Genomic DNA, 57,671 nt, shown 5'->3' on the forward strand with positions numbered 1-57,671 from the left:
GAAAAGATCCTGCTAGGATTGCCGATTGCGCCTGTGCCCCCATAGTCACGGCATGAAGGCGGAGTATGTTGAACTGGTCTTGTTGGAGCAGTCACTCGCCAACACAGGCGGTATGAATCGGGCGTTTTCCGATCGAGTGGATGACATCGCGGAGAAAACTGGCGGATCTGTCTTGTTCGACGTTCGCGTGGACGGCGATTCTCGCATTCAGAGGATGGCGGCGATAGGGTACGGCGCGAACGAGACCGTGGTAGCAATCGTAATGGATAAAAACGGACAACTTAGATCCGCGCCGGTGGACGCAGACAACGACTTTTTGGTGGCCGAACTAACCGCGTGGAGTTCGCTGCCGATGGCAGAGCAAGCCTCTGCCAACTACCGCGGCGCGGCAGCGAGCTTGCTTGCGAAGCTTCGTAAATCGGGCCGTTTCGACCGGTCTACCTGATCTTTCTCAAAGTCGAATGGCGGTGGCGTGAGTAGCCCAGGTCTGCAACTTGGCCTAGTCGTTGACCCTGTGGCCTGCTGCCGGTTTTTCGGACACGAGGTCAAGCTAGCATAGCTTGTTCCTCGAACTCGACAGGGCTCAGATAGCCCAGCGTCGAGTGCCTTCGCCGAGGGTTATAGAAGCGCTCGATGTAATCGAACACATCCGCCCTCGCGTCATCTCTCGTCCTGTAGACCTTGCGGGCTGTGCGCTCGGTCTTGAGCGACGAGAAGAAGCTCTCCATCGCAGCGTTGTCCCAGACGTTGCCCGACCGGCTCATTGAACAGGTGATGCCGTGTCGGCCATCAGTCGCTGGAACTGCTCGCTCGTGTATTGCGATCCCTGGTCGGAGTGGTGCAACAGGCTGTCGGGCTTGCCTCTCCTCCAGATCGCCATGATGAGAGCGTCGGTGACGAGCTGCGCGGTCATCTCGGCCTTCATCGCCCAGCCGACGACACGGCGGGAGAACAGATCGACGACGGCGGCAACGTAGATCCATCCTTCCGCAGTCCAGACGTAGGTGAAGTCGGCGACCCACTTCTGGTTCGGGGCCGATGCCTCGAAGGCGCGATCGAGGAGGTTGTCCGACACGGCGGCTCGCTCGCCGGTATCTTTCGGCAGTCCGCGCCGGCGTGGACGTGCCCGGAGGCCGTTCTCCCGCATGAGGCGTTCGATGCGATGCAGTCCGCAGGAAAGCCCCTCTGCCAGAACGTCGTGCCAGACCCGACGCGCGCCGTAGGTGCGGTCGCTGCTTTTGAAGCTTCGGTCGATCCTGGAAACGAGGATCTCGTCATGCCGGGAGCGAACGCTACGGCTGCGGTTGAGCCAGGCATGGAAGCCCGAGCGGGACACATCCAGCGCACTGCACAGCCATGCCACCGGCCAGATGCCCCGGTGCCTCGCGATGAAAGCGAACCTCATGTCACTTCCCTCGCCAAGTAGGCTGCGGCCTTTTTTAGGATGTCGCGCTCCGCCTTCACTTTGGCGACTTCCTTGCGCAGCCGGTCGATCTCGAGCTGCTCCGGCTTCATCTGCCCATGACCGGGAAAGGCATGCTGCGGATCAACGCTCGTCTCGCGGATCCATTTGCGCAGCACATTCTCATGGAGATCAAGATCACGGGCTGGTGGGTAACCGCGACGCCCCGATCCTTCACCAACCTCATTGCCTCAAGCTTGTGACCTTGCCCCTCTGATCTAATCCGGTTTGAATTTCGTTCTGGCCCATCGAGAGGACCAGGACATGAAACGTAGCCGCTTCTCTGAAGAGCAGATTATCGGAATTTTGAAGGAACATGAGGCCGGGGTATCGGTTGCCGATCTGTGCCGCAAGCACGGGGTCAGCGACGCCTCGATTTACAACTGGAAGGCCCGCTTCGGCGGGATGGATATCTCCGAGGCTCGGCGACTGAAGGCTCTGGAGGACGAGAACACGCGGCTGAAGCGGCTTCTGGCCGACGCCATGCTCGACAATGCCGCGTTGAAGGATCTTGTGGGAAAGAAATGGTGACGCCCGCGGCCAAGCGGAAAGCTGTCGCTCGCCTGAAGGAAGGCTTCGGGATGAGCGAACGGCGGGCGTGTAAAGCCATCGGCTGTTGCCGCATGACGGTTCGCTACGAGACCAGCAGGCCGGACGACCGCGAGCTTCGCGAGCGGATGAAGGCGATCGCGCAGGAGCGTCGCCGGTTCGGCTACCGTTCTGCCGGCCCTACCAGGTCTCGCAGAGCATCACCGGCGCCTATGCCAAGACGCGCTTCGAGAACGAGGGCAATCCGGCGACACAGGCGCTGGCCAAGCTGACGCCGTTGCCCAATGGGGCGGGCGAGGATTTTGTCCGCTCCTATTATGACGGGCTTGGCCGCGTCTATCGGGTGGAAACGCCTGGCGAGACGGCGGCCGGCGCCAAGCGCATTGCCGACACCGACTACGATCTGCGTAGCAATGTCCTGCGCACCGCCTTCCCAAGGTTCGTCGGCGACACGGCACAGTGGTCCACCAACAGCTACGAGTGGAACGACCGGCCGGTGAAGACCGTCTATGCCGACGCCAGCCAGACGATCTTTGCCCACAGCCTCGACAGCGGCAGCGGCACCAATCCGCGGCTTTATGCGGTCACCCAGACCGACCAGATCAATGCGACGACCACACGCCAGTCGAAGAGCGTGTCCTCGACGCGCGGCCATGTCGTGCAAATCGTGCGCGATCTCGGCGGGCTCAATCTGACGGAGGGCCGCAGCTACGATGTCCTTGGCCGGCTGGTCGGGGTCAGCGATCCCGGCGGCTCTGCCTGGACCTACAGCTACGACATGGTCGGCAACCGGCTGAGTGCCTCGGATCCGGATCTCGGCTCATGGTCGTACATCTATGATGGCGCCAATCGTCTGACCAGCCAGACGGATGCCCGTGGCACCGTCACCGCTCTCGCCTATGACCAGATGGACCGGCTGACCCTGAAGACGGCAACGGCGTCCGGTGGCAGTGCGGTGACGCTGACCCAAAACACCTACGACCAGGCAGCGGCCGGCTTCTACAACATCGGCCAGCTGACGACATCCACCAACCCTGCGGCCACTCAAGGCAACAAGTATGACGGCTTCGGCAAGCTCGCCCGCCAGGACGTCACCATCGGCACGCTGACGCACACCACGACCGGCGTGCGCGATGCCTCCGGCCAGACGCTGCGCACCCAGTACCTGCCGGTGCAGCTCGACTTCGGCACGGCGGCCGCACCGCTGCAATATACCGTGGGCAACAAGTTGCTCTCGGCTTCCGGCTTCATCACCTCGACCATCTACGGGGCCGACGGCCAGACGAAAGAGATCACCTATGCGAACGGCGTAAAAACCTCCTTCAGCTATTCACTGACCCGACGCTGGCTGACCCGCGTCACCACGGCCAGGGGCGCAACAGTCCTGCTCGACGATCTATATGCCCGCGATCTCATCGGCCGCATCACCGGCACGACCGGGCTCACCGCTTCCGACAGCTGGACCTATGGCTACGACAAGGCCGATCGGCTGACTTCGAGCGACAATCTTGGCAACAACACGCTGGACGAGACGTTCGTCTATGCCGCCAACGACAATCTGACCTCGCGCACCCGTGTTGCCGGAACCTATGTCTATCCCTCGGCCACATCGCCGCGTCCGCACGCCCCGACCGCGGACGGCGCCAAGACGCTCACCTATGACGCCAACGGCAACATGACCGCCGACGGCACCAGGACGCTCGCCTGGGACGAGGCCAACCGGCTGAAGACCGTCACCCAGGCCGCCAACACCGTTTCTCTCTCCTACGGGCCGGACGGCGCGCGCGCCAAAAAGACCTCGTCCTTTGCCACCACGCTCTATCCCGACGCTTCCGTCGAGATCGATCCGGCGACACCGGGAGCGGAGATCTACACCCGAGCGGGCGTGCTGGTCCTTCAGGGGATAATTCCCCGAGGGCCCCGGCGTAGCTGAATCTGGCGGGTACCGCAGCATTTCTTGAACTTCATACCTGAACCGCAAGGACATTGATCATTGCCGCCGCGTTGCAGCCGGCCGACCAGGGGCAGCAGCGCTGCTGAAGGCAGGAGCGCTGCCGCAAGGGCAGCCAACTTGCCCGAGATTCCCGGTACGACGAGGCGACGACCGGATTTGAACCCTCGCCACGCCCGTTCGGCCACATACTCCGGATCCACCTTGGGCAAGATGTTGAAGAGCGCCGTCTGATTGGCGCCTGATCTTGCGAGAAACTCCGTCGACACCGGGCCTGGTGCAACGCATGTGACCGTCACACCGGTTCGGCGCAATTCCTGGTGAAGCGCCTCTGAGAAGAAGCGCACGAAAGCTTTGCTGGCGAAGTACAGAGCCATATAAGGCCCGGGAACGAACCCGGCCACGGAACTGAGATTGAGCACCCCGCCCCGTCGGCGCGCCACCATTCCCGGCAGAAAATGGAGGGTCAGTTCTGTGAGGGAATGTATGTTGAGATCGATGATGCCCAGTTGATCATCAATAGGCAGCGCCGTCGTCGCGCCCCGCAGGCCATAGCCGGCGCTGTTGACCAGGACATCACAGACCAGGCCGTGTGTGGACAGAAAGCCCTCCATGCGCGTCGGCGCATCGCCTGCCACGAGATCCAACTCGAGCGTGAATGCCTCGCCGCCCGCCTCCCTAACCTCAGACGCCGCGGCGGCCAAACCCTCGGGCGAGCGGGCAACCAGCACAACCGCACCGCGCTCCCTTGCCGCGACGCTCGCAATCGCCCGGCCAATTCCACCCGAGCCGCCAATCACGACGATAGCTGGCCGGTATTCACAGTGCGAAATCACGTCGCGTTCCTCTGTCTTGCAGGAGCGGAAACTCCTTGACCGAGCAGCATCACTTCATTGGCGACAGTGCCGTTCAGGATCTTTTCGAATCTCTCCAGTGCTCGTGCGACGTTCGCTCCATCCATGACCCGGTGATCGTAGTGGATGCGGACATTCACCGATCCGTCTTTGCCGATCGGACCGTAGTTCAGAAGCGTGGTCAGTGGTGTCAGCGGGTTGAGTGATTCCGCACCGAGACCAGAATAGACCGACAGTTGGAAGGTACCGAAGTAATTTGCCCTTTGCCGGGCGATGTTCAACCCTAGCCACATAAGCAGCCACCTGACTGGCGCGGGCGCACCTGCCACCCGCAAGGCACGCCGAAACTCCGGGACCTCCAGGATCGGCCGTGATCGAGCCGCATGGATGGATCCCTCAAGTTCCGTGATGGAGTAGCGCTCCGGGCACTTGATGCAGCTCAGCAGAACGGCCGGCTCGCCATCATATTCGCGCTCGTGGGCAATCGAGGCTACGCTTGCCGGATACTCATAAAGCTGCGGCCAGGGCAACTTGACATAGGCGCGCCGCAGCTCCGGCATCTCTAGGGCAAGAAGCGCATATCCTTTCAGGAAGATCGCGGTCCAGGAGGGCCTGGTCTGCTGCGCCATTCTAGCCCTTACGAGTGGGCTGAGGTTCATCTGACGCTGCACCGCGACCCGTGGCACGCCGATCGAAAACCTCATCAGATCGCCAACAAGGCGCCGGGGCGCGGAAAGCTTGAGGGCTCGGCCTCGCATAAAACGTACCTCTAATAAAGATAAGGGACTATTCGCTTGGTCTTTTCCATATAGGCACGGTATTGCGGGCCGAAATTCTCCAGCATCATACGCTCTTCCTCGTCCACTCTCAGCAGGAAAAGGACTGCGAACCCAATCAAACCCGATATGCCCGCAATCCAGTTCGCCAGCAAAAAGACCTGGCCGAGGCCCATGAGCAGGAACGAGGTATACATCGGGTGGCGGACCAAAGCGTATGGTCCGGCGCAGATGAGTTCATGCCGTTCGCGAATCTCCAGCGTAATCGACCAGTTCCGGCCAAGTTCCTTATGGGATCTGCGAAAAACCCATAGCGCGGAGCAGAAGATGATTGTGCCGAGAGCCACGGCCCAAACGCTGGCCGGGTGGTCAGCCGCTGCGGGCATGCCGGTGACAACATAGAAGGCAGGCAGGATTGCGAGGCCAAACAGAGCAGATGCAAGCCCGACGATGTCGGAACGTGAGCGGTAGCCAGTTACAATTCGCACGCGCCTTGCCCGGCGCTCGAAGGGATACCGAATCACGTACCAAGCAACGATGCCGATCACCCAAATGACCTCGCCAAGTGAGGCTGCCGCAATGCTCACTTCAGGTCACCAGCGCCCTTTCTGCGATCGCGACTGTAGCAGCTGCCCCTGAGTATGGCCACTTCACCCATCGTCTCGATTTCGTCACCGGCCGACCTTCAGGCGCAGCGATCCTCTCCGAGTTAGTCCGCAGACGCGAAAGCCGGAGGGGCAGTACCGATCGCATTCGGTCCCATTCATCCCTCGAATCTTGGTTATGTATTCATCTCCCGAAGCTCGGTTATGAATTGTTGCGGCCGGAGCTGAATGGCGGGAGTCTTATATCCCATGGAATGAGCGATGTCCGCCACGAAGCCGTTGCAGTTCAAGACCGTCGCCTGCCAGACATGCGAGCTCGCCTGCAGCTTGCGGATGTAGGCAACGACTTTGTCGTATTCGGCCCGGGTCAATATGATTTGCCAGCTTGCGGATCTGTATGGTTCTTCCAGATCACCGTCGCTCCACCCGGTTTCGGCTGGCACCGGCACGATATGGCCCAGAACATAGGGAACCGCACTGTTCGAAGCCGGGTGAAGGCCCGCGACTTGGGGATCGATCATTCTCCCGGCCCGGTCCAGGCGCCCAAAAACTGCGTAGGTGTGGCCGTAGCTTAGGGCGTAGCGGGAGCGGAACTCGATGAAGTACCGCTCGTCGTTTTTTTGAGGCGCAGCTCCGCCATCGGCATAAGATACGAAATTCGGCTGGGGCGGCAGGTCTTTCGTCTGACATGCCGCTGCCGGGAGGGCCACCAACGCCACAAGCAAGAGACGGCTACTTAGAAGCGTCATCGCCGCGTCCATTCCCGAACTTCACAACGCACAGACCTAATAACGGCCTATGCTCGCCAACCGCTATGAAGCCGGCCAAAGCCCCGGCTGCGTATGTATGGGGAAGGGCTTGGCACCCCTTCCCCATACAAGCCGGTCCTTACTTAATCACTGGTTGCTCTACCGGAGCGGGTGCCGGAGCCTTACCCTTTCCTTTGCCGATCCAGTCGTTCGCGCAGCCGCTCAGGCTGGCAACGGCGAGCACAGCAACCATTGCAATCAATATCCTGTTCATCAAGCAATCCTTTCCCCGGGGGCGGAATAGCCTATGGAATCGCCACAACTAAAACGATATGCAGCCCCACGAAGTTAGCTGCGATCTACACCAACGCCTAGTGCAGAAATGACACAGTTGGCACGCGGTTGCCGGCGGCACCTTTGCGGTGACGTGCTGGCAGGGTTCACCATCCAACGAAGATCAGGCCTGCCCACCATCAAACAACCACCACCGTCGTGCCCAAAGGAGTACGGTCGTAGAGGTCAATGACGTCGTCATTTATCATACGGATGCACCCGTTCGATACCGCTGTGCCTATCGTCCATGGCTCGTTTGTACCATGTATCCGGAAGTGGGTGTCGCGCCCGTCTCGATAGAGATAAAGGGCACGCGCACCAAGCGGGTTGTTTGGTCCGCCAGGGACCCCCCCTGCATACTGCACCAGGCGCGGCTTGCGCTGCATCATGCTGGCGGTGGGTGTCCACGACGGCCAGTCCGCCTTGCGGCCGACGGTCGCTGTACCCTTGAAGGAAAGTCCCTGCTCGCCGACGCCAACGCCGTAGCGCGTCGCCCACCCGTCAGACTCGACGGCATAGAGAAAACGGTGCGAAGTATCGACGACGATCGTTCCGGCCGGCTCGTTTCCGTCGTACCGCACATGCTGCCGTCGGTAACGAGGATTCAGGCCACGCCTTGGTCCGAACGCGGATGAAATCGACGTGCATCCGGAGATCATCAGAGCCAGACTACCCAGCACGAGCCCCCGGCGCGCAATGTGGTGTTCTTCCATTTGTACCTGCTAGGAAACTGGTCATCTACCGCCGCCCTCGTCTCTACCATTCCGAGGCCTGCGGGCCAAGTCTCGCTGTGTGGTGGCAAAAATGAATTCACAGGATTAAACAAGCGAATTGGAGCGAAACTTCTTGCGATGACCGTCTGCCTCTGTTCGGTTATGTCAGAAATGGCATAGGACAGAGCCGATGAAGCCTGACTTCCATGGTAAAGTCGCGATTGTGACCGGCGCAGGCTCCGGAATAGGTGCGGCTGTTTCACGGCAACTCGCGCAAGAAGGAGCCGAGATTGTTGTCGCCGACCTTGATGCCGAGGCCGCGCGCTGCACAGCCGCCGAAATAAGCTCGCAAGGAGGCAGGGCCTACGACTTTGCGGTAGATGTCACGGATGCGGCAGCAGTGGAAAAGCTGATCGAGTTCACTGTCCAGAAATGCGGCGGACTGGATATGGCGGTAAACAATGCAGGTATCGACGGCATTCGAAAAGCAACGGCAGACTATCCGCTCGACAACTGGCACAAACTGATAAACGTTAATCTCAATGGCGTTTTCTACAGCATGAAGTACGAAATCGCCGCGATGCTGGATCGAGGCGGAGGTGCCATCGTGAACATGTCCTCTGTTCTCGGTTCCGTCGGCTTGCCAACTGCGTCCGCTTACACGGCAGCGAAACACGGGGTCGTTGGATTAACCAAGGTTGCGGCGATTGAATATGCTAGGATGGGCATCCGGATCAATGTCGTCGGCCCCGGCTGGATCGAAACGCCTCTTTTATCGGAGCAAATGGAGGCATTAGCCAGCCGGCGCATGGCGGGTCTTCAGCCGATGGGCAGGCGCGGGAAACCGGAAGAGGTAGCGGCTCTTGTGTGCTTCCTGTTGTCCGACCAGGCCAGCTTTATCACTGGGAGCTACCATCTGGTGGACGGAGCTTACACCGCCCATTAGTGCAGTGGAGACCGGTAACTTCTCTGGGGTGAGCGCGGCCACGATTTGTTAGGGTCGACTGGGCCATCACCATCTCTTTGGTTTCGGAGGTAGTGATGGGAATGGAGTGGACGATTTCGATCGAAGGGACGAACGAATTCGGCGACATCTGTCGCCGAGAGGTCCGGATCGAGAAAAGCGATGAGCGTCTGCGTGAAGGACACCTGGGCCTGTCGATCGACGACGGCAAGAAGATCATGGCCACCCTGCAAACAGCGGTTGTGACCCAGGAGGCGAAAGCCTACACCCTGTTTCGACGGGTCTGTCCGGATTGCCACAATCTTCGGCAACCGACAGCAAGTTCCACGTGCGGCTGTCGGCGGCGTGATGCGGCATCCGTCCGCGGCAGGGTATGAAATCGCGCAAAATCGTAAAGTGGCGCACAGCACGCGATTCGAACCGCCAACAGGCGCAGGGACTCAATTTAGCAAGTGAATTCAGTAACAGCACTGTATTGGCGGTATCCCTCTCCCGACTCGAACCCCCGAATAAGCGGTTCGATCCTGCTTGCATCACTGCATGTCCAGGGCCGCCAACTTCCTTCATGAGCGCGCGAAATTCAACTGAAGGCGCAAGGCAAAGTTCGAAAAGCTTCCAGGAACCCCAGCCAAACTGGACGCTGGGCAGGCAACTTCGCTCCACGAGCCTCTTTCGTTCTACAGTCGCGACTACTTCTGAAATAACATCAAAGGGTTGTCCGAAGACCGTACGAATTCTGCGTCGGCTCCACTGCAGTTCGATAGACCAGGCTTAGGAGGGCGGTTGCGTCGTTGATCATCAACCAATAGAGAGGGGATTAATCAGACAAAAGGACCACCAATGACCAACCAAACCGATACCCGCGCTGCCGAACTAGCTGAGTTAACCGCCGACATTGTCTCAGCATATGTCAGCAACAATCCATTGCCGGTGTCTGGCTTGCCGGACGTGATAGCATCGGTTCATGCTTCGCTGTCCGGACTTGGCACGCTGATCTCGCCTGTCGTTGAACCGCAAATTCCCGCGGTCAGCCCGAAGAGGTCGGTGACGCCGGACTTCATTATCTGCCTCGAAGACGGCAAGAAGTTCAAATCCCTGAAGCGGCATCTTAGCACGGACTTCGGCCTGACCCCCGACGCCTATCGCGCCAAATGGAACTTGCCGCACGACTACCCTATGACAGCTCCGAATTACGCCGCTCAGCGCTCGCAACTGGCGAAGTCTATCGGGCTTGGCCGCAAGGCCGAACCCGTCGCACAAGCCAAGAAGGCACCTGTGAAGCGGAAAGCCAAAGCGTAGTCCGCCACCACCTGACGCAATGGAAAGGCTCAGCTATGTCTGGAGAGCGGCGGATCTGAAAAGGACTATATTGAGGCGTTCTACAGCCGAACCCGCCGCCACAGTTTTTTGGGCGGCGTCAGTCCCGAGGCGTTCGAAAACGCCGCGGCGTGAGGCTGGGTGTTTCTGCCAATCCGGGAGCAGTCCAGGCGACCGAAATCTGCGCAAGAAAATTAGTGGGTCCTGAGCCCAGACTGAAACATCTGTACCCAACCCTTCTTTCGTTTTTTCTTGCGGCCCAACTCATTATATACGAGACTTCATATGAGTTCGTCCCCGGTACGTCGCTATCGCAAGTCACTTGGATAGATCACCTCGCTGCAAGTTTTCAGAGAAGCAATTTCCGATAGGATTTGGGTAGGAGAAAATATGAAAGCGGGAATAGTAATCTATAAACGTGTCGGCACATTACTTGTTGGAAAATGGGCACATGAGGATTCTCTTGGCCTTTTCTCCGAAGAGATTGTGCGCGATGTTCAGCTTGGCACTTGGGAGGGAGATTGGCCCGTTGAAATTTTCCAAGAACGTAAACTTATTTTTAGAGGTCGCTTGAATTCGGTTAAGCTGGGAGACTGTTTGAAACTGAAATGGCAGCAGGAACCGGATAGCGATGGTGGTGCCCGTATATTCCAGGGTATCGGATATGCGATTGATGCTGAAACAGTGGCAGCAAGTTTTGAGCTGATTGAGCCAAACTGATTTTGCCTTGCGATAATCAGGCCGGCGCCGGAGCCCATGTTAGATAACGGTCCTGGGCGCCGGCTGATCGCACCTCGAACTCAATTTGCTGGGCGTTTGCCAGCGATGGCCAGGCGAGCCAAAGCGCGGTACAGAGTGGAACAGCTGATTTCCAACTTTGTCGCTACGACATGCAAGGTGGCTGATCTATCAGAGTTCCGGCAAAGTTTCAGGATCACCTTCCGACGCACTGACGCACTCAAGGTAAAATCTAGTGGCTAGGCAGGCCGCATGGTGCCCAGCTTGACTTTGTCTGTGACTTCAGCCGAGAGACGTGACGACCACGGACACCAGACGCTCTTAGGCAGGAAGCTGCCACCGACTTCGTCGAGATGCTTCTCAACATATGTCACGTTTGCATCACAGACCTCGATCTGTTTTTCGAAGAAGGCGATGCTAGAGGGGTCTAGATGGAACGACCATTCTGGATTGTACCACGTTCTGCTCTGTATGATGTTGCCTTGCACACTATCGTTTGCGGATTTCTCAGCCAGAATTCGACGCGCTTGTTCGATTTTTGCAACATCGCTCAGCTCGAAAACAAAAAGCTTAACCTCGCCCTCAGGGGATTTCTGTTCAAATACGAAATAAGCGCTGGCTGTGTGCTTCGGATTCATGAGATTGCTCGGTATCCCTTCCATCCTACCCGTCGGATTAGGCGTCAATCGAACTTTATGCCGACCGTTTCCCAGGCTTTCTTGACTGCCAGGAACTCCTTGCTGTTGTCGCCGTGAGCTTCCTTGGCTGTTTGCAGGATGACCCGGGCCGCGATCGGAATTGTGACCTCGAAGGGAAAGTTCGGCAGGCTTGTGACCCAGATTTTGGCGGCCTCCGGCGTTCCCAGCGCCATTGCCGTCTCGTAAAACGCCTTGTTGGGTATTCCGGCGTTGGCGCGAGCAGCCCCATCGGCGAAGGGCGCAGCCGGATCGGTGGTCACCAGGTTGGCGTAACTGGCAACCTGCGGATCCTTGCCCAACACGTCGTCGTCATAGGCTGTTCCGGGCGCCTTCAATGACCGGAACGGACGGCGATCAGTCAAGATTTTCTTCGGCTCGCCCCGGAACCACGCCACCGCGCCCTCCCCGATCACCCAGTCGGCGGTCGCCGCGGTCTGACCAAGTTTGACTTGCTTGACGTAGGACGCCAGGATATCCGCATATGAATGGCCCAACGCCTCTCCCGTCCCTGAGAATATTTCGGCGCCAGTGTCCTTCAAATATGCGTTTGCTGTAACATCGTAGGTTATATCCGGTATATCGGCCATACCTGCTCCGGCCGAGATATAGGCGCCATCCCAATAGGCGTTCGGGCCATCTATAATCGAAATCCCAACCGTGTCCTTTTTCGTTTCAAACAGCTTGTCATATTCGGCTTGCGCAACTTTCACCGAAACAAGGATATGACGCTTGGCAAATTCCGAGGCTTTGAGGGCGGCAACATGCTTCGCCAGAGTTTCAGAAATCGTTTCGTCCGGCGCAGTATCCTTGGCTTCCTCGAGGAACTGGATCGCCTGCGTGTAGTCCCCGCCGCTTTCGGCAACCGATCCAGCGAAATAGCACAAATCATGCCACTCGGTGAATTTCTGAGCGAGGGATGCAATTGGCGCGAGCGCCGCTTTGTTCTCGTCGACCAGGGCCGAACCTGAGTTCAGAGCCCGCCGGTTGATTCTCGACACTGTGATGATCGAATCGACCAGGCTGCCGAATTCGCTTTCGTTCAGATACTGATAGAGAGCGCCCTGGGTGGACCAAGCGCGTTGAACGAGAGCCAGCGCGATCGATCGAGCGATTCGATCGTGGCTGGTTTGGTCCGTTTCAATCCAGACCGGATTTGGATTCCCATCGTTGAGGTTGCTCACGTCGCCGCTGATAACCGCCTTACTGGTAGTGAGAATCAGCACTGAAAAACGCAGGATGCGGTCCTGAACGAACCAGCGCTGGATACGCGGCAGTAGCGCGCCCACGTCGACGCCACTGATCTTTGCGTCGATGGCAGTCGGGCTGAAAAGTGTCGCGCTGAGGCGCGCCGCCTTTGGCACCGGAAAATCCCTGGCGCCGGGATCAGCGCTAAACACTACTATCTGACTGGTCAGTTTGGCCCTGCTGGGGGCCTGCGCCTCTTTCAGTTCCGCCAAGGATTGATCGAGCTCTGCCTGTATCGATGCGATCTGCGCGACGATCATGCGCGAGATATGGTCGTCGGTTACGGTCTTCCCGCCGGCGTCGTAGATCTGCACCGGTTCGATCGCGACATCACCTCCGACAAAGCCCTGATAGGTGAATTTGACGAACCATAGATTGATCCACACGAGCGCGAGCGCGCTGGCCGCATACACCGCTATTTTCGCAATAACGTCCACCGCAGCAACCCCTCCCTTGTTTGGACCGACTGTGGTTTGCAACGAGGCTACGGCGCGGTCTGGTTTGTTGCACAGTCGGCCAAGTTAGGTGCGCTTGTCGTCGCGTTATGAGTTCTAATTTAGAGCTACCGGACCACTCCCAGCGCCCGCAGGCTCAAGGTCGCATCCTCAATCCGCTCCGGCATCTCAAGACCGGACAGGGCTGCCCAGGTCATCAGTGGCTTCGACGGCTTCTGTATACTCCGATGAGGACAAGAACACCCGCGATCGGCATCGCCAAAAGAAGGAATTCAAGCGAGCCGGAGCCGCCATCAGGTGAAGTTCCAAAAATACGTTCTATGAAATCCATGATGACTCCGTTTCGGACATTGGGAAACTGAGGATTTTTCATAGTTGGAGGCTAATCGAAATAGGTTACTCCTGTTGTGTTTACACAGCAAGTCCTACCTGGCGCACATTAGTGTAATGTCGGCATAATAAAGCAACAAAGGCTGGAAACGATAGAATTTCTCTTCGCTTGGCCTCGCGCCACCTGGCATCAGTCTAGGTGGGATCGCCCCGCGGGTTGATTTGAGCCGAGAGGCAACCGTCTGGCGTGAGGGATCTGCCAATCGCCCGTTGCGGGACCGCCGCCGAATTTCTTCCATTCGCTGTTGTCTCGCGGACCGGCGAGACCTTTGCGAGGTCTGCCAAATCCCAAATTCCGAGACCTACTGCAACCCGAGCCATCTTGCATTGAACCGCCAGCATTTCCGAACCACGTTACGATTTTAGTTCCCGCCGGACCCCATCGCAGCCAGGAAAGTCGGGAACGCGGTCGTTTGAGTGAACAGTGCTCATGGGCATGAGGCCGACGCTGTGCCCTGCGCATTGATCGCAAAAGAAGTTGTCGAAATGAGTGTTCGATTAGTCACCCGCTTGTGGGGCAACTTTATGAACCCTGAATGATCGCTGATCAGGTGTTGGAACAGCATATCAAGCCAGGATCTGTCCATGACATCGAGCTGATCACTGGTAGGTTTGCGTACTAGACCATCTGTTCAACGTCCGCTTGCACAGTCCCCAAGACCTGCTAATCTTGGCGCGGGAAGTTAGAGTGACCGCCATGGATTGGATCGAGAGCTTTACCGGGTAGAATCCTGATGGAGGTGACGGATCGGCGGAGATCGCGATTGTTCTCATATTACTCGCAGGGGTGATTGTCTGGCGGATCCCATTGCTCTGCACGCAGTTGAAATCTCTTTTTATCGCATGGAAGCCGAAATAGCTGCTTTCGGGTAACGATTGCCGCCGCTGCGCGACCACGCGAACTTGCGTTCTTGTTTGACTCAGCAGGAGAGGGTGCATGGATCCGGTGACGAAGGAATCCGCGGCTTTCGCGTTTCGCGGGACGGTGAAGCAAAAAGGGGCCGCAAATCTGAAAGCCATCACCGACACTAGCCGGACTGCAGTGGTGACTGTCGATGAAATCGTGCGGTCCCCTTCGGCATTGGCGGGTTTTGTCGGCCATGACGTGACGGTCCAGCTTGCCGCCAACGAACAGGTCAGAAACGGAGAGAGGGGTGTCTTCTACGTCACCGGCTTTGTCTTCGGGGAGACCCTTGCCGTCCAATCGGTCGGCCATGACTCCGTTCCGGCTGCTCAGCTGATGGTTGCGGCCAGCGTAAGGGCTGCTGACGGAGATCCGACGCGCGCCTTTCGGCAGACGAAGGCGCGGGAGCGCGCCAAGCGGGCTCCGGTGGTCGTTACCGGCAAGGTCGTCGCCGTCGGGCTGGCCGATTCCGAACCGACTCCGGTTACCGCAGCCGCGGTCACGTCGCGGCGCGTGAGCGAGCACGAGCCGTTCTGGCGGGAGGCCATTGTCCAGGTCCAGACCGTCCACAAGGGAGCAGTACCCTCGCAACAGGTCGTGCTGCGTTTCCCCGGTAGCAGCGATGTCCGGTGGCACCTTTCGCCGAAATTTCAGGCCGGCCAGGAAGGCGTGTTCTCCCTCCATACCGATCAGGTCAGCAGCCGCCTCCAGTTCGGCCCGGCGGCGGCGAGCATGGCTGCAACTGCCACGGCCTTCACTGCACTGAACAGCGCCGACTTCCAGCCGGCCGACCACGAAGCGGAGGTTGCCGCAGTGCTTTCAGCGGCCGCTGCAACTGTCTGAGCACGGAGGATTTTCTGGGATAGGGGAGGCAGCGATGCGTAAACCGAAGCGCGCCAAGGCAAAGGCGACGACCGAGGTCAAGGCGGTCAAGAAAGCAGCCAAGAAGGCGTCCGCCCGCAAGCGGGCGGTGCGCGGCGCGGGGGCAGTGGCCGCCGGCGCCGCCGGCGTTCTCCTGGTCAATATCATTCCGAAATCGCTAAGTTCCGAGACGAATCAGGACAGCGAACCGATGATCGCGGTCAATCCTGCCAACACCAATCAGATCGTCGCCACAGCTTTCACGCCGGATCCCCTTGAGAGCGGATCGGCGCCGTATTTCTTCTCAAGCGATGGCGGCCACACGTGGACGCTGAATACGGTCGTGCCAGGCGGCGACATGACAGGCGATATCACAGTGGCTTTCAGCGGCACCGGCCCCGCTCTATACGCGGGTATCCTGCGACAGGACAGTCCCGACCAGTCGACGCGCATGGCGATCTTGCGCACCGCCGATTTCAGCGCACCGATACCGATGGACGTGCTCGACGATCGTCAGCAACCCGACCAGCCCTTTGCCCAGGCGGCAACGGTAGCCAACGGCTTGGCGGCCGGGAAACAACGCGTCTATGTCGGGAGCAATGACTTCGCCGGGGGCGAGAGGACGGCCACACTCGACTTCATGCTTGATGCGGCGGCCGCCAACCCGGGGTTCAAGAAAGTCCGGCTCGAACGCCGCTCCACGGGGACGGCGGGACAGGACGGCCCTCAGGTTCGCACCTCGATCCATGAGGACGGCACGGTGTATGCGACGTTCTACGGGTGGAGGTCGCAAACGGGTGACTTTGGCGCCAATACGCTCAAGGTGAACGCCGACGTGGTCGTGGTAAGGGACGACCAGTGGGGGGATAGTCCCGCTCCCTTTGAGGATCTCAGGGACGCCGACGATGGCGTCGTCGGGCAGCGCATCGTCAGGAATGTGACGATCTCGTTTAACCGAAACGGTCTGACCGCCAACGGTCAGCAGCGCATGGGCGGGACGCTGTCGATCGCGGTGGATCCGCGCAGTGACAAGAGCGGCACCGTCTACGTCGCCTGGGGCACGGATGAGGCCGATACCGGCTTCACAATTCACGTCAGGAAGTCCACCAACCGTGGTGTTGCCTGGTCGGCCAGCGACATCCTGAAGGTGCCGCGCGCGACCAATGCCGCGCTCGCGGTGAACTCCGATGGCGCCGTCGGTCTCCTGTATCAGCAGTTGGCCGGAACTGGTCCGACGCGGCGATGGGAAACGCATCTGCGTCGAAGCGCCAACGGCGGAAATACCTGGTCGGACCTCACGCTCGCCACCACTCCGGCGGCCACCCCGGTCAAGACCTTCGACCCGTATCTCGGCGACTACGACCATATGCTCGCCGTCGGCCGCGATTTCTATGGCATCTTCTCCGCGAGCAACGTGCCCGACATGGCGCATTTCCCCAACGGGGTGACTTTCCAGCGGAACGTGGATTTCGACACGCGCGTCCTGCTCGACGTCAACAGTCAGGATTCGGTCCCGCCTTCGATCGATCCATTCTTTTTCAAGGTGAGCGGGTGAGCGGGCACCGGTGGCGTCTGGAGCGAAGATTGCGGGACGCTTGCTTTGCGCGATCAGTCGGCGGTCGTGGACCGTTTCACGACCGCGCGCACACGCGCGGCGTCGCTTACCGGGAGCACGTCACCCTTCCGAGGCAGATTGAATGTCCTGGTCGCAGATCCGGCGGCCATGGGCTCGGCCTTCGGCGCGAACGCGTCCGGCTGCAGGATGAATACGCCGGACTTGCCGGCTTCGAGCTTGGGATAGCGAAACCACATCACATCGGTAGAGGTCGGGAAGCGGACAACGACCTGTTTTCCCGGCGGCTTGCCCTTGATCTCCTCGTCAACGTCTATGACAGCTTCGGCGATGGCGGGATCGTGCTCGGTTATCCGGATAGGGCCGGTTTTCTCTCCGGCGGTGGCTTTGCCCGGCGGACGGACTTCGCGCACGTGCCCGACCACCACGACCGACGCGGACTGGATACGTGCAAGCAGGTCAGAATCGGCATCGCCCGGCATGTTCGACAGCTTTCAGAAACGTCCGACGCTGCTTCTCCAAGAGTGACAAGAGGATAACACCTCGCGGACGGGGAGGGAATCAGCTTCTGTCGAAACAAAGGATATGTGACGGATTTTTCTTTCGCATCGGTTTGCTACTCACAAAATCTCCGGCACCACGATCATAAGCAAGCTTTCCAACCGACGACTTGCTTCCGGGTCACCTTGCGGGCTTGGGCAAAGGATGGTGCAGTCGCCCGCACCGGGTAGGCGCTCAAAATCCACCCACGCGCCTGCAGGTGGCGGGAATACGACGAACCCGCCCATTGGGTGGCACCGAACAAGATGAGCTTCGATCGACCACCCGATCGTTCTCCTGTACATCTCGACCGTGTGCGGCTTGACGTCGAGTTTGTTGTTCTTTCCGTGATGCTTAGGACTTGCCAGGCATGCGTCGCCAACCATCAGTGACTTTCCATTCGGCGTCGTGATCCTGATTAGATAATCAGGTGAGCAACGAAGCTCCAATCCAAGAAAGGGACGCTCAGCGTCGAGTTCCTGATTGCGCGCCGCCCACTCGAGTGCGGGGACATCGCGTTCGTGCGCCGGCGGAAGTTTCTCGTAGTCGACGAACACAGGTTCCGCCTCGTAATCCAGTTCAAGAACAACATCATCTCGTTTCAGGCGCCAAGAGCAGGACTTGGCCAGGTCAGTTGCATTCGTCGAATGGGAGCCAGTGAAGCCCAAACGCCGCAATTCTTTCACCAGCCAAACTGCTCCCCAGAGCTCCCACAAACTGTTGAGAAACACGGGTGGATAGTGCGACTTCGCAGATTCAACCTCGGAAAGCGTCTCGGAATAAGGTGGGGCAAAGGCACGAAGAAGTTGCCGAAGACGAAAGTCGCGCTGAAACAACGGACTAGGGTACACAAAAGTCGCCAGTTCCAAGTCGTTGCCGAGACGCGCCAGAACGCTCTTGAAATCCCCCAATCGTTGCTCAATTGAGGTGAGCTGCCTGATCTCTGCGTCGATCTTCTCCTGCCGTTTTTCAGGGTTCCTGCGGCCACCTCTCAACCGAAGCGACTTCAACTTGCTTGTAACAGCATCAGCCGAATCCCGCATCTGACTCCATCTGCGCATTGCCCAATGCGAGACGATTGCATTCTCCGCCAGCGGAACGCCACGTCTTGACTGGGGTCCCAGCTCGCTAAACGGATCACGGCGTATCGAGTGCGCAGCGCGCAACTCCTCGTCAACCAGACGAATGAGTTCGGAAGGCATCGTTATGCCACCGCTGTTGCTGCCGCGGCCCCATGATCGCTCGGGGCGATCGGCAATCATATCCCAGGCCGCCGCAAACCCAAGTTCGGCTTCGATGTCTTCGACCATCGCTAATACATCGCGGTAGTTTAGCAGCGCCGTTGGAATGACGTAGCAACGCAACGTGCAGCTTTTCGGAGTCCTGAGCGGAAGACTGATTTCGCCCAGACGACGCTGTCTTGCCAATTCACTTTCGAAGCTCCATCGCTGCCACTGGGTGCCGTCTTCGGCCGGCTCGGCAAGAGGGAGTAGCTTCGTGTGGACGTCCTTCGCTTGCGCGACAATGCCGCGGGTCAAGATGTCGATATAGGGGGAGTCGTCGCGGACGAGATACAAGGTGTTCGGGTCCCATCGATGCTGAACACCGACACCATCCGCTCCCATCACGCGGACACCTTCAATGGTGGACCTGTCTACTGCCAAGGCGAAATGAATCCGAGACGCGCTTGCTGACGCGCCAATTTCAGACGCCGACGTGTTCTGGGAAGTTCGTCGACGCCATCGACGACCTTCTCCAGCGCGTCCAACGCTGGTTGCAGTTGATCGAACGCTCCCGACAGCTTTACCAGGATACGGCTCGCGATTACACGGTCCACCAATTCATCCCGGTCCAACAATCCTTTGCCCTGAAGGTCCAGCCTGTGGTGCAGATTGAGCAGCGCTTTGATGTCCGAGAGCACCCGGCGAGAGGGAAGCAGGTCGTGTCGGAGTTCATGATCATGAACCGCCAAGTGCAGCGCTTGCAACACTGCATCGACGCGCGCGTCGGTGTTTGCGCCACCAACCGATATGGCCGGCAGGCCTGGAAGAGGAGGAATTGACGCCAGGTTCGAGAGCCCGGCTGGCCCTTCCATGTCCCACGAGACTTGCTTGAGCTCAAGAAGGAAGCACCGGTCCAGGACCTTTGGTGAGGGTGGACGCGACGAGTCATCGATGTTCAACGTGCCAAAAACGCGGCACGGAGCAATCGTTGTGTCTTGCGCGATCACGCCGTTTCCGCCGTCCAATGCATGAAAGAGCCGTGACAGATAGTACTCCGGCCGCGTGAGGTTGAACTCATCAAAGAGGATCAGATGCGACAGCGTTCTCTCTTTGAGGAGGTGGCTCAAGAGGCCCGTTTCACCAAAGAGAACGCCATCGTTTTCCCAATGCGCTTGCACGGCGACTTCGTGAAAAGTCTCGCCAATTTTCTTGCCAAGCATGCGCGCAATAAGCCGGACAAGTGTCGACTTTCCACACCCTGGAGGCCCCGCAAGGAGCACGAATGGCCGCACAGCGAGCGCGAGCAGAGCCACGACAACGTCGTCGAAGTGCAGATGGGGTTCTGCGGATTTGACAGTGTCCTTGAGTGATGCCAGGGCCTGCGAAAACTCGGAGTCTGCAACGCGTTCCCCCCAATCGAAGCGGTCTTCCTCATTGGGCGTAGCTTGTGTTGAGGGTGTCAAGCCAGGCGCTGCAGCCAGTTCAGTCGGCGCGAACGATCCGGATTTGTCTTTTTTCTCTTTGCTGTTTTTCCCGATATCGCCATTGTCAGGCACGAGGCTTCGCGTGAGGCTCTGCCCGTTCGCTACCTCGGCCGCCTTGGCCTCAGAAATCCGTTGCTGAGGGCTGCGATCAAGAACATCTGCGCGTACTGTCTCCCGATCGTCTTTCTTTTCCGCAGTCGTGCCAGGCGCGCGACCGTCAACGTTTACCCCCTCGCGCACAACACGCTCAAGTTCTTGGGCTGAGGTCCAGCCGCGGTTCGCAGTCACCGCAACGATTTTGGACATGCCCAAGTCCAGAATAATGTCATTCGCGCCGTCTACGGCCAATGCCTCCGAGTCCAACAGTTCATCAAACGGATCCAGAGCTGGTTCCTGACGCTTGCGGAGCATATAGGCATCGATCCAGAGATGACCCGTTTCGTCGACTTGGTTCGAACGGATTGTTGCGCGCTCGCGAACCGGATCCCATTCGAGCTCCATCTTGCCAGGCGACTCACGTACCTTCATGGCACGAAACTGACGTCCCTGCCGAGCGGACATACCCGCCGCGGGTCCTGGGACCAGCCGTGTTTTTGGCTGCGATCCTTTTGCAAGTGCGGGTAGATCTTCGATCTGACGCTTTCCGCCGTCGTCGACAAACGGATCGTTTGGATCAAGCACGATAATTTGTTGTTCGCGGTCTGCGGACTGCTTCATCCCCAGCAACAGCGGATAGGGAAGTGTCGATTCGAGCGGAGCGGTAAAAACGTCCCTGCCCTGCTCGTTCGGCTCTCGAAGGCGTGGCGGATCGTAGTTGTGCAGAATGTGGGCGAGCCCACCGACCGCTGCAGCAATTGCAAAAGAGCTCCCAACCCGAAGGACCTCAGGCTGATCGCCATCAGGAAAGAGCGTCTCCATCATCGCATCCTGGAAGCCAGGGAGCAGACTTGTTCCGCCAGCCAACAAAATTGTGTCGATCAAACGATGGGCATCACTTGGACCGGTCACGCGACGCTGTTCGAAAAGCTCCTTGCTCTTGCGCTTCGCGTCCGCCGAGGACGTCTGGTTGTCGTAAAGCCGCTCACAAAGTCGTTCGAAGAGAGGGCGCAGGCCGCTCCAAAGTTCGCCAGACACAGACACAAGCGTCTGTCGGTCGATCGTGAGCTGCTTTTCGGACAATGGCACTTTGAAGGTAATCGCCGTTCCACCCGAGCTTGATCGAACTTTCGCGTCTTCGATTGCTCGCAACGCCGCATCGGTGACGTCAACTCCAAGGAGCTCGCAAAGGCGCTGATCGACCCAACGGCCCGCGTGACCGACGCTGTCGCCTCGAAGGGCACGAAGCCGCAGGTCACGCTGTGCCCCTCTTGAATCGGGGCTGACAATACTTTGATCACGCCGGCTGACAACCAAAGTCATATTGGTGGTCGCAGCGCCCACATCGACCACCAGGAGGACGTTGTTTCGTCCAGCTTCGAGTTCCATGGTTCGCTTCAGGAGGCGAAAATACTCAGCGACCATCTCTGGTTCTGGTACAACAACTATCCCGGGAATGGCGGCCTCCACGGCACGCTTATAGCGAGTACGCGTTTTTTCGTCCGCAATGGACGGCATCAAGGCGTATTTTCGACGGGATTGATATTCCGGAGGTAGTTTTTCCAATATTTTTCTAAGGTATTCCCGAAACACCTCGTCCCGCTCCAAGTCTCGGTAAGGGGTGCGAGGATCCTTTCGATCGTATATGATCTGCCGCACCGCCTTGCTGCCGTGCAACATCCAATCCTTTATGTCATCCAGTTGGTAAACCCAGGGGGCGTCTTGGGGCGAATCCAGTTGGAGGGTCCACTGATTACGATCTTTGCTCTTCGGGTCAGCTATTATGAAGCATCGAGACGGGTAGAAGGGCTGACCCTCATATTGCAATAGGAACTGAAATGCAGTTTCGGACATATTCTTATTGCACTTTCGTGAGCATCAGATTCGACGCTGCAGGACTTAGCAGAAAACCTTACACCAAGCCAAACCCTGAGAAGTGCTATCACGTACGCAGCGGCCTGTGTCTGAATGGCCGCGAGAAATCCACTATCCAAGGTCATGGATCGTTACGCCCGGCACAACCGTCTTGGCGATCTCGCATAGGTGCTGGTGATGCGTGAGGTAGATTACCTGTCCGGCACCCGCCATTTCGCCAAACAAGCGGAAGACCTCCTCGGACCGGACATGGTCGAACGTTTCCATGATGTCGTCGGCGATGAACGGGACTGAGGGTCGAAACTGGGCAAACTCGTAATACCCAGCAAGCCGCAGGGCCAAATAGAGCTGGAAACGTGCACCCTTTGACAGCGCGTCGGCGACCTTGGATTGCCCGCGCGCTGCAATGCGATGAGCACTTCACCGCCTTTGACCGGTTGGGTTGTCAGGCCGGAGTATTGGCCACGCGTCATCAACGCGAAAGCATCGGATGCGCGCGCCATCATGCCGGAGCGATGGCGCTCTCGATAGACGCGCAGCGCATTGCCGGCGGCCATAACACCCAGCTTCAGCTCGATGTAGCGGACGGCCTTCTCCTCGATGTCCAACAGCACGGTGCGCCGTTCGGCATCAATGCGGGCAACAGCGCTGTCGCCACCAACGGCATCCAGCTTGTCGGCTGCGCGCGTTCGCCGGATGAGCTGTTGTTGGATCGCTTCGTCAAGATCCTGAAGCCGCTGACCGGCTTCGGCCTTCTCGATCGCGAGCGTGTCAAGGTCGAGTGCCTCCAGGATCGAACGCGCCTGCTCGAATCCTTCCACCGCGAGTTCGGCCGCTACCTGTTCCTCAAGTTCACCGATCGCGATCCGCAGGCGATCCCTATCGCGCAATAGCTCGTCGCGTTCCACCACTTCGGACAGGGTGGATACGCCAAAGACGCTCAGGACGTCGTTCTTGCCACGCTCATGTGCCAGGTCGGCGCCGCTGGCAAGCACCCTGTCAAGGAACAGTTCTAGCCCAGCTTCATCTTTGCCGGCGAAGTCTCGCCCGTCGGGCGGCAGGTCCACGATCATTTTTTGCACGAGCGCCCTCGCCTCAGCCCGGAACGCTTCCGAGCCGGCGTCAGCGCGCATGGATTGAGCGAGTTCGAAAATCGGATCCGCGATGCCCTCGGAGGTTTCCGCTGAGGGTCGCGAGACGTTAAGCTCGAGCTTCTCCACCCATGTGTCACCCGTCTGTTCCGCGACCTGCTCAGCTTCTGCGAGCAGCAGGTCGCGGTCGCGAATCAGCGCCCAGGACAGAGGCGATGTCCCGGTCAGGCCGAGACGGACCACAACATGACGGGACCTGACGGCAGCCCTGACGTCTTGGAGCGCGGAGCGGACGCGCCCGACGGCCTCGGACCACTCTACCGCCCCCGTCAGGTCACGCTCAGCCGCTCGAATTGCGCGATACCGGTCAGCCGTTCCTCAATTTCGATGGATCGGTCGTCGCGTATTGTCACCAGGGTGACGGACTTCTCCCCTGCCTCGTTGATGTCCCTACCCTGCGGTATCCCCGGCATGACGATCGTACTTGCTCCAGGATGGACCTGGCGAGCATGGATGTGGCCAAGCGCCCAGTAGTCAAAGCCATGGCCGTGCAGGTCGGTGACGCTGCAAGGGGCGTAGACGTCGTGGCCGGGTGATCCTGCCAGGCTGGTGTGCATGATGCCGACATTGACCGCCCCTTCCCGGGCAGCAGGATACTTTGGCAGCAGGCTGTCCGGCGCTTTGGGGTTCGCGAAGCTCAAGCCATAAAACGTGACGTCCAGACCGCCGGCCGTGTGCAGCACGGACTGGGGACGGCCACTGAAGATGGTGATCGTGTCGGGAAACGTCAGCTGCTTCGATATCCGCGACAGTGCGTCGTGGTTGCCGCGGATCTTGAAAACCCGGATACCTGCCTGGTCGAGGCGTGTCATCTGCCATGCTAGGAACCGCGCCGTTTTCATCGATGTCTGGTCGCCGTCGTAGAGATCGCCGGCGATGATCAGCGCATCGACGCTCCGCAAGGCAGATATCGACGATGGAGACAAATACCTGGCGGCTGGCGTCGCCGACCAAGTCGGCAAGCTCGCGGTTTCGCAGCGCCAGCGAGCGCAGCGGCGAGTCGAGATGAATGTCGGCCGTGTGTAAGAATCGAAATGCCATTCGGCAGTCTCCAGCCCTGAACATAAGGGCGTTCGATCGCAGTTCGATAGATGAATTTCACGACACGCTAAGTTGCCATCCTGAAGTCAGGCAGCCGTCATCGAGCGCGCCTGTGCCAAGTTTTCTGCTCGGCCTTTTATTAGACTGGAGGATGCAGCTGTCAAATTCAGGCGCGCCTTGCACATGTTCGCATTGCACCAGAACGGGCCGTAGCAGCGCGCATCATTGCACTACCGAAATGGGCCGAAAGCTGCCTGGCGGCTTTTGGCGCAAGATGTGGGCGGACGTTCAGCTCATGGCTGAAGCTAAATTAGCCCATACGCCTTCCGTGTGTGATAGATCAGGCGTGCCGAGACAGCGCTGCGCAAGCCAGGTTGATGGCAAAGCGCTCGTGTTCCGAGAGGCGCCCGAAGCAAGTTCATTCCTGCAGGTTAGGAACTTTCAGCGCTTCGCTGGAACGGAGTTCAGTGGCTGTCACCATCTCGGCGAGGTCAAGCAAAAGCGGCATCCTGGCCCGGAAGCATGGCAAACTGTACCGATACCGGAAGCCGGTCGGGCACCGCCAAGGGAATGGCCAATGCCGGCATGCCGAGCATATTTGCCCAGCGACGGAAACGGCCGCCAGCCATTCCCCACGGCACCATGTCTCAATTCACCTCGGTCAGTTCGTAGTGCGCGAGAAGGTAGCATACTTCTCCGGGCCGACGGCAGATGACCGGCAAGAGGACGCTCTCGGTCAAACCGCCTTGCGAAGGCGGATACCTTCCTGGAGTCGATAGGATCCAATCGATCGCTGCTGTTGAGTGCCACGATCTGGCTTCGGATATCGACGACTTCGATCAGATCAATGTCGCCTGGTCGGATTGGATAGACAAGGATGAACCGCCCGCGCGAGCGACGGTCTAAGCCACTATGGGACTGCCCGACATCCGTGTCGACATTCAGTTCACTGCCGCAATACCATCGTAGCCCTGCTCTGGGCCGGCAAACGGCGCTCGCCTTCAGGATTCTCGAAGCCTGATGGTGGCGGAGAGTGGCAGCCGAGCGCCGGAAGACGGCGCCTTCATGGACTGCCAGGGCGAGGAGAGCCGCACCAGCGAGCCCCTTCTGTGGTGCGAGTGATCGCATCGAACAGGCGCGGCCGGCTCTCAACGAAATGCATCAGGCTTTTGCGGAGCGCCCGATCTGGATGGCAAAGGGTTGGCACCCGCCGACGCCTTTCTACAGGAGGTAGAGATATATCTGGTTGAAGACATTGACTCGGCCTGAGATTAGCGATGTATTTCGGCAAGTTATTTTGCTTCGGAAGTGATATTGCGACCGACTGCGAACGCGCCGGCCGGCGATTTGTTTTGCTGAGCGGGGGTCGAGGTACTTGTGAAGCGTACTGGGGGTAGCAGTGGAAAACGATCCGAGTAATTTTAGTGATGTATCCGGGCAGCTTGCCGACAATAAGTTCGGTTGTCCTTGTTGCGGATCACGTCTGAAATGGAAACACAACGGTTCGATCGAGGTCGAATTCGATGCTGCCGCGAACGCCATTCCGCGAGCTGCCGGGACGATGTTCATTGACCCTCATGCGCATATGATATCGCGCAGCACGAATGATTACGAAGCAATGGCCCGCGCCGGCGTGGTCGCGGTCATCGAGCCATCGTTCTGGCTTGGCCAGCCGCGTACCAATCTCGGCAGCTACCTAGACTATCTCTCGACCATTTTGGGCTTTGAAAAGTTTCGTGCCGGGCAGTTCGGTATCCGCCATTACTGTTGCATCGGGCTCAACCCGAAGGAAGCCAACAATGAATCGCTCGCCGAGGCGGTTCTCGATGCCTTGCCCGCCTTCGCGGTCAAGGAAGGAGTGGTGGCGCTCGGCGAGCTCGGCTACGACGAACAGACTGCACAAGAAGACAAGTGCCTGCGAATCCAGATTGATCTGGCTATCGAACTCGATCTTCCGATTATGATCCACACACCGCATCGCGATAAACATCGCGGTACTTTGCGGACCATGGATGTGCTGGCCGAGCACGGCTTTAATCCGGGTCGTTGCGTGATCGACCACAACACCGAAGACACGGTGCGCGATGTGCTCGACCGAGGCTACTTCGCCGCTTTCTCGATCTATCCTCACACCAAGATGGGCAATGAGCGCCTCACCGAGATCGTCCGCGCCTACGGGCCCGAGTGCATCATTGTCGACTCTGCTTGCGACTGGGGCGTCTCAGATCCCTTGGCGGTGCCGAAGACCGCCGCTTTGATGGCACAACGCGGCATAGCCAGCGAGGCGATCCGTAAGGTGACCTACGACAACGCCCTCGCTGTTTACGGGCTGTCGGGGGCGATGCAGGAAACCGACTGGACTAACCCGGAGTTGGTCGACCAGCGCAACCTGTTCCAGGGCAACAGCGTGCTGCGTGGCGGCCAGGCGCCGCGCATCGAAACGCCGCAACGCGGGTCTAGCGAACTTAGAATTTCCTGACCACTTGATCAACAACCGACCATTCGCGCTCAATCCGAGGAAACCGCCATGGCAAGCTTTGTTCAAGTACAAGAAATCCTAGACAAGCTTGTAGACTACGAAAATATAGGAATGCACGGACCGTTCTGGCGAGGAAAGTCGCGCGACGAGTTCGTAAGCCTGAGCATTTTTGGCCTCCCGATCATTTCTATCGGAGACTCGGCCGAGTCAAACCTGATCAAGGCATTGCGCGGTTTGGCCCCGTTCGGACGCAATCTTGACCCACGTCCGCCCGGTGCCCGCTTCAACCGCATGCCATCGCGGCGACCTCCAGCCTCCGAGAAGGATATTGCAACGATCGAACGCTGGATCAATTTGGGATGCCCCGAGAGCCTGCCTGATCGTCGAGAAAATAGAGAAGCGCTCCTTGCAGCTTCAACGGTAGATATTCGGTTCTGGCGAGAATTCGATGATTTCTTCCTTTATAAATCCTCCGAGCAGACGAAAAAATACGTCTTTGGTTTCATCGGAAATAGCGTTCCGATTTGGCTCGATTTTGCATTGCGAGACGGCAGCAGCGACGGCTGGACTAAATACATTGCTCAAGGACCGATTAGGGAATCGATCGACTATATTTCCAAGCATCAGAGCCGCATCGTTAGATCTTTTTATGGGAGCCCAGCTCCGTCTGCAAGCGTCTTCGATAGTTTTTGGAAATTCGGTGGAAACTTGTTACCCGACGATCCTCAGTCGAGCGGACCTACTCGGCACACGATGAATTCGCCGGCCGATTGGTTTAACTGGTCGCCATTTCTTGATTCGGTCCTTTGCATCGATGGTGCGAATCCTGATTCTCTACTGTTCGCCAGATCTTGGCATGTTGGCCTGATTGCCGACGGGTTGCTGCGAACAGACAGCGACCGACCGCCCAGTGACCGAATCAAGATCACAGATTTCCGTGCGGACGACCCCAATCTCTTCAGCGCGGCAGTCGCCCGCTACGAAAACGCCGATTCGTCGCGTCTGATTACAGAATTTGCGCGACGAGTTCGCGAGTCAGATGTGTTCCCACCGGCGGCGGTATAACGGGATTTATCGCGGGCATTCAATTCTCTCGTCGGAAAGAGGTGGACCGTGTCGCTACAAGATCTTCTGACTTCTTCTCTAGACACCAACCATCCCGATGCTCTGGCGTTCATGCAGGGGGTCCAGGGCAATATCCTGAAAGGTCACGATCGGCTGCACACGGCGCAGATTTTCGTCACCTTCAATGCAAACGCCCAGGCCGCCCGAGCCTGGATTTCAGGCGACCTGTCCCGCCGCCTCACGTCGGCCAAAAAGCAAGATGAACAGATCAAGGAATACAGGGCGAAGCGCGACAAGGGCCACCCCTTCGTCGCCTTCTTTCTATCCTATCAAGGCTATGTCCGGCTCGGAATCGCCGACAGTGTCACGCCAGCCGACGTCTATTTTCGATCCGGTATGAAGTCGGTACCGGCTGGTGAACAAAACGTCGTCGCGGATCCGCCTCCAAGAAGATGGGAGCCAAATTTCCGAGGGCGGATCGACGCGATGGTGCTTGTAGGCGACGACGACCGTGATCGGCTCGATGTGACCGTCGATGTGCTGACAAAGGAATTGGCGTCGACCAGCGAACACACGTTTGTTGAGCGTGGCGACGTTCAACACTTTGATTTCGGCGATGGACGCGGAAACATCGAAATCGAGCACTTCGGCCATCAGGACGGCATTAGCCAGCCACGTATGATCAAGAAGGACATCGACGACGAGATCGCCGAGCGGGGGAGCGCCAATTGGAATCCCGGGGCTCCGCTTTCTCTTGGATTTGTCGGGGAGCCGAACCGGCCGGACGAGTTCGGCAGCTATGTGGTGTTCCGCAAGCTCGGGCAAAACGTCAAGGCGTTCCGCACTGCGCGGGACGCCCTCGCAGGCGCTCTTGGCGTTAGCGCCGATGATGCCGCGGCCCTGGCTGTTGGCCGTCATCGCAACGGCAAGCCGGTAATGCCAGCGACTGCGCCTCAGCCTGGGAAAGATGCGAACGATTTCAATTTCAAATCCGACTTGAGTGCGGCGCTGTGTCCCTATCAATCCCACGTTCGAAAGACCAACCCACGCGGGGATACAGTTGTCTTTCTGGATCAAACGGAAGAATCCGAGCGAAGCTTGCGGATCCTACGGCGCGGGATCCCGTTTGGCGAGCGGCCCGACCTAGCGCCGGATTCGATGCTACCGCCGCCCGAGTCAGGCGTCGGTCTTCTATTCATGTGCTATCAGTCTAAGCTGATCCAGTTCGTGATTCAGCAGGAAGGTGCTGACTCCAACGACTTCGTGAAGACCGGCGTCGGACCCGATGCGACGCTTGGTAACAACACAGCAGGCGCGGCGCAACAGTGGCCGATCAACGGCAATCCGGCAGCCAAATCGTTCCTGATGTCGAACTTCGTGACAATGCTCGGCGGCGAATACTTCTTCGCGCCAAGCGTTTCGTTTCTCGCATCTCTATGAATTCTAGTGGCCTCGCGCGCGGAAATCGTCGCGCGAGCGTCGCTACAAGTAGCCAGAAGCGGAGATCCTTGAATGAGCTATCTGCATGCCACCCGCCTGCATTTTGCCGGCCGCTTTCGCGCCGATGTCTCAACGGTGAACAATGTTCGACAACATTTCGACGATGACAACTTCAATCCAGACCTGCAAAAGCCCCTGAGTGGCGGCACTGACCGGAGCAACTGGCAACCAGACGGCACCGGCGCATGGCGGCTTCTCGATTGCCGGGTAACAAGCGGTTCCCGCACCGACGGCCCATTGGCATCGACGCCGGTCGACGATATGGCCATAGGCCTCTCGGTGCGCGAATCCGGCGACCGCTCTGCGGCAAAAATCGTCGACCTTGATCCAGATCAGCAAGGCGTCTCGATGTTGTTTGGTCTGACAATCTGTCTAATCGATTCGCACGGGCACGTGCTGATGCAGGGTGAATTCGAGCCTGCGGCCTTTTACGATTTGCGGGCGCAACGCTCCACGGGCGGGGGAGACGCAGGCCGGAGCGCCTATTTTCAATCGGTACTGACCAATGTGACGTGGGGCGATATTGCCAAGTCCCCGTGCCTCACGCAGCTGAAGCAGCTGAGTGCTGCCGAACAGCTCTCGATCCGGTTTATCACCGACGGCTATCGCACGGGCGGCCCCATGCGCGGCTACGGCCGCATCGTCGGCACCATCGGTCCCCACTTTGCGAATGAGCCGCATACCTTCATCGGCGGACGGCATCTTCAAGTGCAAACGGACGGCCCGCCGAATCCACCCGAATTTTCTCAGTCCGACTGCGTCGTGGACGCCGCGCGCCGCAAGATTCTCATCGACGTTGGGAACCTCCTGAAAGTCGACTCAAAGGGCGACTTCGCCGACATGGGAGATATCAGCCTGGAGGTCGGCACGGGAGCGGCAGCGGCGAGCCTTGGCACGTTGAGTTACAAGGCTCCTGGGACCTATTCGGCCACCGCCGGGATATTTGAGCTCCCCCAGGACCGTCCATTCACGGACGCTGAACTGGCAACGGTCTTGCAGAACCCTTTGCGTATGACGGTGCGTCCGTCTGGTGCCTTGACCGCGAGCGTATTCGGTGCCGAGCGCGATGACGGTATCTATCTCCGGGCAGAGCAATTTGTCTTTCGTGTCGCGCCGGGCGAAATCAAACACACCGATCTGATCGCGACGCGCTTCGGGGCGCCGTTCGCAAACGCAACACCGCGGGCCGCAGCATTCCCGTTTTCACCGGAAGACAATCTGCCGCTTCCTGACATTGCTGTGAATCCGAAGACCGATGCAGAGGGTCGTGCCCGACTGACAATCACGGGGGTCGACCCAGGCAACCCGCGCAAGTTTATCGATGGGTTGGTCTACGGCGTGGTTTGCTCGCTCGATGAATCGCAGACCGATCTTGACGTTGTCATCAACGCGGAGCGAAATTTCATCAGCATATTGAACTTCGATCCGTTTCCTGAAGTCGAGTCGCCGGGATGGGACGACGTTCGTAAGATCTTCAAGAAGTATGGCGATCTGTATCCTCGGCCACACGGGCCAAATCCCTATGCGCCGTTCGACGGACTTCCGCCATCACGCCCCGTGGTCAATCTCGCCGACCGCGACAGCGTGATAAAATTCGCGCCTCGCATCTTGTGGGCGCTCGAGTTGCCGATCGAGCATCCGAGCCACATGCCGGTGACGCGTGACCTCTCGTTGGGGAAGCGCAAGCGCATGATCGCCTGGCTGCGCAGCCTTGGCGTCAAGGGAACACCCATCCCGCCCATCGCCATCACGGCGGCAGCGACCAAGACCGGGAAACCGGTGACCCGATCGACCACCAAGTCGCCGGTCGTCGACATCCGTCTGCTGCGTCACCGGTCCTGACCGCCGCCCAGATCAGAGGAAGGATTTTCCATCATGCTCCGAATCATGGTCCAGCCACTGGCGACCACCGACGACGTCCGCAACGCGTTGCAGAATGCCATCCAACTCGAACACTCGACTATTCCACCCTATCTCACGGCGATGGCGACGCTGTCTGGCAGCTCTGAATCCGTGAAATATGCGCGCGAGGCGATTCGAGACGTGGTCATCGAAGAAATGCTTCACATGACGCTCGCTTGTAACATCCTGAACGCGATCGGGGGTCACCCGGTCATCGCAGATGCCCATTTTATACCGACCTATCCGCACGAATTGCCAATGGGCGTTGCTGGTGACCTCATTGTCCACCTCAAGCGCTACTCCAAGAGCCTGATCGAAGACACATTCATGAAGATCGAGGAGCCGGAAGTCCCGCTGGAGATTCCGACCAAGCCGGCAGTGGTCGCGATGGCTGCGGCTGCGCCCATAACGATCGGGCAATTCTATGCGGCAGTCCGCGCCAAGCTCGTCGCCCATCCCGAACTGTTCACCGGCGACCCAAGCCTTCAGGTCGGCGGCTTCTTCTTCGATCCCGGCGAAGACATCATCGTGACCGATGTCAACTCCGCCTTGCTCGCCATCGAAACGATCGTCGAGCAAGGCGAAGGAACCCCGAAATCACCCACCGACCTGCAGAATCAAATCGCGCACTACTATCGTTTCCAGCAGCTCTCGAAGGGCATGCGCATCGTTGACGATCCATCGTCGGCACTCAAGGTCAGCTTCGATCCGAACCAGCCGCTGGTTATCGATGACACCGTTGACGTCATCCAGATGGTCGACGATCCACCACTCGTGACCTACCACGCCGCCGACGTGCGCGCCGAGCAGCTGTCGGCTGAGGCCGATGCTTCCTATTCAAACCTTCTCCGGGCCCTGCACCAGGGGTTCAACGGAAAGCCGGACAAAGTGAACGATGCCGTTGGCACGATGTTCGAGTTCAAGACGATTCTTGGAGAATTGCTCCAGCAAAAGCTAACCGCTGGACCGAATGCGGGGCAATTTGCTGGGCCCAAGTTTAGGTACCTGCCATAACCGCGCAGACTAGCCAAGGTTAGGCCAGTCGATGTTCAGGGTGCCCAGCGTGTCTTGCATCTCGCGCATCTGGTCCCGGAACGGAAGACCTGCATCCGTTTCCGGTGCGGACTGCAATGCAAGCGCAATGGCAAAGCGATCATTTTCAACGCCGGCACCCCAAGCGTGGGTCATCGCACCGATCGATTCTGCGTTCAAATAAGGCGCAATACAGCGCCAGACTTCGGGGCTGATCGGCCGGCTGGCAGCGCGGCGCTCGTGCGCCAGCGCCACTAACATGCGCGCCAGGTTTGGATTGCAGCGCTGGTCGAGGCCTTGAATGCGCCACAGCGATGCGCCGATGAAGATCGCTTTCACCACCATCTGGTTCCAGTCGTCTTCCGCAAACACTTCGCAGGGATAGGGGTTGTGGTGCGCAACCGCTTCGAACACCGGCTGCATCCCGGAACGCACCGCCTCGCGGGCACGGGGTTCGATTAGTTTCGCCGCGGGGTAAACCGGAAGACCCCGATATACTGCGATCAGTTCGTTGATTTCGGCGGTAACACAGAAACGATTGAGGGTTTCAGCAAAACTGACGTCGTCGCGGTAGCTCGCAACCATCAGCGCAATGCGCGCCAGTTGATCCACGGTCCAGTTGCTGGGATCAAGGCCCTTGCGCAGCGCTGCTGCACGAGACAAATCCTCCCCCCCCAGCGCCAGGCTGGCCTTGCCGAGGCGCCTTGGCGCTAGCCCAATAGCAATGCCAAGCGCGCGATCGTTTCCAGGACGTCCTATCTCATCGAGGGCACCGCGAAACCAGGCAATCCCCCGGTCATCCGTCGCCCGCGAAATCCAGAGATCGGCGAGTTCGAGAAATCCTCGCTGCATCTGTCGACCTCATGTCCCCGGGATAATTTTCTGAGAAGCCCGCGTCAGCGGGTATCCGAGCGCGCAGAGCGCTACGATCAAAGCACTTCCGCCCGACCATGCGACGGCCACAGCGTCGACGAGGGAGATCGCTGCGATCAAACGGGATACGCCGAGCGGCACCGCCCTTGGGCCAGGTCTGCTGGCCAGAAGACGTATCGCCGAGGCGTCGACCGCGAGCAACAGCACGAGAGCAACAACCACTAGCCAACTGTTTGCGGCCGGCAAAGCCGCCAGCAATGGCGCGGCCAGCATCAGCAAAGGCCAGAGATGGCCTATCCGGTTGAGCTCTTCCTGCTTCGCGGCATAGGTGATGCCTGCCACATGCAATGCCAGAGCAAGTGCGCCAATCGACAAAGCTGTCGACAGGGTTCCGGCCATTGCAACGCCAATGCCGACATAGACCAGCGCACGACACAGACCCATGATGATCGGGCTCAGCGGGTTGCCCTTGTGCCAGACGTCGTAGAGAACGATGATTGTCGCCAGCACGACGCCACACGCTGCCGCGGCCGGCCCGAACGGGATCATCAGCGCCACGCCTGCCATCAGCAGGCCGAAGCCGACGATGCATACTGCGCCAGCCGTGATCTCGCCGGCATCGATTGGGCGCCCAGGCCGGTCGCGCGCGTCTATGGTGCGGTCGAAGAAATCGTTGAGATACATTCCGCCGACATAGAAGGTGGTCATCGCCGGCAGCAGCAGCACCAGCTGTTCCGGCCGCGTGCTGCCAGATATCGTCAATGCCGCGACGGCGTTGGTCCACACGGTCGGCAGGTTAGAGATACGGCCGAGCCGCACCAGAGTGGACAGAGCGGGTATCGGTCGGGCGATAGTGCTCATTCGACCAGACGCCTGGCGCAGAACGCAATCTCGCGCGCGATGTCGGCTGCCTTGGAGCCAGTGCGCCATTGCTGGGGCAGCACATCCCAAGTATAGGTTTCGACTTCCAGATGCGATGAGACATAGCCGCGACGCATCATCGCCAACACAGATTCAAGATCGGCACGCGTCGATCCGATCTCGCCGAGGTCGGCGAGGAATACCGGGACATGGCAATGGATGCGCCATTCGCCTTGGGCGCGACCGTCGCGGAACGCCGCGAGAGCATCCGGCAGATCAGTATAGCGGGTCAGACCCCCCGCCCCTCGGACAATGGTCTGGTGCAGATAGACACCATCGTTGTAGCGCATCACAGCATCGACCAATTCCGTCGTCATCGCTGGTAAGCGGATTGCCGCAGACAGCTGCACTTTGGGTACGGTGATCCCGGCCCGGCGCAGATTGCCGAGCTCCGCAACCAGATCTTCATATTCCACCGCGCCGTGACAAACGTCGTAGCAGATGCCCAGATGACGTCGCAGCAGCGCCTCCGCACCGGCTTGGTTCACATTCGCCTCGGCAGCGAGGCTGCCGAGTATTTCGGGCTTGAGCAGAACGTTTTCGAAGAACGCGATGCTCTCCTGCGTCGTCTCCAGGAAGCAGCACGGCTCGGGTTCGAGGGCGAGCGCGATGCGCTTGCCGGTCCGCAGCTCGATCATTGCGAGGTCCGCCACCGCCAGCATTAGATTAGATGCCATCAAATCCGCAGCACCGTCTATAAATCCGTTAGGCTTGAACGCACCTGGTACCGTGGAAATGCTGCCGTCGACGCCTTCAGGCAATACGGCAGCCAGGACCGCGGCGCTGTCGGCGGTGAACTTGACTCGCGCCGCATCGCGCCAGTCCGGAAGAAAGACGTCTTCCTTCACTCGCACGCCGTGAAACGGACCAAACGGAAATGCGTTGATGGTGAAGACATAGGCTCCAAGCCGGGTCAGCTGCTCGCGGAAAGCGGCGAGCGCATCGGGTTCTCGTGCTCGCGCCGCCGCTTCGCCGGACAACCTCAAGCCAATCCCAAGCGGGCAATCAGGCGCTACCGCGGCTTTGATCAATGGGACGTGCAGGTCAAGGCTGGCGACGATATCGTACCAGCTTTCCCCCGCATGAATGTTGGTGCAGTAGGTCAGGTGCACGTCGCCTGGGAGTCCGTCGAGCTTCATATGCCCCTCATGCCTGTTCCGCGAGCCATGCGATGCTATCGCCAATAAGTGCCGGGTTCATCGCGTGTACCTCGATGCCGCGGCCGATGCCCGCCAGCTGCGTGATGGTGAGTTCGCCGCCGAGATGTTCGCGAAAATCCGCAAGCCCCTGCAGCAAGGATAGCCGGCCTTGCGAATCCGTTTGTTTCAGCGCGTCGTGCCAGAGCACAAAGCCCAATTGCTTGAGCAGACGAAGTATGCGCTCATCTTCGCGCTTAGCGAGCAAACCAGAGATTACCGAGTAGCGCGCGTCCAGCGCAACGCCGATGCCGACGGCTTCGCCGTGGCTGATCGCGTTCTTGGTCAGTTGCTCCAGCTTGTGCGCCGACCAGTGGCCGAAATCCAGTGGACGCGCCGATCCCGATTCGAACGGATCACCGCCAGCACCGATCTGGCGCATATGCAATTCCGCAGAACTCTTGATCAGTCGATTCAGATGCGGCGGCGAAAATCGCGCCAGGGCAACGGCGTTGTCCTCAAGCCACAGGAAAAAATCGTGATCGCGGATCAGCGCCACTTTGACCGCTTCCGCCATGCCAGCTCGTTTTTCACGCGGCGGTAGTGTCTCGAGGAAATCGCTATCATTGATGATCGCCCATGGCGGAGAGAAAGTGCCGATCAGGTTCTTGAGCCCTCGCGAATTGACGGCGTTCTTGACGCCAACACCACTGTCACACTGCGCCAAAACCGTGGTTGGAAAGCGGACGTGACGGACTCCGCGGTGAAATATAGAAGCGGCATAGCCGACGGCATCGAGCACAGCGCCGCCACCGATCGCGATGGCATATGAATGCCGGTCGATCGCGAGCTCAGACAATTGCGAGAGCAAACGCGGAACAACTTCCGGATCGTTCTTGCTGGCCTCGCCACCCGCGACCGCGACTGGAACGCCGATCAACTCGGCATGGCCCGCGTGCGCCTTGGCATAGGCAGCAATTTGGCCGGTGAGATCCGGATTCGACGAAATCACCCTATCATCGACGAAGACGGCGAAGCGGTGCCGTTTGCCAGCTTCACGACGGGTAAGGACATCGGCCAGACAGCGATTGTCTTGACCAAACGCACCCTGGGTGAAGACCACAGGATAGTCATAGGCGACGCTAAACGACTGCAACCGAACATCATCTACTCGGCTGGACGATTGATCGAGCATGACATTCTTCCTCACGCGACATCCCTATTCCCGAACCGGCCACCGAATAGACACATACCGAAGGCGCTTGCCTAGCGTGAGGCGCCATGTTTCAACTGGAAGGTGCCATTTCGTCAGCCGGTTTGGCAAGTCCGAGCGCGGTCTTCGCGCCGCGGGAGAGACCGTGAATACTTCGGTCCTACTGCGAAGACGACAGCATATGGCTTGATCCAGGAGTCTGGCGATTGAAACCTCTGTTGGCGATGATCGTTGTCGGGCTTACGTCACGAAATCTGGGGGTTCATATGCCGCGGCTCTCGGCGCTTGCGCGCAGCGGCGCCACGACCTCGCTGCAAACAGTAATGCCGGCGGTGACCTGCAGCGTACAAGCCACTTTCATGACTGGGCTCACGCCTGCCCATCACGGTGTTGTCGGCAACGGTTGGTTGTTCCGCGACCAGATGGAAATCCAGTTCTGGCGGCAGTCCAACCGGCTGGTCGGCGGCGAAAAGGTCTGGGAAACCGGCAAGCGCCGCGACCCGGCCTTCACTTGCGCCAACATGTTCTGGTGGTACAACATGGCCTCCAGCCACGAGATTGGTGCTACTCCGCGGCCGATTTACAAGGCCGACGGGCGCAAATTGCCAGATTGCTACACTGTACCGGCAAGCTTGCGGGATCAACTTAAGGAACGGCTGGGTCCGTTTCCGTTGTTTCAGTTCTGGGGGCCGGCGACCTCCATAGCCTCGACGCGTTGGATCGCGGATGCTACGAAGCTGGTGATGACTGAAAGCGATCCAACGCTTACTCTCGTTTACCTTCCGCATCTCGATTACGATCTGCAGCGTTTCGGGCCGAACACGACACATCCAGCAGTTCAGAAGTCGTTGACCGAGATTGATGGCGTCGCTGGCGAGTTGATCGATGCAGCACAGGCCTCCGGGCGCTCGGTCGTGGTGCTGTCTGAATATGGCGTCACCAGCGTCGACCGCCCGATACACATTAACCGCGCGCTGCGCGAGGCTGGCTTGCTATCGGTGCGCGAGGAGGATGGCGGCGAATTGCTCGATCCGATGACGTCGAAAGCTTTTGCGGTGGCCGACCATCAGATTGCGCATGTGTATGTGGCCGACACGCTGCTTCTGCCGAAGGTTCGGGCATTGCTCACCGAATTGCCGGGCGTCGAGCAGGTCTATGGCGCGGACGACAAGTCAGTAATCGGCCTCGATCACGCACGTTCCGGCGAACTGGTGGCCATCGCAGATGCACGATCGTGGTTCAGCTACTATTACTGGACGGACGACTTCCGCGCGCCCGATTTCGCCCGCACGGTCGAGATTCATCGCAAGCCCGGCTATGATCCAGTCGAACTTTTTCTCGATCCCGCAATCGTCATGCCGAAACTGGCGATCGGCAAACGCCTGGCATTGCGCAAATTGGGCTTCCGGGCTCTGATGGACGTTATCCCGCTCAACGCGTCGCTGGTGCGGGGGTCGCATGGCCGCATCACAGACAATCGCGAGCATGGGCCGCTGATCATAAGCGACCGGCCGGATCTGCTGCGTGGCGGCACGTTCGTGGCGACCGACGTCAAGTCGCTAATACTCGATGCGATCTTCAATTAAGCCGACCGACCTCGTCCTGGTGCTTAATATCTCCCCAGGTAGGCACGCGAGGGGTTTTGGTCAGTTCGACCGCGTCGGCAGGCGGGTTGAACAGTTGGCAGGCCTGCAGCTTGTTAGGGTCCAGCTTGCTGACGAGATCCCAGGTTGCTTTCGGATCAGGCTTAACCATCGCCAAGTTGGTATAGTTCTGGCTCACGAACGGCGCGTTGGCCGGCGGCATTGGATAACCGGAGAAGTAGAATGACTGAGGATGCCTGAAGGGCTTTGCTGATCTATCGACGCGATCCGGCATTGCCTTGCTCATGAAGCCATAGCCGAACATGATCGCCTGATCCGCGGTGCGGTCAGGACTAACGCCGACCTGGATCGGCTTGCCTGTCGCCGCATCCACCCAAAACGAGTAGCCCTGAATAGCGTTTTTGAGCTGCTTGCTGTCGCTGGCGCTATAGGGCAGATGGCGGATGAAGTCCCTGCGCGGAGCATGGTTGACTGGCGAGAACAAGCAGACTGGCGGCATGCCTTTCGGCCGATCTGACTCGTAGGTGACGAAGAAGGCGACGTCGCCCAGAGAGATGAATGAACAGGTGAACTGATTGGAAATCGGAAAGATCGGCAAACACCGCTTCTCGTAGTGTTCCATCATCGCGCCCTGCCCCGTCGGGCCGCTCCAGGTGCTATCGTAGTAGCTCGCACCCTTGGAAATCTCATAGTCCTGTCCGGCTTTGAGCGCCGGCGGCGGCGCCCCGTCATAGGGCGGCGGATACTGAGAAGCATTGTTGAATACGCGGTACATGTTCCAGTCCGACGACCAATATTCCGGATAAAGTGGATCCGTCGGCTCGCCCGGTGCACGAGTATAGGCACAGTCTGCATTGGCGCATGGACTGTCCGATGGCGGATTGTGCACACCGTAAGTCTGATAGATGTTGTCGAGTTGATCAGCCGCAAAGGCGCATTGGGCCGATAAGCCCAGCACAATAGTGAGCACATTCCCGATAATATTATGAGCGATCAAGTATGATCTGGGCATTGATCACCTCTGATACAGGGCGCTATCATCAACCATCGCCCAGCACCCAGGCGCCTGGCAAGACTTCTCTTATTTTCTCCGCCGCAGTACAGGTTTTGCAGATCACGGTTCCGTCTTGGATTGTGCAAATATTGAGTTTAATATACGGTGATGGGCGCCATTGTTCGCGGGTGATGCGGTCGACCAAATGAGGGAGTTCTCCAGTGAGCTATCTCGACGTTCCGCGCATCGTTTTTACTAGTGGTTTGAAGCTGACGTAGCGACCATCGACAATCGCGTCTGCTCCTTCATCAGTACGGCGTTCCAGAATGAAGACCGCTCGACGGGAGGTGACGATGGCGGCTGGAATCCGAAAGGCAGTAGAATCTTCCGTTTTGTTGGATGTCGGATTACGGCAGCGCAGCTCGGCAAATATCAGATCGTGCATACGCGCGCCGGTAGCTTCAACACCATGCGCCTCGCACTCCAGCGGAGTACCCTGCAACTTGCGTTGATCTCCCTATCCGTCCGCGGCGGAAGACCGCTCGCCCTTGATCCATAGCAGCAAACCGCGTCGTATATCTCTCGGCAACAGCGCGACTTCGTACTTGGGAACGCGTCACCTTCGCCCGGAATTCAGGAAGCACCGATGTCCTATCTCAACCCGACCAGAGTGCATTTTGCAGGCCAGTTTCGCGCTGACGTGTCGACCGTCAACAACGACGACAGGCATTTCAATTCAGCGACGTTCAAGCCGAACGATCAGGACTACGGCCCAGGATCGAGTAACGGCTGGTGGCAGCCCTCGGGCACCGGTGCATGGCGGCTTTGTGGCTGTGCGATTACCGCAGCGGCCTGGGACGGTAAATTTGCGACGACCAACACTGCAGATCCCGTGGTCGGATTGCCGCTGAAGAACAGCAGCGACCGCGTCGACGCCAAGATCGTCGACCTCGATCCGGATCAACAGATGGTATCGATGATCTTCGGGCTGGTGGTTCGGATTGCCGATCCGGCCAGCGGCGCGGTCCTGATGTCAGGCCAATTCTCGCCCGCGCCATTCATGGACATTTGGGGCCGCGGGGGGCAAGGCGACACCGGGGCCAGCGTATTCTACCAATCGACACTGGTCGATGTCGTCTGGGGCGACTTGTCTGCATCTCCTGCGTTGCAGGCATTGCAGAGGGCGACCATCCAGGGGCAATTGTCGATGCGTTTTATGCTCGACAGCTACAACATGGGCGGCGAGAAACGTGGCTACGGTCGGATCGTCGGCACGATTGGCCCCGCGCTGGCCGGGGAGCCAGTACATTTCGTCGCCGGACGCCACTTGGCGTCGACCAGCCGAAGCCTGGGCAACGTCACCTGTTGCATGAATCCCGAGGGGACACAGATTCTGGCCGACTTCGGCAACGCGTTGACGAACGATGGCAACGGCAACGTGCCGGATTTGGGTAGCATCCACTTGGTGGCCGTCAAGAACGACGCCTCGCACCTGGCGGCGGCAGATATCGTCGATCTGGGATCGCTGCTTGGCTACACCGCACACTGCTATTATGAGCGGACAGCCGGAATCCAGGCCTTTCCTCCCAACGGCAACTTGACCGCTCTGCAACTGCAGGCGCTGAAGACGTTGCCACTTGCCGCCGTGCAATCGGATGGCTCCGGAGGCTGGAATGTCTGGACAGCGGAAGCGTCCGACGGCATCTACGCGCGCGCTGACATGTTCGTGTGCCGGATGAACCCCGGCGAAAGCCGCACTCTCCCCATTATGGTCACCAAATTCGGCCAGCCCTTGGCAGACCAGACGATCGTTCCAACCATTTCAAGCACCAATATCGGCGGCAGTTTCACCGTGTCCACCCCCAGCACGGCCCTGCAACTCGCCCTCAGCGGACCAACCGACGGCGCGGGCTGGACCAGCCTCACGATCGCAAGCAGCGATCCGGGCCGGCCGCGCCAGTTTCCTGACGGCACGTTTCTCGATGGCCAGGTATACGAAATCGATCTTGCAGTGGCAGGCGCGGTGAACGCGGGTACAGAATTCGATTCCGGCCTTTTCATCAGCGTCCTGTTATTCAGCGAGACCAAGGTCCCCAACATGGTCACATGGAATGGCGACGTGCTGCCGATCCTTCAACAATATGCCAACCTCTATCCGCGGCCGCATGGTCCGGTGGTCAATTACGATCCCGGATATCCTGGCGAGCCCAACCCAACGCCGCTGCTACACCCGGTGATAAGCCTGACAAACAAGGATTGGGTGGGATCGTTTGCCCCTCGAATCCTGACCGCGCTCGGTCTTCCGATCGAGCATCCCAACCATATGCCGGTGACCCGCGACCTATCGGCGGGGCGGCGTGGCATTCTTGAGAGATGGATGCAGCAGGTAATCGACGGATCAATACCGTTGGAGCCTGAACCCGTGCTTCCGCCCGATGCCGTGTCGATGGCCGAGCGCGCAGCTTCGCGGATCGCCGCCGCGCGCGACCGGCCGGACATCCCTGACAGCAAGACCGCAGCGATGCAGCGGATCAAATCGGGCGCCGCCCGCAGCACGAAATAGGGCAACGGTCATGCTGAAGATCAAGCCGACAAACATCACCGACCTTGCAAGCCTGCGGTGCGCGCTGCAAAACGCAATCGAGCTCGAGCATTCGACCATGCCGCCTTATCTGACCGCTTACTATACATTGCGCGGGACCAGCGCAGGCGGGGCCGAGGCACGGCGAATCCTGCACAGCATCATCATCGAGGAGATGCTGCACATGCAGCTTGCCTGCAACATTCTCAACGCGATCGGGGGCGCACCGGTCATCAACGCACCCAAGTTCATCCCGAACTACCCAGGCCCATTGCCGATGGGCATCGGCGGCGCGGACGGGCTAGTCGTCGGGATCAAGCGTTATTCCAAGGCCACGGTCCAGAATACATTCATGGAGATCGAGGAGCCCGAAAACCCGATCCACATTCCGGTCAAGACGCCAAAGCTGGAAGCCATTGCGCCGAGCTTCGAGACAATCGGCCAGTTCTACACCGCGATCGGCGACGAAATCACCAAACAGACCAACACCATCTTCACCGGCGACCCGGGCCGCCAGGTGCCGGGCGCCACGATCGTCAAGGACGTCGACAGCGCGCTGCAAGCGATCGCCACAATCGTTACCCAGGGCGAAGGCACACCAACTTCTCCCACCGACAGCTCGACCGAATATGCGCATTACTACCGGTTCGAGGAACTGTTCATGGGAATGCGGATCGTCGTCGATCCGTCGTCATCGACAGGCTATTCGTTCGACCCCAAGCAGAGCATCGTGGTCGACGACCTCGCCGACGTCACGCAGATGGCCGACAATCCGCGGACGATCGACATGAGTTCGAACTGGCGCGCCGGACAACTCGCCAATGAATGTGACGCGATCTACACCAAGCTGCTTAACGCGCTGCATATCGGGTTCAACGGCCAGCCCGACTGGATCGACCGCAACGCCGTGTCGGTGATGTTCGAGTTCAAGAATTGTATTGAGGAACTGCTGCAGCAACAGCTCGCAGACGGTTTCTATGCCGGGCCGCGGTTCCTCTATGCGGGGCCCTGATTCGCCCAGCATGGTAGTGGGTCAGTTTGAAATTTGGCTCAGCGATTTTCTCCGGCTCCCAAGTCCATCGGATTCGGAGCGGCTACCTCGCTTTTTTGCCTTCTCTGCGCGAACGTCACCGACTTGACGTTGAGGTTCAGGGTTTTGACCGAGCCGGAGAAGCCGTTCGTGGTGAGGAGATCGACGAAACGCAGGCATCGGCAATTGCCGTTGCAGCAGGTCGTGCGGCTGCTGCAACGGCAGCCGTCGATTGGCGTGCTTCCAATGGATCAGATCTCGCTTGGCGGAAACTTCGCTTCGGCGGCACAGCCGGAGCTACTGCCGCACCAAATGGCTGCGCACAGAAAATGGATATATTGCGTCAAGACGATTCTTTCTTCACCATGATGTCATCGGCTCCGCGGCCGATTACTCGCCGCATGTCGAGCTGGAGTTCAAGGGGGGTAGCATGGCAGGCGAGTTGGCGCAGCAATTCTTCACGATGGCCAGTTTGGCCACATTGGCTGGCGCGGCCGGCGCAACACTGGTCGTGACGAACGTTGCGAAGCAGGCCTTTGGCTTCTCGCGCTCGTGGTTCGGGCTAGTCGTAGCCGAAGTGATCTGTGTCGGGCTTGCAGCATACGCTCGACAAAATGGTTCAGATTTTGTGATCGCCGCACTGAACGGATGCTTGGTTTATCTTAGTGCGGCCGGCGCATCCGATGCCGTGGGTGGACGCCAGCCAGGCAATGGCAACAACAACGCGGTACAACGTGGCAACAACGAGTCTGCGATGCGTCGAGGCTGGCGCACCTTTTTTGGCTCATGGTTCTGAGGTATGCCGCTCGACTTCAAATCGAGCGACGCATCGGCATTTTCCAAGTCAATTCACGCCGTGGTCGTTGGGGTCGGCCAATACGCACGGCCCGTAAACGGTGGAAAGCTAAAGGACCTTCCCGAATGCGTCATCGGAGCGAAACGTCTAGCTGCCGTCCTAGTAGACAGCACCGCGTGCCGGATTCCTGACCATCAGGTAGAGCTGCTTACCCTACCAGCCGAGACGACGAAGAACGCCATCCTTGCTGCACTGAATTCTGCCGCTCGGCGGGCAAGCCCGGAAGCAGCACTTTTTGTATATTTCGCCGGGCACGGCCTTGAAACAGATAGCTCGTTTTATCTGGCAACCGTAGACGCGGAGCCCGTTCCGACACCGGACACATCTATCTCAGCGCAAGACTTGGCTGAGGCGCTGACAGGTACAGCGGCGAGAGGAATACTGATTGTCGTCGATTGCTGCGGCGGCGCCGCCCTAGCGGAACGGGCGCCCCTGGTCTTCAGTGCGCTAGGAGACCTGTTCGAATACCGCATCCTTCTCAGCGCGTCGAGACGCGGCCAATCTTCCTGGGAGTTGCCGGGAGAGGGTTCCCCTTTCACAAACCTCTTCATCGATGCCTTATCGGGTCATCTTCCCACCGTTGGAAAGCACGGCGAGATCTATTTTCGCGACTTGTCCGCGTTTCTCGTGAACGAGATGCGAAAACTCTTCAGGGGTAGGCTCTCTGGACTTAAGGAGCAGGAACCCAAGGCCGAAATCTCCGCAGGGGACGACCCCCTCGTCTTCGTCAACAGCGACATAAGCTTGGAGTCCGTGCGGTTAAACCTTGCACGCTTCTCCATCAAAGACTTTCGCCGCAGACTTCTCGTCACGCTTTCGACGGTGGTCGGCATCATCATTGCGGTGACGCTGGGCATCTGGACGTGGCTCGATCAACACAAGTTCGCGCGTGTGAGAGCCGATGGGGTGGAATTGCTAGCGGGTTACCCTGATTGGAATCTGTTACGTTTCCCAGATCCCATTTGGGAGTTCGATATACGGAACAGCGACATCAGGGCCCAATCTTTGCTTGGGCCAAATCAGCCTCTCGTGTTGTTGAAGCGAGACGACCCGGCCGATTCGATCGGAGATAACCTGACTGAGATTGGCCGTGCTCGCTTCGCGATGCAGCTTGGCCGGAATGAAGAAGCGACGACTCTTGCGAGGTCAATCCTTCAATCCTCAGGCGGTCTCTCCAAGAATACCGCCTACGATGCTAAGGACATCATCATCGCCGCGGCACCGGAGGGTGACGGCGCGAGCATCGCGGATCTCGTTAGCGACGAAAAACTGGTTGCGACGCGAGCACTTCAAAGAATCGCAACCATCGATGCGCCGATGTTCGAGAAGTTGCTGGCCTCCGGCGACATGATCGATCCAAGAAGATTCGACCAAGAACTGGTGTTCCCACGCATTCCGCCTGCGTGCACGAGTCCTATTTCAGCATATGTTGAGCGGCTCCTTGGAAAGGAGTGGGCGTTCAATCCTTATGCCGCAGATCTGGTCGCGCGAACAAGGTGTGTTCCGACTTTGCTGGGGACCCGTGTGGACTGGAAGCGTATCGTCGGCACGCAGGCCTATTTGAGGCGGCTCTTGTCGCCTTCTGAAGAAGACAAAGAGATCGTTGCAGGATTCGACCGGCTCGTCGAGGACCTGTTGGCCGAAGCGGCGGTTGCCGATGCGCCTGACCTTTCCGATCCTCGTTCGCTGCTCGGTAACAGCTTGGACGCCGCCGTGGCCTTTGATCGACCGGCGTTCAAGTGCAGCCAGAAACTCCTCGATCTAATACGGAAATTTTCCGAACAACCGGATGGTCTTGATTTTTCCGAACGAGCGAGCGTCACAGCCTATCTCGCCCAGTATTGTCTTGGAGAGGCATTGATAATCAAGGCGTCGGAGGCGGGCGAAGTCGAAATTGGCCAAGGAGCAGCGATGCTTGTCAGCGTACCGTTGCAGACGCTCGATGCAAAGACGATTCAAGCCCTCGCAGCTGTTTCCGCCGGGACGATGGTCCCTCTCCTAACGTACCAGGTCGCCGGGAATTTCAGAGCCGCAGACAAGCTCCAGTCAATCTTCGCGATGCCGGATCTCCCGGCGAGCGTCAACCTACTGGAGGGCGCCGCCGCTGCGCAAGAGGAGGACCTCCAGGCCGCTGCCCTTCTTTGGGTCTTCCACCATCGCCGAGCCGACTTAGTCCCGATGGTGAAGCGGCTTGGATCAACGCTCCTTGGTCCTGCGATTCTGCGAATATCGATCGCCGCACGTTCCGATCAACCTATATTCGCTGCCCTTGAACGTTTTGCGTTGGACTCACCTGGCGCCGAGTTGAGGACGTGCTGGACCACGATCTGGGGCCCGCTGGACGAGGCGATCAACAACGTCACGAAGCCGGCTCTGGAGGAGAGGAAAGTAGCGCTAAGCTGCCTTTCATTTCGCGGCGACTTGCCGTCGATCAGCAGTCGAATCGCACGATCGGGCAGTAGCTTTTACGCAGATGTTCTGGCTCGTGTTAGTCAGGCCGCTAGAGAGCACGACAGACTCGTTGCCGATATCAAAACCACCCCAGCGTCGCTGAAGAAGTGGAGAGCAGGGGTCGACTTCACGGAAACGCTTGGAGGTAGGCTGTTGTTGGTCGCTCTAGTTCCCGATCCAGATCTGATGCTGCGGTAGGCAGTAGTGCTGCACGATGGAGGCGGCGGAGCGTCGGCGGTTCGGCTATCGGAGGATACTCATCATGTTTGGCCAGGGCATGGCATATCCTTGGAGGATGGTCGATGAAGCGCTTCTCGGCTTGCTAGGGATGACGCTAGGTGAACACCGGCGAAAGTGGAACCGCCAACCGACTATCCGATGGTGGCAGCTAAGCTACGCTGCGCGACGGTCGAAACTAGCAACGGCCATTGGGCTTGGATGGAAGGCCGTTCCACAAGCCATGGAAGCGCCTGCCAAGCGAAAGGCGAAGGCGACCTAGCGTTGGTCGCACCTAGCGATGGCCGCTTTGTTTAGCTACCAGTCGCCAGAGCAGCCCAAACTACCCTCCTAAGAAGTCGCCGCTCGCCAACGCAGGCGAAGCTGGAGTTGCATGTGATCGGTCACCCGTTCCTAAGATCGGCAAAGCGATCCTCTACCTGAGAAGCGAGTTGGATCGCTGGGACAGATCGATCCTCATTTGGGGCAATTGTCTGGAGCAGAAGTAACAGCTATTTCCACCAGTGTACTATCGTCGATATTCGACTTATCGCCTTGACCGAATCTGCAAAGCCCCTTCGCGTCCGGCTTGCTGACGGATTTCCAGCTAACATGAGCCTTCCCCGAAGCATCGACGTCTACACTAGGAAATTTCGTCTCCTCTTTGGTGAACTGCTCTCCCTTGTAAATGTCCTGCTTGGAAATTTCGTCTACCATAGACACTGACTGGTCTTCGCCAACCGCCTTCACGTGAATCATTATATTTTTGCCCGCAATTGCGGGCGACACAAAGGCAGACAGCGTCAAAAGCGAGACAATAGCTAATTTCGAGTTCGGAACCATGGTCATGGCAAGTCAATCTCCTTGCGCGATTATTTAGATTATCAAACTGGCGTTGTTGCAGCAAGGACGTTTTAGAGGTCGACTCTTAACTCCAAACTCCGGATTGATCACGGGGCCTGCGGCTGTCCAAAGGCGCCAGCATGCCCAGCTTCCGTCACCGTTCGATAGGATCCGGGGGCGCAAGCGTGAGTGCGTGGCGGACTCCAATGTCACGCCCGAGTGGGCGGATCACCGCAAGGGCACTTGGCTGGATCACCGACAGTAATGGGTGGGCTGCCCGACGATCGTATCCACCGTCCATTCCACCTGGGCCCTGATGACCCTCTACGTCGACGAGCATTGGAACGTCTCCCAGTGACAGGCGCGGAAGATCGTTGTTTGAATAATAAGCATCTACTTCTGTAGCGACTTGAACGATTTGAGATTTTCAGAGAACGGTGCTCCGCATTCAATACTCCGGCTAAAGAACGTTGCTACACGGGCCCATACCAATAGCGTTTACTGCAAAAAAAATATGTGTTATCGAATGTCTAATTCACCTTTCCCGCTCAACGTCGAACGAATTCGACGCCGAGCCTGTTGGGCTGAGCCTTGGGGGGAACTACCTTGAAATATTATCTAGTTCCCACGATTCGTTCAATTTCGGCCCCGTTGACATTTGGAAATGTTCGAAAGTCCGAGGCTTAACCACATGTTTGGCACCTTCTTCCCGGGCGTGAACTGCTTCGCTTGCCATACAACTTCCGGCGAGAAGATGGGCAGCGTTAAACTTCCGGCGAAGAACATGAACCTCAGTCATATCATGACCAACGGCTATCTCCGCCAGGTGACAGCCGGCAAATAACTCGGAGCTCGGAAGATGACCAACGTGACAGACTGGTCCTGGGTTGTCGCCGGCGACGCCCCTGTTTCGGATTCCCGCACTGACGACATCTGGTTCTTTGACGAGATCAACGGCTGGCTGGTGAACAGCAATGGCCGGGTGCGTAACAATCGAATTAGGGAGGGTGACCATGGCCAAACCAACGCAGCGCAGAGCAAGTACCCAAGTCGACGGCACATCGGGCCTTGGCATGGTGATGCGATTTACACCTAAGGCAAGTCACTCTGGTGTTCAGCAACTCGAAAAAGGCGGATTCCGCGTTGCCTCGTCGAAAGACTTCCGAACCGCTGCTTCAGTTCAAAATGATTTTGACGGCGCTGACGTCCAGTACTTCGAGCGCTTCGGCATAGCGATCATACGACGGGACGGCGAGAGGCTGAAACCTATGTTGGAAAATGCCGTCCAACAAAAAATCGTAAGCGCCGTCCGACCGGAACGCTCTTACCATGCGCTCGGCGGACCAGCGGCGAAACGATATGACGTCACGCAGGTCACGCAAGGCGGCCTCGCAACGATGATGGACCGCGACTACCTTCTAGGCTATCGCGACGGCATCAATGATCTCGTTGATCGTGTCTTAGGCAAAAAAGGGGCGGAAGGCGCCAGGCCGACAGCAGCAGCTTTCGACGAGACAAGCAGCACTTGGGGTGTTCAGGCTGTCAGAGTTCTCGAAAGTGGAATGACGGGCGCCGGGATAAAGATCGCTGTACTAGACACCGGGTTTGACGACACACATCAGGATTTCGCCGGTCGCGCGGTCACCAAAAAGCTCTTTGCAAGTCGCAGTTCGGAAGATGATGTTCATGGTCACGGCACGCACTGTATCGGCACATCATGTGGTCCTTTGCGGCCAACAACCGGCCCACGATACGGCATCGCCTACGAGGCGGAGATATATGCGGGCAAGGTGCTCGGCGACGATGGATTCGGCACTGACCGGTCGATTATCGCGGGAATGGATTGGGCGCTGGACCAAGGCTGCCACATTATCTCGATGTCACTGGGGGCGCCAACGCAGATTGGCGATCCTGCGAGCGATGACTATGAGCAAATTGGGCATGTATGTCTCGACGCAGGGACATTGGTCGTTGCCGCCGCTGGCAATGAAAGTTCGCGTCCCCAGCTTATTTCACCTGTGGGTTCGCCCGCAAACGCATCGACAATCCTGGCGGTTGGTGCGGTGGACCGTTCCTTTTTACCGGCCTCGTTCTCATGCGGGGGCCTGAATCCAGGACAGGAAGTGGATCTCGCGGCGCCCGGAGTCGACATACTCTCATCGTTGCCCGGCAACAACTACGCCCGATGGGATGGCACAAGCATGGCGACACCTCATGTTGCCGGCGTTGCGGCCCTCATCGCTCAGTCCGATCCCAAGTTCCGCGGATGGGCGTTGTGGGCGCGCGTGATTCAGATTACAAAACCCTTACCCATATTGGCCCGAGATGTCGGCAAAGGGCTGCTCCAGGCCAAAGGAAGCGGTGAGGTATGATGGCAGAGATGGTCGATGTTACCATCCGGATCGACAAGGCTGAGTCCAGTCGGCTCGATGAGATTGTCGACGTTCTAAAATCGCGAGGTCTCCAACAGGTGGAAAGCCACGAGCGTTTCATGCTTGTCAACGGTAGCGTCAATTCCGGCGCACTCGAGGCGCTTCGCACTGTAAAAGGGGTCGCGTCGGTTCGAACGGACACTGTCTATAAGGCCCAGTCGAGCACATAAATTTGGAACTGTGCCGGCCAGAGACGCGGCCCGCTGGCGGTCGGGCACTGCTGTCGTGGCGGAGCATTGCAATGGCCGATCTCCAAGCCGAATTTACGTTAGCGATGTTCGACATCTATCGACGCGCCAAGTCCGAAGCGAAGTACAACGCGATTATCTTTCTGCAAATGGTCACGGACAATGGAGGCCATTCGACAGCCAAGACGCTGATTACGCCGCCAAACCGTCAGATGGGTACACAGCGTTATATCTTCGAAAGCGCCTCGATTTGACCGTGGAAGCCGTCGTCATCGAAAACAAGCGCTGGCACGAGCTGTTTACGCCGGAAGAATTGGCGAAAGCTCGGCATCGTCTCAAAGAATACGGCTACGAGCCACTTTCTGAACATTAGGACCTTTCCGATTCGACTGCAGCACGATGCAAACGAGATCCATCTTGGCGCGTGTCGTTGTCTGGATCTTCGCCCGAACGGCATGGCGCACGAACGCCAAAATTCGGAGCTGCTTACCGAATATTGAACGCCTCTCGCGGACGCTCGACTGAGGACGGGACCGGCGTATCAGACCCGTCATTGTCTCAAGCAACGTGTGGCGTTGAATCAGAGCTGTGCTAGTATTTCCCTCTGGCTTTTGTGCGTTTGCATGCCACACTACCTGTACTAGGTTAGGAGGAAGGCGATGGCGCTTTGTTTTTTCTCGTCGGGCAGGATCTGCGAGAAGGCGATGCGGGAGGCGTCGTCGATGCAGACATGGACGAACTCCCTGCCTCGCGAGCTGGCATTGCCGGTGCGCTTGCCGGTAATGCGATGACCGATGCGCTCGAAACGACCGAGCTTCTAGGAACGGTCGATCATACCGGCCCGCCCTTCGGACTTATAGCGCTCGACCCAGCGCGCCACGATCTTGGCCGACACGCCGTAGACACGCGCCGCATGGGCTTTGGAGAAGGCGCATTCTATCACCGACAGCGCCATCTCTTCTCGACGCAGCGGCGCGAGACGGGCATTCTTGTGGATGTTCATTCGGACCCTCCGGTGAGTGCTGAAGCCTGGTAACTCCAGTCTCCCCGGTCCGGTCCGAATGGACAACCTCCCGAAAGCTCACAGCTAGCTATCCTTATTCGCGTCGACGACTAGCAATTCCTCCCCTAGGACTGCGATCACGGCGGACACTCGGCCCCGCACCCGCGGATGCAGTTGCATCAGTCCCTCAATCAGACGCCGGCCTTCGGCGCTGGCAATGAAATCGATGTATTCATCGACTGGAAGAGGCGGAGCGTCAGGGCTGGTCTGATTGCCCGGGAGACCTTCGAAGAATCGGCTGACGGGAACTCCTAGCGACCTGGCAATCTCGTAGAGCATGGAAGCACTCACGCACGTTCTCGTATTTCTGGAGCTGTTGAAAGCTGATGCCTATCGATCGGGCAAGCTGTGCCTGCGATATCTGCGAAGCAGAACTTCGTGCGCGACTTTCGCACATGGCCTCAAGTAACTATCTGATATTACTTATCTATCTGCCCCATCCATCAATAAAGACGGCCAGAGCCCTGCATGCTCCGCAGCAGTCCAATGCGGTTGTTCTTAATCGCAGGTTCAGGCAAATATGAGTTCCGATGCGCGCGGCAATCGTTGGCGCACCTTGACGGGTTGACCAGCTGCATCATTGCGGCTCGCCAACCGTCGTGGCGCACATTGCGACCAGGTCATTGATCTACTCGTGATCGCCGTTTTTCGACCTCGCCTCGGTTCTGTCGAGGGTATCCGGCACGAGCCGTTCCGAGAAGCCGGCCAGGAATGACCAGACGAGAAGTTTCGCAAGATCGGCTGTTGGGTTCAGGATCGTCAATCCGCTTGGGTCCATTGTCCCGTCATGCGCGGCAGACACTCCAGTCGGATTCGCGTGCCACACAACATGCTCTCCAACCGAGATTTTTTCCAGATCTGGAAAGGCTGTACCGCCGATGATGCCACTTCGCAGGAGAAAATAGAGGACAAATGCCCCGACCATTCCATACAAAAGACGCACATAGAGCATCCTTGGCTGATATTCGGTCACGACGTCTTCAAAGCCAAATGTCTGGATATTCATCTGGAATCTCATAACCCGGCTGAAATAGGCGCCGAGGATTCCAAAAGCAGAAACCATACCGAGACCGAAAACCGGGCTGGAAGAGAACAAGGTGTGTCCTTTTGCGATGTCGTTCGGCGGGATGCTGCTGCCATAGAACGGCAACGAAAAAATGAGAAAATACACAACGAATGGCAATATCGATATGCCCATGACGCACAGTCCAAAAATGAAAAGACGTGATGCTGTCTCGCCACGAATCCTGCGAATGAACCGTTGATTGATAAACCACCTCTGGAGGTCATCTAGAAGCGCGACATACGCCGCACGCTTCCGCCCCATCGCCTTGTCGCTTTCGTCTGTTGCCTCGAATAACGTTGCGTTTGTCTCGTGCTGGGCCAGACTTGCCAGTTTTCGCGATCTGGCCAACTCCATCAGGATCATGAATTCTGTTGTGAGCTGCGGCTCAATAAGCACCAAACCGATCGTCTGCTCGGCGGCATTTAGCTTGTGCCATTCCTCCGGACCCGACTTCCAAGTCTCTTGAGGGAAAAGATCGTCTACCGCGGCCTGTACCGCGGGATCTGTAACGCTGGGTCGAGTGGCCTTCCAGAGAGTCCGAAGCGATAGCCATTCGTGGGCGAGAACTTCATTCTTCTCATCGGAAGCGCTCCAACAGAACTTACGTCTGAAGCCACTTACGGGCTGAGGACTCGTCGACATTCCAGGCCCCTCCCCTGAACAAAGGTCATCATCCCGTCGCATCGCATCTCGACGACCACGTCTGCTTGCTGTCTCTACTTGCTGTCTTCGTGTGCAATCAGCATAGCTCAGTTTGTGAACCCAAGCATCGTCAAAATTGAGGAAATGCTAATTTAGCGATTTGCGACTGACAACTTATGCCGATCGGCATAAACTACAAATCGAAGTAGAGGTTGGGGTGCGCGTGAAACTGGGGGCGTCGACTTTTTGTCGTGCGCACTAAAGGAGCTCCTACTAGGGCTTGAGGTGCCGCCGATGCAGATAGGAGCGGCAGCATAGCTCTAATTTTGAGCGATTGCGGTGAACTGACCGGTTTCCGGCTAGTGTAGCGGCGGGGGTCCGGCGTTGCCGTGTCTATCGCCGAGCGGAGAGCTTTGCCGGTGCCGGTTGCTTTGCCGAACTGTCTTGCCAGGTTAACCAGCAGCGAACCATCGACGATATCGCCTCCCCCAAGCCGAATTTCATCGATCAGCAGATCATGGCGTTGTACGCCATGTAGAACCCCCCACGATCATGCGCCACTAACAGATCGCTCAAGACGTCGATTTCTTGATCGGTCAACGCTGCTTCGCCGTTCGGCGTAACGCCACTGCCTGCCATGTCCGCCTCCGAATTGTTCAGCCGCCAGCTTCGCGCACGTCGTCAGCGCGCGAAGTATATTTCTTTAAAAAGCCCGTAACCGCGTTACATGCTTTCTGATAATCATTGAAGTACGACGACTAGGCATTAACCTGAACACCCCAGCCATCATAATGCATATACTAGACACCTTCGCTCGACACTCGCATCTTTGCTGCATACACGAGAAGGCAATTTATCATGGCCAAAGAATCCGTCTATTTCGTCATTGCGCACACAATGTTCCGTCTTTGACAGCCTTTTACCTACCGGCCCGTTCTCCAAATAAATAAAGTAGCCATTTGCAGAATTGTCTTTGGTGTTGGAAAATACAGAGGGCGAGAACTCTCCAGTGTTAGGATCGATCACCGCAGCTATATCAGCAGAATGAAACTGACTATCGTCGCCTCCACCAACACTGTTGTTGCCGCCAAGTTCATTCCAGACAAAAGCTCTTGGCAGCTTGACATGCCACTCCACCAACGAGGCGTTGCCACCTTCCGCTCCGGATACATCGAATTTGAAGGCCAATTCACAGGGCTCCATACTTCGGGATGCCGAGTTTGGCATCCCGGGAAAGATCGACCTGGACAATTGACTGAACCCTCCTGCCGCCCAGGAGCCGAGGCCAAGCAACAGGGCCAGGCCAATCGTAGACGCCAACAAAGTGGCCGATTTCTTCATGGACAGTTCGCCCCCGAGCCCGACAACGCGCGCAACGATTGCAGCACCAAACCGGAGAAGCTCCGAACTTGGTATCTACGTGCTATATTAAGTACCCCTCACAAATAGTTATCGCCATTAATTTAGCATTGCCTTCTTATTGCAAATGCAATAGCCATAGTTCGGGCGTTGGTAAAATATTTTGCCTGTCGGCTTTTACATTTTTAGATTTCTTTCGCACCTCGCATCCCCGCCAACCGTGGCGCAGTGTCGTCAACTGCTCGAAACATAGCCGAGGGCTCCGCAATCGAGGCGACGGAAGGCTTCGAGGTTGAGCTATTTTTTTCTTTTCGGCACTACATGAATTGGGCGAACCAATGATGACAAAGCCCTGCAGGATTTCAGGGTTCTGTCTGCTGGTTTCGTGCGGAAGCGCCGCCGTGGTACGGGGCTTAGCGGCCTGCAGCCGCGCTGGGCTGGACATCCCTGCGATTGTGGCCTGCCCGAAAAACCAACCAAGCGCTGGTACAAAAGATATCCTGGCGAGTAGTCGAGTTGGAGAGGCTAACACCTTCGGTAGAAGATCGCCCCAATAGGGCTATCGGCGGTTCCGTCGCAGGAACGAAAAAGGAATAGGAGCAGAACTTTCGTGTGCGATTTTTGCACACAGACTCCCACAACTATTTTGATATTACTGATTTATCCGTGCTGTCCATCATGAAACGCGGGCATAGGGATCACTGCGAGCCTGATAAAGTTCCCAGAATTTCTGAGCGGGCGGCGCCATCCACTGGGTCACACCTCCCGGCACGCGACGTCACCTCAGAGTGAATCTACTTGGCGAGTATCTGGCCGCAAAGTTGGCCGGCAAGAACGGCGTTTCGGTGAGAGCGGCATCCAATGAGTCAAACGGGCAGCTCTGAGCTATCAAATCATGCGGAAGGGAAGTCGTGGCGTGGACTAACCCATCTTATTCACGACGCGCTTGGCATGAAGGGTGGCCTGCTGCCGGTTCGTGGAAGCCGAGATAAGGTGTTTAACGGAACTGTGATCCTGCATGGCTCGCGTTAGCCTGTCTCGTTTCGGGACCAAGATGTTGGCACCGTTTTGCGTTGCAGAGATTGCCGGTGCTCCTCCCAATGCGCCGCCGCTTGGACATCCCTTTCCCCTCCCGCGACGCAGAATATAGTGCTTCCACCCTACATTCCCCAAGTAGCAAGCGCCCTTTCGGCAGCGCCCGGATCTTACTTGATGCGGAGGATCGTTTGACGAGTGGGGCCCGACACCTTGGCAATCGCCGACGCCCCCTGCCCTTGCGCCAGCATCTCGGCGACGGCTTATAGCGCGTCGCGGTCATAGCTGGGCTTGCGGCCCCTGTAGCGGTCCTCCTGCGCCCGGGCAGCGTCTATGCCGGCCCGCTGGGCCTCCCTTCGTGGACTCGGCCTGCGCCTGTGCCGTTGCCGCCATAAAGGCGATCAGCGCGTCCCTTCCGGCTTGCTGCATGGGGTCTTTCGTGGCCCCGTCGAAAGTCATGCTGTTGATGACGGTCCGGACCACCACACCCTTGCCCATCAACCCCCGAATGGTGTCGCAAACGTCCTGATAGTTGCGGCCCAGCCGGTCCACCCATCGCACGAGCGTACCCCCTCGGCGCAGCATGTCCCGAAGCGTGCGGCCCTCGGGGCGCTAGGCAAGCGGCTCGCTAAATACGTCACCTGTCCGATCGGACAGTTGACTCCGATCGATGCCACGCGAGAATTCCGGCAGTTCCCTTTGAATAGACTGCATTCCCGGGTGCCGCGGCGAGATCACTCGCATTTCGAGATCTCAATGCCTTCTTGAGAGCAGCATATCCGCTGATCGAGCGACCAGAACTCCGATCATAGTAAAGGAAGCAAAAGATGACGAAGAAGCCACGTGAGACTGCGAGCAAGTTGGGCAAGGGCGGTCCCAAATCAACGAAGAAGCCAAAGGCCAAAACGGCACTTTTGGCCGGTGCGGCGCAGACAAGCTTTGCCGATATTCAGAACCTACTCGACACTCTCGTGCCCCCCAGCGATTCAAACATCAGCGGCGCGCCGCATCAACGGTTTTGGCGGAAGCCTCCGACCGACACGCGCGACGGCTTCGTCAATTTTGACACGTCGCATTGGGGGCAGGATGGCCTCCTTCTCACTCCGGGGCATCCGGAAACCTCGAATTTGTATCTGGCTCTAGCTGGCCAGCCACCATTTGACGGTTCAGTTCAGAGCCAAATGCCCGACATTGATTCCGATCCGCTGGCAACGCTGGCGAACAAAGAACAACTCGCAACCGTAGCGACCTGGATAACGAACGGTGCGCCCGCCTAATCTTGGCATAGCGCCGCCCCACTGAAGGAGTTCTCTCATGCGACAAATCTTGCATTTCTTGCCCCCTATTTTTTCCTTGTGTGTGGGCACTCTCTTGCCGATGGGCGAGGTCCACGCACAATCTTTGCCGGCGGATGCGAAGCCCACCTGCGTCGTCGATCCCGCGATGTTCAAGTCGTGGTTCGATTCCGGCTCAGTTAGCCTCGACGGGACAGTTGGGCCCGCTGACAGCGTCAACTTTCCGGACGTGCCAAATTGCAGCTTTTATCGATGGTCTGAGCAGATGTTTCTGTGGCTCTCTTCGACGACCACATCCCGCTTCGGCGGTACCGGAAAGGTCTTCGAATCCCCCGCATTCTTCGATGTTTCCCCTCCCGATAGTGGGAGCAACCGCCGAAGTTTTATTCCGCATTCCTCCACGCCATTGAGCATTGCCAGCATCCGGACCCCGCAAAATGGTCCTAACGATCTACCGGTGGTTATGTCCAACACCGGTCAACTGTTTGAGGTCGTTACACCACCTGCTGGACCAAAAGGAGGGCCTTTGGTCCAAGATCTGAGCGGCAAGGTGAGCGAGGTGGCGCGTATGGAGGTCGATAGTGGACAGACCAAGCCCAATTTGTTCGGCACGGACGGTAGGAAAATCGAGGCGTTTTCCAACCTTCCCTCCGCTGCGGACGGAGCTGCCGTGGGCAAAGGGCAGATCGGCATTGCTCGAAAATTGAGCGTCGGTGGAGACGACCTGTTGGTCGACGCTGCAGGCGATGTGATACAGACGGAAGTCGGTCAGGCCACTAGCAACGGGGTCCTAATCTCGCAAAACAATTCGCTGGTCTATTATGTCATCACCGTCAACGACGTCTTTGCCTACATGGTAACGGGGGCAGCCAACGGCGGAATCAGCCCGGCACCGACGCAATTTCCGGTGACGCAGAGCGATCTGGACAAGATTCTGACATTCGCCAAAGCAAATCAGAAAATCATTGCTGCACCGGAGACGTTGGCCATCGAGCTTAAGACGTCATGGGTCGAGGCGAGTTCAGTCGCTGACGCAAGCAAATACATCACCATGGATGCGACCGTGCCGGTCTTCGATATGTCCGATCCCAAGAAATGGAAACCGAATGGTCAAAAGACCGTGCGGCTTGCCATGGTCGGTATGCATGTTGTGGGTAGCACAAAGGGCCATCCCGAGATGATCTGGGCGACCTTTGAGCATGTCGACAACGTGCCAACCGGGGCCTACACGTACCTCGACGCGACCGACAATACAAAGACCGGAGTTCAGCCAAGCTCAGGAACGTGGCTGTTCAGTGCCGACAATCCAGCCGGCGTTTTCAACGCTCTGAAGGCGCGATTTGATACA

The 57,671-nt window shown here is 58.2% G+C and carries 45 protein-coding genes and 5 pseudogenes (1 of these 50 cut by a window edge); 25 read left to right on the plus strand and 25 right to left on the minus strand.

The window, feature by feature from the left end; genetic code table 11:
• The first annotated feature begins 52 nt into the window (after window positions 1-52).
• On the plus strand, window positions 53-445 hold the full coding sequence (locus NKI39_RS15640) for a hypothetical protein (protein WP_502898573.1): 393 nt from the start codon (window positions 53-55) through the stop codon (window positions 443-445).
• 100 nt (window positions 446-545) lie between these two features.
• Here the strand turns inward: NKI39_RS15640 and NKI39_RS15645 are convergent.
• A pseudogene (locus NKI39_RS15645) lies at window positions 546-1,649 on the minus strand (IS3 family transposase).
• A 77-nt stretch (window positions 1,650-1,726) separates the two neighbouring features.
• Here NKI39_RS15645 and NKI39_RS15650 point away from each other — a divergent pair.
• Together NKI39_RS15650 and NKI39_RS15655 are read left to right on the plus strand one after the other, a co-directional pair.
• A pseudogene (locus NKI39_RS15650) lies at window positions 1,727-2,181 on the plus strand (transposase); the annotation flags it as partial.
• A complete protein-coding gene (locus tag NKI39_RS15655; RefSeq protein ID WP_502898574.1) occupies window positions 2,079-3,944 on the plus strand; it encodes an RHS repeat domain-containing protein in 1,866 nt (621 codons plus the stop codon). The pseudogene NKI39_RS15650 and the gene NKI39_RS15655, both read left to right, overlap by 103 nt.
• On the opposite strand, the gene NKI39_RS15660 is transcribed toward NKI39_RS15655, so the two are convergent.
• The 6 genes from NKI39_RS15660 to NKI39_RS15685 form a co-directional block, all read right to left on the minus strand.
• Entirely contained in the window at window positions 3,908-4,795 is an 888-nt protein-coding gene (locus NKI39_RS15660) for an SDR family NAD(P)-dependent oxidoreductase (RefSeq protein ID WP_502893803.1), read from the minus strand. The two genes, NKI39_RS15655 and NKI39_RS15660, sit on opposite strands and share 37 nt — an antisense overlap.
• Complete coding sequence (locus tag NKI39_RS15665) at window positions 4,795-5,574, minus strand: hypothetical protein (RefSeq protein WP_352539231.1); 780 nt, start codon at window positions 5,572-5,574, stop codon at window positions 4,795-4,797. The genes NKI39_RS15660 and NKI39_RS15665 overlap by 1 nt, the downstream gene beginning before the upstream one ends.
• Before the next feature lie 11 nt (window positions 5,575-5,585).
• Window positions 5,586-6,173, minus strand: coding sequence for a protein-S-isoprenylcysteine O-methyltransferase (locus tag NKI39_RS15670; RefSeq protein ID WP_352503881.1), 588 nt, complete (start codon window positions 6,171-6,173; stop codon window positions 5,586-5,588).
• A gap of 200 nt (window positions 6,174-6,373) precedes the next feature.
• Window positions 6,374-6,946 (minus strand): hypothetical protein, encoded by a 573-nt coding sequence (locus tag NKI39_RS15675; protein WP_352503882.1) that lies wholly within the window; start codon window positions 6,944-6,946, stop codon window positions 6,374-6,376.
• A gap of 139 nt (window positions 6,947-7,085) precedes the next feature.
• Complete coding sequence (locus tag NKI39_RS15680) at window positions 7,086-7,220, minus strand: ABC transporter (RefSeq protein ID WP_352503875.1); 135 nt, start codon at window positions 7,218-7,220, stop codon at window positions 7,086-7,088.
• 199 nt (window positions 7,221-7,419) lie between these two features.
• Window positions 7,420-7,992 (minus strand): L,D-transpeptidase, encoded by a 573-nt coding sequence (locus NKI39_RS15685; protein ID WP_352503876.1) that lies wholly within the window; start codon window positions 7,990-7,992, stop codon window positions 7,420-7,422.
• Between the two features lie 190 nt (window positions 7,993-8,182).
• Here NKI39_RS15685 and NKI39_RS15690 point away from each other — a divergent pair, with 190 nt between their 5' ends.
• From NKI39_RS15690 to NKI39_RS15705, 4 genes are all read left to right on the plus strand, one after another.
• Entirely contained in the window at window positions 8,183-8,938 is a 756-nt protein-coding gene (locus tag NKI39_RS15690) for an SDR family NAD(P)-dependent oxidoreductase (protein ID WP_352503877.1), read from the plus strand.
• Between the two features lie 95 nt (window positions 8,939-9,033).
• Complete coding sequence (locus tag NKI39_RS15695; RefSeq protein ID WP_352832770.1) at window positions 9,034-9,333, plus strand: hypothetical protein; 300 nt, start codon at window positions 9,034-9,036, stop codon at window positions 9,331-9,333.
• 463 nt (window positions 9,334-9,796) lie between these two features.
• On the plus strand, window positions 9,797-10,255 hold the full coding sequence (locus tag NKI39_RS15700; RefSeq protein WP_352832773.1) for a Ros/MucR family transcriptional regulator: 459 nt from the start codon (window positions 9,797-9,799) through the stop codon (window positions 10,253-10,255).
• A 408-nt stretch (window positions 10,256-10,663) separates the two neighbouring features.
• On the plus strand, window positions 10,664-10,993 hold the full coding sequence (locus tag NKI39_RS15705) for a hypothetical protein (RefSeq protein ID WP_352832776.1): 330 nt from the start codon (window positions 10,664-10,666) through the stop codon (window positions 10,991-10,993).
• A gap of 257 nt (window positions 10,994-11,250) precedes the next feature.
• On the opposite strand, the gene NKI39_RS15710 is transcribed toward NKI39_RS15705, so the two are convergent.
• Together NKI39_RS15710 and NKI39_RS15715 are read right to left on the minus strand one after the other, a co-directional pair.
• Window positions 11,251-11,649 carry a BP74-related protein gene (locus tag NKI39_RS15710; protein WP_352832778.1) on the minus strand — a complete coding sequence of 133 codons (399 nt, stop codon included), beginning with the start codon at window positions 11,647-11,649 and terminating at the stop codon, window positions 11,251-11,253.
• Window positions 11,650-11,693: 44 nt separating this feature from the next.
• Complete coding sequence (locus tag NKI39_RS15715) at window positions 11,694-13,391, minus strand: M4 family metallopeptidase (RefSeq protein WP_352832781.1); 1,698 nt, start codon at window positions 13,389-13,391, stop codon at window positions 11,694-11,696.
• A 1,345-nt stretch (window positions 13,392-14,736) separates the two neighbouring features.
• On the opposite strand from NKI39_RS15715, the gene NKI39_RS15720 reads away from it, so the two are divergent.
• Together NKI39_RS15720 and NKI39_RS15725 are read left to right on the plus strand one after the other, a co-directional pair.
• On the plus strand, window positions 14,737-15,546 hold the full coding sequence (locus NKI39_RS15720; RefSeq protein WP_352832783.1) for a hypothetical protein: 810 nt from the start codon (window positions 14,737-14,739) through the stop codon (window positions 15,544-15,546).
• Between the two features lie 34 nt (window positions 15,547-15,580).
• Window positions 15,581-17,119, plus strand: coding sequence for a hypothetical protein (locus NKI39_RS15725; RefSeq protein WP_352832786.1), 1,539 nt, complete (start codon window positions 15,581-15,583; stop codon window positions 17,117-17,119).
• A 53-nt stretch (window positions 17,120-17,172) separates the two neighbouring features.
• Here NKI39_RS15725 and NKI39_RS15730 read toward each other — a convergent pair whose 3' ends face one another.
• The 4 genes and pseudogenes from NKI39_RS15730 to NKI39_RS15745 form a co-directional block, all read right to left on the minus strand.
• A complete protein-coding gene (locus NKI39_RS15730) occupies window positions 17,173-17,619 on the minus strand; it encodes a hypothetical protein (RefSeq protein WP_352832788.1) in 447 nt (148 codons plus the stop codon).
• Between the two features lie 138 nt (window positions 17,620-17,757).
• Complete coding sequence (locus tag NKI39_RS15735; RefSeq protein ID WP_352832791.1) at window positions 17,758-19,341, minus strand: hypothetical protein; 1,584 nt, start codon at window positions 19,339-19,341, stop codon at window positions 17,758-17,760.
• On the minus strand, window positions 19,332-22,157 hold the full coding sequence (locus tag NKI39_RS15740) for a DUF8727 domain-containing protein (RefSeq protein ID WP_352832794.1): 2,826 nt from the start codon (window positions 22,155-22,157) through the stop codon (window positions 19,332-19,334). The genes NKI39_RS15735 and NKI39_RS15740 overlap by 10 nt, the downstream gene beginning before the upstream one ends.
• A 1,151-nt stretch (window positions 22,158-23,308) precedes the next feature.
• Window positions 23,309-24,547, minus strand: a pseudogene (locus NKI39_RS15745) (metallophosphoesterase family protein); the annotation flags it as partial.
• Window positions 24,548-25,946: 1,399 nt separating this feature from the next.
• On the opposite strand from NKI39_RS15745, the gene NKI39_RS15750 reads away from it, so the two are divergent.
• From NKI39_RS15750 to NKI39_RS15770, 5 genes are all read left to right on the plus strand, one after another.
• Window positions 25,947-27,026, plus strand: a complete 1,080-nt coding sequence (locus tag NKI39_RS15750; protein ID WP_352832796.1) for a TatD family hydrolase — start codon at window positions 25,947-25,949, stop codon at window positions 27,024-27,026.
• A gap of 48 nt (window positions 27,027-27,074) precedes the next feature.
• Window positions 27,075-28,091, plus strand: a complete 1,017-nt coding sequence (locus NKI39_RS15755) for a hypothetical protein (protein WP_352832799.1) — start codon at window positions 27,075-27,077, stop codon at window positions 28,089-28,091.
• A gap of 48 nt (window positions 28,092-28,139) precedes the next feature.
• Window positions 28,140-29,531: a Dyp-type peroxidase gene (locus tag NKI39_RS15760; RefSeq protein WP_352832801.1), complete on the plus strand. Its 1,392-nt coding sequence runs from the start codon at window positions 28,140-28,142 to the stop codon at window positions 29,529-29,531.
• 72 nt (window positions 29,532-29,603) lie between these two features.
• On the plus strand, window positions 29,604-31,433 hold the full coding sequence (locus tag NKI39_RS15765; protein ID WP_352832804.1) for a hypothetical protein: 1,830 nt from the start codon (window positions 29,604-29,606) through the stop codon (window positions 31,431-31,433).
• 33 nt (window positions 31,434-31,466) lie between these two features.
• Window positions 31,467-32,507, plus strand: a complete 1,041-nt coding sequence (locus tag NKI39_RS15770; RefSeq protein WP_352832807.1) for a ferritin-like domain-containing protein — start codon at window positions 31,467-31,469, stop codon at window positions 32,505-32,507.
• Between the two features lie 9 nt (window positions 32,508-32,516).
• Here NKI39_RS15770 and NKI39_RS15775 read toward each other — a convergent pair whose 3' ends face one another.
• Genes NKI39_RS15775 through NKI39_RS15790 form a run of 4 tightly spaced genes read right to left on the minus strand, consistent with a single transcriptional unit; the run spans window position 32,517 to window position 36,650 of the window.
• On the minus strand, window positions 32,517-33,377 hold the full coding sequence (locus tag NKI39_RS15775) for an EboA domain-containing protein (protein WP_352832810.1): 861 nt from the start codon (window positions 33,375-33,377) through the stop codon (window positions 32,517-32,519).
• A 9-nt stretch (window positions 33,378-33,386) separates the two neighbouring features.
• Window positions 33,387-34,259 (minus strand): UbiA family prenyltransferase, encoded by an 873-nt coding sequence (locus tag NKI39_RS15780; protein WP_352832813.1) that lies wholly within the window; start codon window positions 34,257-34,259, stop codon window positions 33,387-33,389.
• Window positions 34,256-35,458: a metabolite traffic protein EboE gene (eboE, locus tag NKI39_RS15785; RefSeq protein WP_352832815.1), complete on the minus strand. Its 1,203-nt coding sequence runs from the start codon at window positions 35,456-35,458 to the stop codon at window positions 34,256-34,258. Before eboE ends, NKI39_RS15780 begins: the two co-directional genes overlap by 4 nt.
• 7 nt (window positions 35,459-35,465) lie before the next feature.
• Window positions 35,466-36,650 (minus strand): 3-dehydroquinate synthase, encoded by a 1,185-nt coding sequence (locus tag NKI39_RS15790; protein ID WP_352832817.1) that lies wholly within the window; start codon window positions 36,648-36,650, stop codon window positions 35,466-35,468.
• A gap of 224 nt (window positions 36,651-36,874) precedes the next feature.
• On the opposite strand from NKI39_RS15790, the gene NKI39_RS15795 reads away from it, so the two are divergent.
• Complete coding sequence (locus NKI39_RS15795) at window positions 36,875-38,254, plus strand: alkaline phosphatase family protein (RefSeq protein WP_352832819.1); 1,380 nt, start codon at window positions 36,875-36,877, stop codon at window positions 38,252-38,254.
• On the opposite strand, the gene NKI39_RS15800 is transcribed toward NKI39_RS15795, so the two are convergent.
• Window positions 38,247-39,269, minus strand: a complete 1,023-nt coding sequence (locus NKI39_RS15800) for a hypothetical protein (RefSeq protein ID WP_352832821.1) — start codon at window positions 39,267-39,269, stop codon at window positions 38,247-38,249. The genes NKI39_RS15795 and NKI39_RS15800 overlap by 8 nt on opposite strands.
• A gap of 223 nt (window positions 39,270-39,492) precedes the next feature.
• The gene (locus NKI39_RS15805) at window positions 39,493-39,768 is read right to left on the minus strand and encodes a hypothetical protein (RefSeq protein WP_352832824.1); all 276 of its coding nucleotides are present in this window, start codon (window positions 39,766-39,768) and stop codon (window positions 39,493-39,495) included.
• A 144-nt stretch (window positions 39,769-39,912) separates the two neighbouring features.
• Here NKI39_RS15805 and NKI39_RS15810 point away from each other — a divergent pair, with 144 nt between their 5' ends.
• From NKI39_RS15810 to NKI39_RS15830, 5 genes are all read left to right on the plus strand, one after another.
• Window positions 39,913-41,829, plus strand: a complete 1,917-nt coding sequence (locus tag NKI39_RS15810; protein ID WP_352832827.1) for a hypothetical protein — start codon at window positions 39,913-39,915, stop codon at window positions 41,827-41,829.
• Between the two features lie 10 nt (window positions 41,830-41,839).
• On the plus strand, window positions 41,840-42,859 hold the full coding sequence (locus tag NKI39_RS15815) for a ferritin-like domain-containing protein (RefSeq protein ID WP_352832829.1): 1,020 nt from the start codon (window positions 41,840-41,842) through the stop codon (window positions 42,857-42,859).
• Between the two features lie 144 nt (window positions 42,860-43,003).
• Complete coding sequence (locus NKI39_RS15820) at window positions 43,004-43,246, plus strand: hypothetical protein (protein ID WP_352832832.1); 243 nt, start codon at window positions 43,004-43,006, stop codon at window positions 43,244-43,246.
• 61 nt (window positions 43,247-43,307) lie between these two features.
• Window positions 43,308-43,673, plus strand: a complete 366-nt coding sequence (locus tag NKI39_RS15825; RefSeq protein WP_352832835.1) for a hypothetical protein — start codon at window positions 43,308-43,310, stop codon at window positions 43,671-43,673.
• 3 nt (window positions 43,674-43,676) lie between these two features.
• Window positions 43,677-46,382 (plus strand): caspase family protein, encoded by a 2,706-nt coding sequence (locus NKI39_RS15830; RefSeq protein ID WP_352832838.1) that lies wholly within the window; start codon window positions 43,677-43,679, stop codon window positions 46,380-46,382.
• 495 nt (window positions 46,383-46,877) lie between these two features.
• Here NKI39_RS15830 and NKI39_RS15835 read toward each other — a convergent pair whose 3' ends face one another.
• Window positions 46,878-47,249: a hypothetical protein gene (locus NKI39_RS15835; protein WP_352832841.1), complete on the minus strand. Its 372-nt coding sequence runs from the start codon at window positions 47,247-47,249 to the stop codon at window positions 46,878-46,880.
• A gap of 685 nt (window positions 47,250-47,934) precedes the next feature.
• On the opposite strand from NKI39_RS15835, the gene NKI39_RS15840 reads away from it, so the two are divergent.
• The 3 genes from NKI39_RS15840 (at window position 47,935) to NKI39_RS15850 (ending at window position 50,117) form a co-directional block, all read left to right on the plus strand.
• Entirely contained in the window at window positions 47,935-48,087 is a 153-nt protein-coding gene (locus NKI39_RS15840) for a hypothetical protein (RefSeq protein WP_352832844.1), read from the plus strand.
• Window positions 48,088-48,256: 169 nt separating this feature from the next.
• Window positions 48,257-49,615 carry a S8 family peptidase gene (locus tag NKI39_RS15845; protein WP_352832846.1) on the plus strand — a complete coding sequence of 453 codons (1,359 nt, stop codon included), beginning with the start codon at window positions 48,257-48,259 and terminating at the stop codon, window positions 49,613-49,615.
• Window positions 49,616-49,916: 301 nt separating this feature from the next.
• Window positions 49,917-50,117 (plus strand): hypothetical protein, encoded by a 201-nt coding sequence (locus NKI39_RS15850; protein ID WP_352832849.1) that lies wholly within the window; start codon window positions 49,917-49,919, stop codon window positions 50,115-50,117.
• 395 nt (window positions 50,118-50,512) lie between these two features.
• Here NKI39_RS15850 and NKI39_RS15855 read toward each other — a convergent pair.
• From NKI39_RS15855 to NKI39_RS15875, 5 genes and pseudogenes are all read right to left on the minus strand, one after another.
• A pseudogene (locus NKI39_RS15855) lies at window positions 50,513-50,866 on the minus strand (leucine zipper domain-containing protein); the annotation flags it as partial.
• A gap of 688 nt (window positions 50,867-51,554) precedes the next feature.
• On the minus strand, window positions 51,555-52,634 hold the full coding sequence (locus tag NKI39_RS15860) for a hypothetical protein (RefSeq protein WP_352832851.1): 1,080 nt from the start codon (window positions 52,632-52,634) through the stop codon (window positions 51,555-51,557).
• Window positions 52,635-53,141: 507 nt separating this feature from the next.
• The gene (locus NKI39_RS15865) at window positions 53,142-53,273 is read right to left on the minus strand and encodes a hypothetical protein (protein WP_352832854.1); all 132 of its coding nucleotides are present in this window, start codon (window positions 53,271-53,273) and stop codon (window positions 53,142-53,144) included.
• 147 nt (window positions 53,274-53,420) lie between these two features.
• A complete protein-coding gene (locus tag NKI39_RS15870) occupies window positions 53,421-53,975 on the minus strand; it encodes a hypothetical protein (RefSeq protein ID WP_352832857.1) in 555 nt (184 codons plus the stop codon).
• A gap of 1,223 nt (window positions 53,976-55,198) precedes the next feature.
• Window positions 55,199-55,640, minus strand: a pseudogene (locus tag NKI39_RS15875) (recombinase family protein); the annotation flags it as partial.
• A 215-nt stretch (window positions 55,641-55,855) separates the two neighbouring features.
• Here NKI39_RS15875 and NKI39_RS15880 point away from each other — a divergent pair.
• Both NKI39_RS15880 and NKI39_RS15885 read left to right on the plus strand, forming a co-directional pair.
• Window positions 55,856-56,305 (plus strand): hypothetical protein, encoded by a 450-nt coding sequence (locus NKI39_RS15880; RefSeq protein WP_352832859.1) that lies wholly within the window; start codon window positions 55,856-55,858, stop codon window positions 56,303-56,305.
• A gap of 37 nt (window positions 56,306-56,342) precedes the next feature.
• Window positions 56,343-57,671, plus strand: partial view of a hypothetical protein gene (locus NKI39_RS15885; protein ID WP_352832862.1) — the 5' portion only. Its footprint extends 402 nt past the window's final position; the window shows 1,329 of its 1,731 coding nt (coding positions 1-1,329); it begins with the start codon at window positions 56,343-56,345; the stop codon falls past the right edge of the window.

This window comes from Mesorhizobium sp. M0664 (assembly GCF_040320565.1).
In the GTDB taxonomy this organism is placed as follows: domain Bacteria; phylum Pseudomonadota; class Alphaproteobacteria; order Rhizobiales; family Rhizobiaceae; genus Mesorhizobium.

Bases quoted from the DNA above. Each gene is read 5' to 3' on its own strand.
- NKI39_RS15640 (WP_502898573.1), top strand. From the start codon at position 53: ATGAAGGCGGAGTATGTTGAACTGGTCTTGTTGGAGCAGTCACTCGCC.
- NKI39_RS15665 (WP_352539231.1), bottom strand. From the start codon at position 5,574: ATGCGAGGCCGAGCCCTCAAGCTTTCCGCGCCCCGGCGCCTTGTTGGC.
- NKI39_RS15675 (WP_352503882.1), bottom strand. From the start codon at position 6,946: ATGACGCTTCTAAGTAGCCGTCTCTTGCTTGTGGCGTTGGTGGCCCTC.
- NKI39_RS15680 (WP_352503875.1), bottom strand. From the start codon at position 7,220: ATGAACAGGATATTGATTGCAATGGTTGCTGTGCTCGCCGTTGCCAGC.
- NKI39_RS15685 (WP_352503876.1), bottom strand. From the start codon at position 7,992: ATGGAAGAACACCACATTGCGCGCCGGGGGCTCGTGCTGGGTAGTCTG.
- NKI39_RS15690 (WP_352503877.1), top strand. From the start codon at position 8,183: ATGAAGCCTGACTTCCATGGTAAAGTCGCGATTGTGACCGGCGCAGGC.
- NKI39_RS15695 (WP_352832770.1), top strand. From the start codon at position 9,034: ATGGGAATGGAGTGGACGATTTCGATCGAAGGGACGAACGAATTCGGC.
- NKI39_RS15700 (WP_352832773.1), top strand. From the start codon at position 9,797: ATGACCAACCAAACCGATACCCGCGCTGCCGAACTAGCTGAGTTAACC.
- NKI39_RS15705 (WP_352832776.1), top strand. From the start codon at position 10,664: ATGAAAGCGGGAATAGTAATCTATAAACGTGTCGGCACATTACTTGTT.
- NKI39_RS15710 (WP_352832778.1), bottom strand. From the start codon at position 11,649: ATGAATCCGAAGCACACAGCCAGCGCTTATTTCGTATTTGAACAGAAA.
- NKI39_RS15720 (WP_352832783.1), top strand. From the start codon at position 14,737: ATGGATCCGGTGACGAAGGAATCCGCGGCTTTCGCGTTTCGCGGGACG.
- NKI39_RS15725 (WP_352832786.1), top strand. From the start codon at position 15,581: ATGCGTAAACCGAAGCGCGCCAAGGCAAAGGCGACGACCGAGGTCAAG.
- NKI39_RS15730 (WP_352832788.1), bottom strand. From the start codon at position 17,619: ATGCCGGGCGATGCCGATTCTGACCTGCTTGCACGTATCCAGTCCGCG.
- NKI39_RS15755 (WP_352832799.1), top strand. From the start codon at position 27,075: ATGGCAAGCTTTGTTCAAGTACAAGAAATCCTAGACAAGCTTGTAGAC.
- NKI39_RS15765 (WP_352832804.1), top strand. From the start codon at position 29,604: ATGAGCTATCTGCATGCCACCCGCCTGCATTTTGCCGGCCGCTTTCGC.
- NKI39_RS15770 (WP_352832807.1), top strand. From the start codon at position 31,467: ATGCTCCGAATCATGGTCCAGCCACTGGCGACCACCGACGACGTCCGC.
- NKI39_RS15775 (WP_352832810.1), bottom strand. From the start codon at position 33,377: ATGCAGCGAGGATTTCTCGAACTCGCCGATCTCTGGATTTCGCGGGCG.
- NKI39_RS15780 (WP_352832813.1), bottom strand. From the start codon at position 34,259: ATGAGCACTATCGCCCGACCGATACCCGCTCTGTCCACTCTGGTGCGG.
- eboE (WP_352832815.1), bottom strand. From the start codon at position 35,458: ATGAAGCTCGACGGACTCCCAGGCGACGTGCACCTGACCTACTGCACC.
- NKI39_RS15790 (WP_352832817.1), bottom strand. From the start codon at position 36,650: ATGCTCGATCAATCGTCCAGCCGAGTAGATGATGTTCGGTTGCAGTCG.
- NKI39_RS15810 (WP_352832827.1), top strand. From the start codon at position 39,913: ATGTCCTATCTCAACCCGACCAGAGTGCATTTTGCAGGCCAGTTTCGC.
- NKI39_RS15815 (WP_352832829.1), top strand. From the start codon at position 41,840: ATGCTGAAGATCAAGCCGACAAACATCACCGACCTTGCAAGCCTGCGG.
- NKI39_RS15825 (WP_352832835.1), top strand. From the start codon at position 43,308: ATGGCAGGCGAGTTGGCGCAGCAATTCTTCACGATGGCCAGTTTGGCC.
- NKI39_RS15830 (WP_352832838.1), top strand. From the start codon at position 43,677: ATGCCGCTCGACTTCAAATCGAGCGACGCATCGGCATTTTCCAAGTCA.
- NKI39_RS15835 (WP_352832841.1), bottom strand. From the start codon at position 47,249: ATGACCATGGTTCCGAACTCGAAATTAGCTATTGTCTCGCTTTTGACG.
- NKI39_RS15840 (WP_352832844.1), top strand. From the start codon at position 47,935: ATGTTTGGCACCTTCTTCCCGGGCGTGAACTGCTTCGCTTGCCATACA.
- NKI39_RS15845 (WP_352832846.1), top strand. From the start codon at position 48,257: ATGGCCAAACCAACGCAGCGCAGAGCAAGTACCCAAGTCGACGGCACA.
- NKI39_RS15850 (WP_352832849.1), top strand. From the start codon at position 49,917: ATGGCCGATCTCCAAGCCGAATTTACGTTAGCGATGTTCGACATCTAT.
- NKI39_RS15860 (WP_352832851.1), bottom strand. From the start codon at position 52,634: ATGTCGACGAGTCCTCAGCCCGTAAGTGGCTTCAGACGTAAGTTCTGT.
- NKI39_RS15865 (WP_352832854.1), bottom strand. From the start codon at position 53,273: ATGGCAGGCAGTGGCGTTACGCCGAACGGCGAAGCAGCGTTGACCGAT.
- NKI39_RS15870 (WP_352832857.1), bottom strand. From the start codon at position 53,975: ATGAAGAAATCGGCCACTTTGTTGGCGTCTACGATTGGCCTGGCCCTG.
- NKI39_RS15880 (WP_352832859.1), top strand. From the start codon at position 55,856: ATGACGAAGAAGCCACGTGAGACTGCGAGCAAGTTGGGCAAGGGCGGT.